The organism is Jutongia hominis, from assembly GCF_014384965.1.
Classification (GTDB): domain Bacteria; phylum Bacillota; class Clostridia; order Lachnospirales; family Lachnospiraceae; genus Butyribacter; species Butyribacter hominis.
Window position 1 is genome coordinate 57672 of the sequence record NZ_JACRSW010000040.1, and the last position, 57671, is coordinate 115342.

Here is a 57671-nt window from a genome sequence, read left to right on the forward strand (position 1 = left end):
CCGGCAATATGAGGGAGAATGCAGCGGAAGCATTACAACATTAGAGGATGGAAATTATATGCTTGCTGTGCGGCAGGGAAAGGATAATGCATTTACAGTACGATTTCAGGCAATTCACTGTGAAGAAACATTATATGATTACCATAAAATCGGACATTTTTGGATGAAAGATTATGAGATTCTGCGCCATCTGACCTACCAGATCGGACTGATCTATGAAAAAGCGGTTTTCATGGGAGAAAGTTATTGTAATCGGAAAGAACGGGCTTTATTGCCATTATATGATCTTGCACCGCTTAGAAAATACTTCTGTGTATATTGGGAGGAAAATGAGTCATTTTCTTCGACGACAGAGGCGGTTGATACTGCAATACATAATGCAAGTGTTATTCGGGATAAATCGTTGGTGCATTTGTTCAAAAAATACCGATTGTTTGTGGATAAGGATAGGCAGAATTCTATCGTTTGTGGATACTATGAAAGAAAGATCATGAAAGCATTAGCACAAGCAAAACATTGGAAGTTTATAAAGCAGCTTTTCGTACTGATACAGGATGCGGCAAAAGACTATGAGCAACCGTCTTTTGGCAGTCAGAAAGAGCAATGGATTGAAAAAAGCAGGAAAGTGTTGCAGGAAAAATACCCGGAACGATGGATCTTAGAAGAGCATTCTTTTTGCATCGGAGAGCCTTTTTCCTATCGTTTTCATGTGTGCCGTTTACAGAAAAAACGAGGAAAAATCGTATTGGACAGAATAGAATATAAGGTTGATCAGGATGGTATGCTCAGACAGATCTAAAATAAAAAACAGAACGAAGCGAATGTGTATCAAGGATACTGTTAAAAAGGCCGGCACAATATGGCTGCTAAAGCGATGGTGGGATACTTGTTAAAGTGTTTGGTTTAATGGTTGTTAAAGTTAAAGTGTTTGGTTCAATGGTGCAAAGTTAAAGTGTTTGGTTCAATGGGTGCAATTGACCAAAAAGAGATCGAATGTTATAATATAAAATAGGTTATACCGTCAGAACGGCAGTATAATAGTAAATGGTATATCGATTAGAGAAATTGTAGTCAAAATTAAAAAGAGAAAGAGGAAAGTAAAATGGGATTATTGCAGGAATGGAGAGAATACGCATATGGCGTAGATATTAATTCAGCTCAGGGGAAAGCAATCTGGGACAAGTATTTTGCTCAGGAGAAAGTTATCTATGAAGAGCTTTTGGCAGATCCTTCGATTGTTGTATCCGGTACAGTAAAAGAACTTGCTGAAAAATATCATATGGATCTAAACTATATGGTCGGTTTTTTAGATGGTATCAATGAAAGTCTGAAAGTTGCAAATCCGATTGAAGAAATGACAGAGGATACAAAAGTAACTTTAGATATCGATCTGGAAAAATTATATTATAATATGGTAGAAGCAAAAGCGGACTGGCTTTATGAACTTCCTGCATGGGATAAGCTTCTTACAGCAGAAAGAAGAAAAGAAATATATCGTGAACAGAAGAAATCAGGCACGATTGTAAAACCAAAGAAGATTGGAAGAAATGATCCATGTCCTTGTGGTTCAGGCAAAAAGTATAAGCAGTGCTGTGGTAGAAAATAATCTTGTATGATTGCAAAAAGATGATATAGCAGGAACAGGGATTAGGACATGTTCCTGATCAGTTCAAGGATGAATAATATAAGAAACAAAAGCCGGTATTATGATATAATACCGGCTTTTTAGAATATAAAAACTGTCATTTCACAGGTTTCTGTATTTACCTTGGAGAGGATACTATCAGAATAGTGAACGACAGCATTTTATCTGCTAGATCAATTGCATCTGTACATCTTTTGTTAATACATCTGTATAACTAAATGATATCTTCTGAGTCGTGTCATCTGCTTTGTTGAAGACTTCAATTAAAAAGATACTTGGATATGTCTCACTGATTACGCCTTCTGCTTCATCAATCTTATGTCTTCCGCGGTTTGCACGGATCTTAACACGGTTTCCGATGTTTCGATCCAAGGAAAACTTTACTTTTTGTATATCTGCATGACTCATAGTTCACCTAAACCTTTCATAGTGGATTATCAAAAATGACGGATAATCGTTTTATCTACTCTTGTATTCTAGCACTTTTGGGGTAGAACGTCAATTTTAGGTAAGAATTTACAGAAGAAATGATATGAAAAATGCACAAAAACGATCAATAAAAGTCAACTAAAATGGGCAATATTTTTTGCAAAAACCGAAATGTGACAAAAAATGGAAAACTTCTGCGTGAATTATGTCTATGAAAGAAATCTAATATTGTGTATTTTTAATGAAATATTTATATTTGTTAAAAATACACAATATGTATGGAAAATTTACAAAGTATAATACAAAATAAGGAAAAATAGTATATGAAAATGTTCGTCAAAGAAAACTGTTTCAGGCATGCTTGAAATAGGGCTACCGCAATCCCATTGGCTTTAGACAATGGGTAGTTCACCATCATGGAAAAGATCAAACAGGAAAGTCTGTAGAATAGACCGCTTCATGTGTCGCTCTTCGTCAGGAAAAACATAATGCAAAGGTAAGTTGTTTGTGATAAAATAAAAACAAGAATGTCTTGGAAGGATGTGTATGAGTGAATCATATTGTTATAGATTTAGAAATGAATAAGATTGTGAAACAGATTCGTGGAGACAGCAAGCTGTCAAGTGAATTGATAGAGATCGGTGCTGTCAAAATGGATGATCATTTTCAGGTGATTGATACGTATCAGTCTTATGTCTCTCCCGATTATGGGAAAATGGATAAAAAGATCATTGAACTGACAGGTATCACAGATGATAAATTAGTCGGTGCGCCCCGGTATAAAGAGGCTATGGATCAATTTGCAAAATGGATCGGCAGAGAAGACACACAGTTCTATTCCTGGAGTTTATCCGATATTAGGCAGTTTCAGGCAGAAGCGGAATTTAAAGAGTACAAAGGAGAGATCCTTCCACGAATGGAAGCAAACTGGAATGATTTTCAGGAAGAATACAGTAAGCTTCTCGGAATAGAAAAAAAGATCCGTTTAAAGCAGGCAGTATCGTCAGCTGATTATGAATTTACAGGAGCGCAGCATACAGCGTTGGCAGATGCTGTCAATACAGCAGAGATTCTGCGTCTGTCAAAGAACAAAGAAGAATTTGAACGTGTTATGAAACCGGTATTGGATCTGTTTCGGATGGACAAGCAGGAAAGTACGCTGTTGGATATGTGTCCCGAGTTTTTTGCTTCCTTATCTAATCTGCCGGAGAAATAAACCGGGATTGAAATTCTTTATCGAATCTGCCGGAGGAACAGACCGAGATTGAACGAGCTGAAAGTAAGGATTGATCCTTACTCAAAAGGCAGGAAGATAGAACATAAAAACAAGCTTGATAAATCACAGCTTGTTTCGCTCTTGTATTTACCTAAAAATGGAATCCTATTGTTGGTTCTTTTGGTCGGTTCGTAAATTCAGTATATACATGATAACCGATGCACCGATAATGATAAAACAGCCAATATAGCTTAAATAATCCGGTATCTCGCCTAGAAGCAGAAAGCCGATAATTCCGCTAAAGATCACATTTGTATAATCATATACCGATAGTTCTCTTGCCGGTGCATAGGAATAAGCAGCCGTGATGAAAAACTGTCCGAATGATGCAGCAACACCGGTTAGGATCAGATAAAATAACTGTATAAAAGTCATTGGTGTATAATGCAGGGTGCAATAAGGCAGTGAGCATAAACATGAAAATACCGAGAAGAACAGAATGATAAATGGAGCAGAAACACCAAGTGTACGGGCTTTCCGCAAAAGTGTATAGGCAAGACCGGCTCCCATGCCACCGAGCATTCCAATCAATGCTGGGAATGAAAGCAACGAACTGCCATCCGGCTTTAAGATGAAAAGTGCACCCATCAGAGCAGTAATAACACAAACAATCTGATAAAATGCTACCGACTCTTTAAGAATTAAATACGAAAATAAAACAGCAAAAAAAGGTGACAGTTTATTTAACATGGCTGCGTCGGCAATATTCAGATGATCGATCGCATAAAAATTGCAAAAGATGCCAACGGTACCGAAAAGCGCACGACCAAAGACATATCCAAAGGATTTTTTTGTACAACCGATAGCCGGTTTATCTTTTAACAATAGGATCAGTGCAACAAACGCAGCCACCAGATTACGAAAAAGTGACTTTTGCAATGTAGGTACATTTCCCGAAAGCTTAATAAACAAACTCATAAAAGAAAATGATAGTGCAGATAAAATAATACACAAAATTCCTTTTGACTTACTAGACATCATTTTTCTATTCCTCCTCTTTTTGTTCACACCATATCTTGATTTTATAGTAACTTTTCTTCTTTCCCTTTGAGATGAATGACAGCGTCATTTTATATTCTGTGTTTTGTATTTCAAGTTATTTTTGTCTCTGGGGAGCACTATCTTGCCCTGATAAGGATATCTAAGATTTTTTGCTTTTTTGCTATGATTTTGGGCGCTCTCATCTGATATAGGGGCAGGGCCTGTCTGATGTACATTGCTGTTTGGGAATCTCAAAGGCCGTCGCCACTTGCGCTGCAAAAAAGATTTGCTTTTTGCAGTGCTATGTGTGCGCTACGTGGCTTTGCGAAGCGGGAGCGTGTCCCAAACAACAATGCTACTCAGGCTGAGTCGCCCCTATAGTTATGACCCGCGCCCAATTAGCAAAAAAGCCTAAAAAATCAGATATCCTAACAGGGCAGCGTGTCTTACCCCAAAGACAATAATATACTTGAAATACAGTATGTCATACTGTATATGACGCTGTATTTAAGATTTCAATAGGAAAGAAGAAAAGTTACTATAAATACCTGCTTATGATGATAAAAGCTAAGAAATATGTTTGCACAAAAATGAGCAGAAGTCAAATGTCCTTGATGCCATAACATAAATGCAAAGCACCATATATCTTATGATCCGGCTTAAGATATATGGTGCAATATATTTTATAATATATTTTGTATGATATGGTATGTCTTATTTTACAATGATCTTGAGTTTTGCTTTTTTATTATTATAGGTCTTGGCGGTAATGATCGCAGTACCTTTCTTCTTTGCTTTGATCTTTCCGTTTGATGAAACAGATGCCACCGATGGTTTAGAAGAAGTATAACGCATTGTCCGGCTTGCACTTCCTTTCGAAAGTTTTACTTTGAGTGAGAGCTTTTTTCCTTTCTTGATTTTTTTCGAACCGGAAGGACTTAGCATAACTTTGGAAGGCGCTTTTTTCACGGTGATCTTAATGGAAGCTTTTGCTCCGTTAGAAAGACTTGCCGTAATCGTTGCCGATCCTCTTTTTTTTGTTGTGATCTTACCGGATCTTGATATTGCTGCAACGGATGATTTGCTGCTCTGGTAAGAAACACTACCGGTTGTATTTGTTTTTAGAAGTGAAGAAAGGGAATAGCTTTCTTTGGCTCCCAATGTTAATTTGGAAGAAGAAAATGCAATTTTTTGTGTTGTCTGACTGTTGTTCGTATGTGCTGTTGTATTGTTTGTGGTGCTGCTTTTTGTGTTTATTCCATTAGAAGAACTCTGAGTGTTATTGGAACTGTTTCCGGTTGTTGTATTTTGAGAGGAACCTGCACTGTTATTATTGCTGCTATTATTGGAATTTGTTGTATTATCTGCTTTTGAAGTGTTTGTTGTAAAAGCTTTCAGGCAGACATTGTTTTCTAAATCGTTCCGGCTGTCATAGTCAGACAGATCAGACCACTGATTGTCGAGATATAAGAAACTTTGGTTGCTTTGTGAAGTATAGGTTACTTTGGTGCTTCCATCGTCATAACTACCGCCCTCAATCGGTATATATCCTGATACATTTGATGTTTTATCATAAGAGATTACAACACTAAAAGTTTCGCCGGCGTTTAATGATACGGATTGGTCAAGAGTAATCACATGATACCCATTATATGCCTGTGTACCGGAAACTGTTTCGACTAATGTACCGTTAGTAGGGACATTTCCTGATATATTTTTGTATATGGAAATGGTATATGGCTGATTATCTTCTATTGTATAGATGCCAACCGAGTCCAGGTTTTGATTATAGTCTGTGTTTGCTGTAAAGATATTTGCAGCAAGCGTAGATGTATTACCGGATGAAATGGCATTTCCCCAGCCAAAACCATCATATTGATAAGCGTTGTCATATGTAGAGGCAGAAGCTGCTTTGAAACTGTAAAATTCTGTTAAAGTAGGTTCTTCGTAGGAGATCCAGAAATATCCATCGTCGCCGTAATCACTTCCGTAATTATTTGCAATCAGCCACGCTCCATCAGAAGAAGGCTGATAGGTACCAAAATTTTCTTTTGAATAATTATCGTCCCATCCAACGATCGTGACGCAATGGTTTGCATAGGATGCGGCAGTCAGATCAGGGTCCATAACCGTATCATCGGTATATTTTTCCTGATAATATGCTGTGCCTGCTGAAGTAGTATGATCATAATTTTTACTATAGTAAAAGGCAACATCAAGTGCACCGTTTTCCATTAAAACATTTTTGATCGTGTTATGTGATGAATTGTCATAGCAGGATGCATCTGTTAAAATGTAATCTTTCTGATAAAAAAGGCTGTCACCGGCTGCATTCATGGAGGAAGCCATTGAATTTAACCGGTTTATGGTATCGGCTGAAAAAGGAGCGGTACTTTCATTGACGGCACCACTGCCTCTTGCTAACGTAAATGCAGCGGACAGTGCATTGCCTCCCAGCATATAAGCGGCTGCATTTTGTGAGACAGATGGTGAAGAATGGTAATGAGAAACCAGGCAGCCTTCTCCGGCAAGGAGATCATTTGCAATGCTGGATGTATGATACGTGTACCATGCCAGATGACTCTCTGAAAGATCTGTCTGATCAGCACTTCCCAGTCCTTGCATGATCAGGTTGGATTCTAAAGCTTTGATTGCTCCAAATGTCCAGCAGCTTCCGGTGACTCCCTGATCTTTGATCGATGTAACGGCATTCTGTGTGCGAAGATCATAAGAAGAGGGAAGGGCTGTGGCTTTTTTCTTAGAAGATGAAGTTATGGCTGTATTATCATTAAGAGAAACTACATTTCCGTTTGTATCTTCATAATGATAATGTAAGAGCGAATCGTTCGTTGTGTCGTAGACACGGGTTAAAATTTTTACATTATCGGAAGATGTGTCAGCTTGTGCAGCCGATGGATAGACCGGTACGCTGCTGATCACTAAGGCTGTAGCAAATACAGTCGGGAAAAAACGTTTGTATAAATGCTTCATAAAATCTCATCCTTTCTGTTACAATGTTTTTTGTTTTTTTAAGATTGCTTGTATCTGAAAAAGTCGTTTTTTATTGCAATGTTTCCGATGCTGCTTTCTCTGGTTTGTCTGTATCTGTAAAAGCAATCCCCTATCCGTTTAATACCATGCTTTTTTAGTAAGGGTATTCCTATGGTCAGCCGGGTTGTAATGATCTGCTTTTTTTTATTATACAGGTTATTTCTGTTCACAGACAAGTCTTTATGATTAACATAAAGATTTTTTGTGACAGAATTCGTCTAGGGTTGTGACGATTTTGTGTGCAAGACTTTATATCAAGAGTGCATCAATGGGAAAATGATCTCAAAATCAAAGGAATACAGGTGTTGAAAATCAGGAGATCTACAATCCAAAAAGCAATTATAAAAATAAAAGAATCTATTGGAAGAAACTGCAAGTGCAGAAAATAGGAGAATACATTGGAAGAAACTGTAAGTGTAAAAAAGCCAAAGAATATACAAACAGAATTGCATGCATTAAAAATACGAGAATATACGAATTCAAAAACATAGGACAAAGGTGTTAAAAATAAGAGAATAAATTGTCAAAAAACAGCAGAAAATGAGCAGATACAATGGAAAAATGCTTTGAGATTAAGGTAATGGTAATTGTATGAAAAAATAAAGTATGTTATATTTATAGAAAATTATATTTCAAAGGGAGACTTTGAAGAGAAAAGAGGGTATCATGAAATATTTAATTGACATTCTAAAAGGTGTTGTAATTGGTGTGGCGAATGCAATCCCCGGTGTAAGCGGTGGAACGATGATGGTTTCTATGGGTATCTATGATGATATTATCTATTGCATCACGCATCTGTTTAAGCAGTTTAAGAAAAGCGTATTGATGCTTCTTCCATATTTTATAGGTATGGCAGTCGGCATTGTCGGGTTGGCATTTGCGATTCAGTATCTGGATAAGAACTTCCCGTTTCAGACAAGAATGGTCTTTATCGGTCTGATTCTTGGTGGTGTTCCGATGCTTTTTCAGAGAGTCAAAAAGCAAAAAATCGGAATTGCCAATGGAGTGGTCTTTTTGATCTTTTTTGCATCGATCATTGCAATGCAATATTTTGGCGGTAACGGAACCGATGTCGCATTAACGATCGGGGTGTTATCGTTGATCAAGTTGTTTGTAGTCGGTGTGATCGCCTCAGCTACGATGGTTATACCGGGTGTCAGTGGATCTATGATGCTAATGATCATGGGATATTATAATCCAATCATGAAAGCAATCACAGACTTTGTAAAAGCAGCTACAAGCGGAGACTGGGGAAATGTACTTCATATCGGTGCAATCCTTGTACCGTTTGGTATTGGAGTGGTACTTGGTATCTTTGCGATCGCTAAGATCATTGAATGGCTGTTAAACAAAGCAGAAGGACTTACTTATTCTGCAATTCTAGGTTTAGTGATCTCTTCCCCAGTTGTTATTTTGATGGGAACTGCATTATCAGGCATTGGTGCTGTTACGATCGTAACAGGAATCATCGCATTGGTATTAGGCGGCATTTTTGCTTTAAAACTCGGTGGCGAATAAATACAAAAGAACGGGGGCGTTTGTATGGGTAACGAAGGAAAAAAAGAGTTGCATAAAAGAATTTATATGAATTTGTTGTGGACATTGATGATACTGCTTTGTATTGTCTTTGTTGTACCACCGTTGATACGTTTTTTTATGCCATTGATCGTGGCATGGATCATAGCGGCAATTGCTAATCCGATGGTACGGTTCCTGGAAAATAAAATTAAGATTATGCGAAAACATGGTTCTGTGATTGTCATTGTGCTGGTGCTTCTGGCAGTCGGTGCATTGCTTTATGGCATCGGTTATGTGACGGTAGCACAGGTAAGCAGTCTGATAAAGGATCTTCCGGGAGTCTATGAACAGGTAGTGCAAAATCTTCAGGATTCATTGGGAAAATTGCATCAGCATTTTGATTTTATTCCAGACAATATCAGTGAACTGATCGACAAAAATGACAGTAAGCTCAACAGCTTCTTCTTATCATTTTTTGATTCATTAAAGACCAGTCCTATCTCCGCAGTAGGTTCGTTCGCAAGTTCTTTGATCGATATCATTGTAATGAGTATACTGACTTTAATGATTTCCTATTTCTTTGTTGTACAGAGAAATGAGATCAAAGCAACATTTAAGAAATATCTTCCAAAAGGAATCAAAGATATTTGGAATGTTGCAATGGATACCTGCATTCGTGCACTGGCAGGATATATCAAGGCATTATTTAAGATTATGATCATTATATTTGCAATATTGTTTGTGATATTTGGTGGTATTTTGCATACGAAATACGCAGTTGTCTTAGCTTTGGTAACAGCTTTTCTTGATTTCCTTCCATTCCTTGGAACAGGAATTATTATTACTCCATGGGCAATTTATTGTGCTTTGACCGGAGATTATCTGAGTGTTGTTGTATTAGTTATTACTTACTTTGTCTCGTTGTTGGCACATCGTCTGCTCGAACCAAAGTTAGTCAGCGACAACATTGGCATGAGTCCGTTTGCTACGCTGTTATCTATGTTCATTGGATATCGTTTGATCGGTATGCTTGGTTTGATCGTAGGTATTCCGGTTGGAATGATTGTTGTAGCCTTTGTGGAACAGGGAATATTTGATTCACAGATCCGCGGTATCAGGATATTACTTGATGACTGGAATGAATACCGTAAATATTAAAGGTCAAAGAAAAGTATAGAAGTATAGAAAAACTTCTGTATAGATAGCAATATAGGAGAATGGTTTCTTGATAAAAGTATAGAAAAACTTCCTGATTAGAAAAGAATATCGTAATAAAAAGACCATAGAATCTTTGTATCAGCTTATCATAATTTATGCTTTTTGAGCCTGTTATGATAAAACTTAACAAAGATCTTATGGTCATTTGTTTTTTTAACATTGTAACTTTCAAAAGTTGTCTTTTCGTATCCAGAATTAATAGTTATCCTGGAAGTGCCAGAGCTTTTTGACAACGGTACGATCTTCTAAAAAATCTCTTTTGTGTACTTCATAAGAAATACGGTATACGATATAATAGATTGCAATACCGACCAGAATGCCAATCAGATAAAAGGTATAATCATCAATATCAGCCCGGCCGATGCCTGTCAGGAACTGAATAAATTCAAGCAGAAATGGCAGGAACAGATATGTGAAAATACGAGGTGTGATCGAATGATTTCTTAAAAATACTCTGATGTAAAAACCTGCAGGAATGCCAAGGACGATCATTTCAAGCATATAGGTGATCATTTTGGTAATGGAGGCATGATGTGATAAAGCATCTTCAATATAATTACCGGTTGCCATAAATGGAATAAAGTTATGTGCACCAAAATCCATTGTTTCATAAGGTGGAAGTAGCGGTGTGACAAAAAGCAGCTTAACTAAAGCGATTGCATAAATTATAAGGAAAAGAATGCTCATTCCGTAAAAGAAAAATAAGTATTCGGCAAAACGCGGACCACGGTCACAAAAATCGCGGATAAAGCAGTAGCCAAATGGAATGAACCAGTTTACAATGATCAAAGCAATCAGGCTGTAATCATATGCAATCCAGACATTTGGCTGCATCAGGTAAACAATGATCGTAAATGCTGTCGATGTAATCGTCATAAAAGATGCATGTAAAAAACAATAATCATAGTTCAGGGAACTTTCCAAAAAGAAATGTGCAAGTCCCAGTGAAATGATTGCTGCTACTGCAACAGTGATCAGATGCTGTGGTATAAAATAATATAAACACATTTCAAAAAGAAATGAAAGTAAGGACAGCAGTATAACCAAACTACTGATATTAACGGAACGTTTATTCATAGAATTCTCCTTTTTTTACGAAGTATCTTTCTTCTTGGTAAAAGATTTTTCTTCTTAGTTTTTAGTATGGTCCAATTCAATTTCATCATACGTTATTTCATTATAGAAGATTTTGAAAAAAAAGCAATCGTCATTCTAAACAAAAATATAAATTTTTTTCAAAAAAAGGGTTGACAGATTTTAATGTGTTTGATATAGTAAACAAGTCGTGTGAAACGAAAACGGGATCTTAGCTCAGCTGGGAGAGCATCTGCCTTACAAGCAGAGGGTCACAGGTTCGAGCCCTGTAGGTCCCATAGGTTTTTCTTTAGCGATAAAAATAATATGGCGGAATAGCTCAGTTGGCTAGAGCATACGGTTCATACCCGTAGTGTCATGGGTTCAAATCCCTTTTCCGCTACTTGTTTAAAGCCTTACAGATTTTGCTCTGTAGGGTTTTTTACTTTATAAAAACACCAACAAAGTCCTGACAGATCCTATCATATCATATGCAAAATCATACAATGCGTCATATCGAAATGAATGCATTCCCATTTCTATTTGCTCTTCCTTTTGGTGCACTGTTTCGATTGTTAAGGATATCTAAGATTTTTTGCTTTTTTGCTCTTATTATGGGCGCTCTCATCTGATATAGGGGCAAGGCCAGTCTGATGTACATTGCTGTTTGGGAATCTCAAAGGCCGTCGCCACTTGCGCTGCAAAAAGAGAGACACGCTTTTTGCAGTGCTATGTGTGCGCTACGTGGCTTTGCGAAGCGGGAGCGTGTCCCAAACAGCAATGCTACTCAGGCTGAGTCGCCCCTACAGTTATGACCCGCGCCCAATAAGCAAAAAAGCTTAAAAAATCAGATATCCTAACCAATCGTCGTGTCAAACCAAAAGGAAGGACAAAATAGAAATGGGAAAATATACTATATTGGGATATGACGCAGTGATAACATTCCAATGATAGGATTTGGCAGGACATAGGATGAATTTTTGTATAGATGAAAAGACAGAATGGGAGGAAAAAAGATGCGTGTAGGTATGGGATATGATGTGCATAGATTAGTAGAGGATAGGGAACTGATCTTAGGTGGTGTAACGATACCGTATGAGAAAGGACTGCTCGGTCATTCCGATGCAGATGTGCTTTTACATGCGATCATGGATGCATTGCTTGGAGCAGCGGCACTTGGAGATATCGGGAAGCATTTTCCGGATACCGATGATCAGTATAAGGGGATTTCCAGTATTGCTTTATTAGAAAAGGTTGCTAAGCTTTTGGAAAAAGAATGCTATATGATTGAAAACATTGATGCGACGATCATTGCACAACAGCCAAAGATGCGTCCGTATATTGAGCAGATGGAAGAAAATATTGCCAATGCACTTGGAATTGAAAAGAATCGTGTGAATGTGAAGGCAACGACAGAAGAAGGCCTTGGTTTTACCGGTCAGAAAGAAGGAATATCTTCACAGGCAATCTGTTCGATCTCATCAATGTATGAGCATATGTCATCAGATATGGCAGCACCACAGACCGGATGCAATGGCTGTAGTGGCTGCCGGAGAGTGTAATACATTATAGCTTAATTCCCTGTAATAATTTTGCGAAGGGACTTTCATCGTGCGATTCTTCGGAATCGGCATTGTATTCTTCCGGAATATCGAAAGTCTCTTCTTCTGTGTCCGGTTCGTCTTCTTTTAATGCTTTGATGCTTAAAGAAATACGGTCACCTTCGATCTTTAGAATCTTTGCTTTGACTTTTTCACCCATTTTTAAGACTTCTTTTGGAGACTTGATAAATTTGTTCGTGATCTGTGAAATGTGACATAGGCCGGAAATATCTTCTCCGAGTGCGATAAAGACACCATAGGATTCCATTCGTTCAATCGTACCTTCGACGATATCACCCACCATCAGTCTGCCAATACGCAGGTTCTTCTCGGCTAATGCTTGTTCTTTTGCGATTGCTTTTGCTGATAGAACAAGCTTTTTATGTTCCGGTTCTACAGTTAAAATGACAGCTTCCACGGTCATGCCTACATAGCTGTCTGTATCCTCAACATAATTTAAGGCAAGTTTAGAAGCCGGAATAAAGGCACGTATCCCTTTTACAAAGCCGACAACACCTGCAGGGACTGCCTCTGTGATCTTTACAGAAAAGACTGTATGATCTTCAAAATCTTTTTGCAATTCATCCCAGACTAATTCATCATTGGCTGCTTTCATTGATAAGACGACATTGCCACTTGCACTTTCTGCATCAATAACCATTACTTTTACAATATCTCCGATATTCAGATCATTTTTGATCGAGAAGGAAGGATCGTGGCTGCATTCTTCCAGAGGAATCACGCCCTCTGTATAATATTGCAAGTCGACGGTTGCTTCTGTATCTGATATACCGATGATCGGTGCTTCTAAAATGTCGCCCTCTTTTAATACTTTAAAAGAACGGTTGATCTCGTCTTCAAAATCTTTCATGTTTTCTTCTGCCATAAGAACCTCCTTGTGTATAATATGTACTTTCGGTATCTTCTAAAAATGAATCCTTTTGGACGGATTTTTCTCGGAAGATTTCGAGAGGACAGGGATTTGTTATTTATTGTAAGCTTTTTTCTGTAGGAAAGCAATAACAGAACGGAATGGTAGGAAAGCATTTTTCTTTAATATAAAAAGGATACTGTAGGGGATCAATGCTTGATTGAATGCAAGAGAAGGTGGCTGCTACACACTTATTTCATAGAAAGGGTAAGGTAAAACACAGGAAAAAGTATTTTATCGACAAAAGGCAGGGTTTATGATATCATCTATAGATGTAGGCTTATTTGCGGCAGCACAGGAGAAGAAAACCGGCGTTGCTATAGACGAATGTAAATGATTGGAGGAAAATGAGAATGGCTAAAATTCAGATGACGACACCTTTGGTAGAGATGGATGGAGATGAGATGACAAGAATCCTTTGGAAAATGATCAAGGATGAGCTGTTACTTCCGTTTGTTGATTTAAAGACAGAATATTATGATTTGGGATTAGAGCATCGTAATGAAACAGATGATCAGGTTACAATAGATTCGGCAGAGGCAACGAAGAAATATGGTGTAGCTGTTAAATGTGCAACGATCACACCAAACGCCGCAAGAATGACAGAATACAATTTAAAAGAAATGTGGAAGTCACCAAATGGCACGATCCGTGCTGCATTAGACGGAACAGTATTTCGTGCACCGATTCAGGTTAAGGGAATCGAACCTTGTGTAAAAAACTGGGAAAAACCGATCACATTAGCAAGACATGCCTATGGTGATGTTTATAAAAACACAGAGATCAAAGTTCCGGGTGCGGGAAAAGCAGAGTTAGTCTTTACAGCGGAAGATGGAACAGAAGTGCGTAAGACAATTCAGGAGTTTGACGGACCGGGTATCATTCAGGGCATACATAATACAGATAAATCAATTGCAAGCTTTGCAAGAGCATGCTTTGGTTATGCATTAGATACAAAGCAGGATTTATGGTTTGCAACAAAAGATACGATCTCAAAGATCTATGACCATAATTTTAAAGATATTTTCCAGGATATCTATGATAAAGAATACAAAGAGAAATTCGAAGCAGCAGGTATCGAGTATTTCTATACTTTGATCGATGATGCGGTAGCTCGTGTTATGAAAGCAAAAGGTGGCTTTATCTGGGCTTGTAAGAACTACGATGGTGATGTTATGAGCGATATGGTATCTTCTGCATGCGGATCACTTGCTATGATGACATCTGTTCTGGTATCGCCAAGTGGTGTTTATGAATATGAAGCAGCACATGGAACTGTTCAGAGACATTATTACAAGCATCTGAAAGGCGAAGAGACATCTACAAACTCTGTAGCAACGATCTTTGCTTGGTCAGGAGCCCTCCGCAAGCGTGGTGAAATGGATCAGATCCCTGCACTTTGCGATTTTGCCGATAAGCTTGAGAAAGCAACATTAGGTACGATCGAATCAGGAAAGATGACAAAAGATCTGGCACTGATCACAAGCATGGAAAATGTTACGGTATTAAACAGCGAAAACTTTATCAAAGCAATTCGTGAGAGTTTAGAGAAAATGATGTAATTATCCCGACAAAGCGAACACAGAATGGGTTATAAACGAGTGATTGCTTCATGTGGATAAGGAATAGCATTCATAATAAAGCAGAAATATATTGTACAAAGGATCCGGAAGTGTTGCACACAAAGTAACGTTTCTGGATCTTTGTTACATGATCATTTTGTTTTTGCCCAAGCAGTTGGCTTTACGTTCTATGGCGGTTTAACAAGAAAGGAAAAAGATGAGTAAATATAATATGCAAAATCTACCGGATAAAGGATTTACACATGGTGGAAAATTTCATTCGGATGATGTGTTCGCAACAGCATTTCTTCGGATTCTGAATCCTAAGATCACAATAGAAAGAGGGTTTGATGTCCCGGAGAATTTTGATGGGATCGTATATGATATCGGAAGAGGTGAGTTTGACCATCACCAGCAGGACAAAGAATATCGTGAAAACGGCTGCCCTTACGCAGCTTTCGGATTGATATGGCGTGCATTCGGAGCGGATTTTATCGGTGAAGAGGAAGCGGTTCATTTTGATGAGAAGTTTATTCAGCCGTTAGATGAATCCGATAATACCGGATGTGATAATATGCTTGCAAAAGTGATTGGTGAGTTTAATCCGGGATGGGACAGCACGGAATCCTATGACGACTGTTTCTGGAAAGCCGAGGCAATGGCGGAGGTGATCCTGCGTAACCATTTTGAATCTGTGGAAGGAGCGAAGAGGGGCAGTGCACTTGTCAAAGAAGCAATGGAACGGTCAGATGGCAAGATTTTGATTCTGCCAAGGTTTGCCCCATGGAAGAAAGAAGTGACAGGAAGCAGTTATCTTTTTACAATCTATCCGTCTAACCGTGGCGGATATAGCGTTCAGGCAGTTCCGGTCAGCAATGAAGATACTACTTTGGTTTGTCCGTTCCCGGATGCATGGTGCGGTAAGACAAAAGAAGAATTAGTAGCACTTACCGGGATTGCATCTTTGCGATTTTGTCATCCGAACGGTTTTTTATGTGCGGCAGAAAAATTAGAAGATGCTGTCTGCGTAGCAAAAAAAGCGATGGAATTAAAAAAGAAAGACTGATCCGGATGGTCTGTAAATCTGATTTTATATATTGTCTACCTGTTAATAATACGATATAATCCACAGTAGAAACTGTACAATTTGTATAAAAATCGTACAAATAAAGGGGAACGAGGCAGATATATGTCAATAGGAAAAGGCATGAAAAAGTGGCAGAGAACAAAGACCGGAGTGCCTTCCTGGTTACTGCTGATGGAAGTGTTGTAGGACACAATAATAAAGATTATCTTCCTAAAGAAAGCGGAAATACAACGATCACAAAGGTTTTACCGGAATTGAACCTCAAAGGCTTCAAAAATGGAAATGGCAGAACGGAAGATCATGCAGATTACGGATAATATTGATGATATCAGTACTTTGATTGGCACGTAAAAAGTCTTAGTGTGGAGTGCAAAGCGTTGGCTTTGCACTTTTTTTAATGGAATGGGAAACTGCTCGTACAGTAGTGGTGCATCAACAAGAATTGCTTTAGCAATTCTTGGAGTGCAAAGCGCTGGCTTTGCACTTTTTTTAATGGAATGGGAAACTGCTCGTACAGTAGTGGTGCATCAACAAGAATGTATAGATATCCTATTGACAAAGTAGGAATATAAGAGTATGATAGCAGTTGTTATCCGAAGTGCATAAGATATAAGTATAGAAAGCACGAAAACAAGATAGGAGGTGACTGCATTGAATTGGGATTTTATTATGCGATATCTGCCCATGTATCAGAAAGCAGCCATATTGACTGTAAAGATCGGTGCTTTAGGTATTGTATTTGCAATTATAGTTGGTCTTATCTGTGCAACGATCCAATATTACAAAGTTCCGGTATTAAGAACGATCGTTGCAGTTTATATCGAATTAAGTAGAAACACACCTTTGTTGGTACAATTATTTTTCATTTATTATGGATTACCAAAGGTCGGCATTTCGATCGACGCAAACACCTGTGGTGTGGCAGGTTTGGCATTCCTTGGCGGAAGTTATATGGCAGAAGCCTTCCGAAGCGGTCTTGAAACGATCGAGCCGATTCAGGAAGAAAGTGCATTAAGCCTTGGAATGAGTAATTATCAGGCAATGCGTTATGTCATTCTGCCACAGGCGGTATCGATCAGTATACCGGCATTTATGGCAAATGTGATCTTCTTGCTGAAAGAAACCAGCGTGTTTAGTGCGATCAGTCTGATGGATCTGATGTTTACCGCAAAAGATCTGATCGGAGTATATTATAAGACAACAGAAAGCTTATTCCTTCTGGTTGTATTTTATCTTATCATTCTGCTTCCGGTATCGATCCTTGGCAGTCTGTTAGAAAGGAGGCTGCGCTATGCTGGATTTGGGGCTTGATGTCTTATTAAAAGGAAATAATATGATCCGTCTGTTACAGGGACTCTGGGTGGCACTCTGGATCAGTCTGGTATCGGTTATTATCAGTATGCCACTTGGTATCCTTCTTGGTATTGTGATGACATGGAAAAATAAGGTCACAAAAGCAATTCTTAGGATCTACCTTGAATTTATCAGGATCATGCCGCAGCTTGTCTTACTTTTTATCGTATATTTCGGAACGACAAGAATTTTTGGCTGGGAGTTGTCCGGTGAGACTGCTTCGATCATTGTCTTTGTACTTTGGGGAACAGCCGAAATGAGTGATCTGGTCCGTGGTGCATTGGTATCGATCCCGAAGCACCAATATGAATGCAGTGAAGCACTTGGAATGAGTATGGCACAGACATACCGCTATATCATTATTCCACAGGCAGTCAGACGTTTGATCCCACTGTCGATCAACCTGATCACACGAATGATCAAAACAACGAGTCTGATCTTAATGATCGGTGTTGTGGAAGTGTTAAAGGTATCACAGCAGATCATCGAAGCCAATCGAATGTCGAGCCCAAATGCCGCATTTGGTATCTATCTGACGGTATTTATCTTATATTTTATCGCCTGCTGGCCGATCAGTATGCTGGCACGTTATCTGGAAAAGAAATGGAGGTAAGCTGCATTGGAAAAAGAATTATTAACAATAGAGCATTTGAAAAAGAGTTTTGGAGACAATGTGATATTGGATGATGTGAACCTGACGGTAAAGCAGGGAGAAGTCATTGTGATCATTGGACCGAGTGGGTGCGGTAAAAGTACTCTGCTTCGTTGTATCAATGCACTTGAGCCGATCCAGGAAGGTCAGATCCTTTTGGATGGGGAAAAGATCGAGCCAAAGAGCAAGAATCTGACGCAGCTTCGCCAGAAGATCGGAATGGTTTTCCAAAGCTATGAGCTGTTCCCGCATCTGTCCGTCTTAGATAATATTATGTTAGCACCGATCAAAGTGCAGAAAAGACCAAAAGACGAGGTCAAAGAAGAAGCACTTGCTTTACTCGAAAGAGTTGGTTTGGCAGAGAAAGCAAAGAGTTATCCAAGAGAGCTTTCCGGTGGACAAAAGCAGCGTGTTGCGATTGTAAGGGCACTTTGTATGCACCCGGAGATCCTGCTATTTGATGAAGTAACAGCCGCACTTGATCCTGAAATGGTAAGAGAAGTTTTAGATGTTATGTTAAACCTTGCCGCACAGGGACGCACGATGCTGATCGTAACCCATGAGATGCAATTTGCAAAAGCCGTTGCGGACCGCGTGATCTTTCTTGACAATGGAAATATTGTGGAGGATGCTGCACCGGATGAATTCTTCAATCATCCTAAGACTTCGCGTGCAAAGCAGTTCTTAAATATGTTCGCTTTTGATGATGTAAAGCCGCATGAGAAAGTATAATAACGGTATCTCTGGAACAAAACTTGTGAAGTATGCAGTTTAAAGAAACATTTCAGGCTATAGAAATTACGAAGGATAGCGGTTCAAAGAAATATTTCAGGCCATAGAAATGGCTTTGAAACAGAGCTATATTTTTAGTAAAAGTGTTATTTTAGTGACAAAAAAACAGTCACTTCAATATAAAGATCAGAATGTTAAAACAGTATGCTATTAGAAAAAAAGCATGAAAATCTGATCGCATTATGAAAGAAAAGGAGATATAGAATTATGAAGACATGGAAAAAACTTTTATCGCTTGTATTAGTTGGTGCATTGGCATTTTCTTTTACAGCTTGTGGAAATGCAAAGAAGAGCGATTCCGGTAGCAAAGGAAAAGAAGCATTCCGTACACTCGATCAGATCAAAAAGAGCGGTACGATCAACATTGGTGTCTTTTCTGATAAAAATCCATTTGGATATGTGGATGAAAACGGTGAGTATCAGGGATATGACATTTATCTTGCAAACCGTTTAGGAAAAGATCTTGGTGTCAAAGTAAACTTCGTATCAACAGAAGCTGCTAACCGTATTGAGTATCTGCAAACAGGAAAAGTAGATGTGATCCTTGCAAACTTCACGGTAACAGATGAAAGAAAAGAAGAAGTAGACTTTGCACTCCCATATATGAATGTAGCATTAGGCGTGGTATCACCTTCTGATAAAGTTGTAAAGAGCCTGGATAACTGGAATGCAAAAGACCAGCTTATCGTTATCTCAGGAACAACAGCAGAACCATATCTGATGGAAAACTATCCTGACATCCCATTACAGAAGTATGATTCTTATGCAACAGCAAAGAACGCACTCGAAAATGGAAACGGTGTCGCATGGGTAAATGACAACACAGAAGTAATCGCTTTTGCAAAGCAGAACAAAGATTATACAGTCGGTATCTCTAAACTTGGTGATAACGATACGATCGCTCCTGCCGTAACAAAAGGCAACAAGACTGTATTAAACTGGTTAAATGATGAGATCAAGAGCCTTGGTAACGAGAAGTTCTTCCACAAAGATTATGAAGAAACGCTGGTTGACACATATGGTACAGAATACGAAGAGGAACTTGTTATCGAAGGTGGCCAGACAAAATAAAAAAGTGATCCGATAAAGACGTTTCGACAGTTTTTCCGGTAGGAAAAGTTGTATGTATCAAAGGATTTTAAAATTAAAATACCGGCTTGCAAGTATTTGGCAAGCCGGTATTTTGGGTTGTACTGTCATGGTTCTTTTACATCGTGTTTTTACCGTGCTGTCACGGTTCTTTTACATCGTGTTTGTACCGTGCTGTCACGGTTCTTTTGCATTATGCTTTTTCTGTACTGTCACAGCCCTTTTATATTGTGTTTTTTATTTTACTTTTACGATCGTTTTTGCACGTTTTTTTCCTGCTTTTACGGTAATGATTGTTTTTCCTTTTTTGCGTGCTTTGACTTTCACGGAAATCTTTTTAGCAGCATTTGTGGTCTTTTTGATGGTTACGATCTTTTTCTTTGAAGAGGTAACGGTGACCTTATCGGTAGTCTTTTTCGAGGTAACAGTATTCATTACCGGGAAAGTAAGTGTCTTTGAACTGCCTTTTTTGATCGTTATATTTTTTTTCGCTGATTTGATCTTTTTACAAGGATTTTTTACGGCTTTTGCTGACGGAGCTGTCGTTGGTTTTGCGGATACGGCTGGTGTATCTGTAGATGTCGTTGGTTTTGCGGATACGGCTGGTATATCTGCAGATGGCGTTGTTGATGGAGCAGGAGTGTTGATCACAGGTGCTTTTTCAACTTTTTTACAATGGATCACATAGGTTGTAATACTGTTTGCTTTTAAGGTTGTGCTGATCTTTCCGGCAGATGGATTCCATGTGCTGACCGTGGTGGATGAATCCGTTGTTTCAGAAGTTACGTCTGCCCAGTTTTCTCCGTTTGCAAGATCTCCGCTGGTACGAATGACTTCCATCGTAGATTGTGCAAAAGAACCGGTATATTTTTGCGTATCTACAGTAGAAAAGTCAATCGCGGACAGATCAATTTCTGTGTTCTGTGCTTCGTCATTTAAGTTGGTGACAACAATCACAGTATCTCCGCTTGTGGCATCAAATGCTGCTGTACTATATAATTTTTTAGAAGACAAAGAAGTGCTGCCAAGCAAAGTATAACCCGGCTTAATATAGCGGGAATATTGTCCCATTCCATAGTATTTTTTGGTTAATACGATCTTTTCCTGATTATGATCCGCTACGGCAATTCCCCAGAATCCATTTTTATCAAGATCCTTATATTCTTCAGCAGATTTACTGTCAGCATCGTATTTGTTATTGGCATCGATATGAATGTCAATTGCATCCCAAAGAACCCAGGCAGAAGGCATCAGGTAATTTAACTGTCCTGTCATATTTTTTGATAAACCTAAGGCAGCACTCATCTCCTGTGCGTTGGTTCCTTCACTATAAGAACCATCTACTTCTGACATCCAAAGATTGACTCCTAAATCCTGTGCAGCCTGTCTGGTATAAGCGGCACTGGATTTGTTATAGGTATAACAATGGATATCCATTCGGTCTAACATGCTTTGGGAGGTACTGTCTATTTTGGAAAAGAATGCATTGGTATCTGTTGTGCTTGAGTAGTCACATCCCGCAAGGACCATATCATTTAATCCGTTTGTGAGCATGGCGTTTTTCACAACTGGCAATAAAGCAGAAATGGAATCCGGCTCTATTTTACAGCCCTCCTGCTTGGAATTTAAAGCTGTCCAACCACCGGAAGGCTCGTTCATCGGTTCTAAACTTGATAACGAATAGCCCTTTTCTTTCAAATGTTTTGTGACATCCGTTAAATATTTTGCAAATGCAACATGACAATCACTTCTGAGATTTTCAGCAGAATTGACTCCTCCGGAAGAGCAGCCGCTGTTTGTCATAAAGTATGGAGGGGAATTGGAAAAAGCTTCTCCAAGGAAATTTTCTCCTGCTTTTTTGGCTGCCTTCATTAACACATTTAACTGGTTCTTGTCGGCATTCCAGTCATAATTCCAAGCATAACCGGCAGTCAGATCGTATTGATCAAACTGTTCCCCTTCTTCTTTGGTTGTGATCTTCGTTGGATTTACGGCATATCCGGGAATTTTGGAATCAGAACGTGTAATATGATCATGAGAAGGATCATCTCCGCCACCGATATTGTATCTGCCGATCGTCATTCCCAGCCCCTTTTCTTTATCGTAGAAAGCATCAGTTGCCTGCTCAGACAGAGCCTCGCTATAGCCTACACGGTTTGCCCACCAGCAAAGGCTTGTACCAAACCCCTGAAATTCGCCATAACTGTTATGATTTGTATCATGAAATGTAGAACGATTCGTCGGATCAACAGAAATTACTGTGTTTTCCGCTGCCTTTACTTTTCCGTTGTTAGTGTTACAAGTTGTATGCACATTGCATAGGACAGAAAGTGTCAGACTTCCTATTAGTGTCGTGGCGATTACTTTTCGAAATAGTGTTTTGCTCAAATTCTTTCACCTTTCCTTTCTTTTTTATTGTATCTAGCATATCTAAAATACACTTGATGAATATAGAAATTATTTGCAAATAGTTTCCTATAGAGTTATTTTATAATATCGTATATAATTATCCTATACACAATTTACTCTTTGGTTTGTCTTATTTCTACTTTTTGTTGAAACAGGAATATTTCTGTGACAATAGCAGATCAAACCATTTTTTTTGATTATGTTGCTTTTACAATGTCTTAGAATGTTAGAAAAAGGAGAGAGAATATGCATCCACCAGAGAAAACATTTTTTCAACAGAATATTTATTTTTCGGCTGATATGAAGCATTTACCGGAGATTGTTTTGATCGATGATGTAACCATCTCATCACCCTATGTACATTATCGGAGAAAACCGGAAGAATACATCCTTTATTATATTTATGATGGTGAAATGTATCTTACAGAAGGTGATACAGCCTATGTATTGGCAAAAGGAGACATTCTGCTCTTAGATCCGAAACGTGTTCATTATGGAAGAAAGACATCGACTTGTCATTATCTGTATTTGCATTTTCGGTGGGATGATCTGAAAGAGGAGAGTATTCAGGCAGATCATCTATTGCATTTTCGTAAAAGTCTGCGGGAGCAGAATTCATTATTTGATGCTGCCAATGCAGGCGGTGACCGGCTTATCTTGCCTAAATACCGGAAGGTACCGAAACGTTCGGATGGAAAGATCAGGTTTCTACTCGAACAGATGCAAAGCCAGTTTCACAATGGAATGGAATACCGTCAGGAGATGACAGCAGCATTGTGTCTTCAATTCTTTATAGAATATGCCAGAATTTTGAATGATCAATATAGTGAGACTACAACTAAAAATATGGATCAGACGATCAGCAACATTATTACATATATCTACCGGTATTACCCGGATGAAATCACAAGCCGGGACATTTCTCGTAGAATGCATGGTAACTATAATTATATCAATCGGAAATTTAAGGAATACACTGGAAGGACGATCATGAATTTTCTGAACGAATATCGTGTCTACAGAAGCAGAGAATTGCTGGCAACCGGATTATATACTCATAAACAGATTGCAGCCGAAGTGGGATTTTGCAATGAATTTTACTTTTCACGCGTATTTAAAAAGGTAATAGGGATCAGTCCAAGTGTGTATGCAAAAGGTGTAAATAGAAAGGAAACCATCTAGTGGATTGGAATGAAAGGAAAAAGTGTATAATGTGGTAACGGTAAATATGAATGATGTAACAGCACAGAAGTCTGTCTGCATGGATGGATTCGAATTTTTCAAAACACAAAACACGGAAAAGCACAGACATACTGCCTGCTGCATAAGATATAGAGATATCATGTAGAGGTGTCGCAAATGCAGTCTTTTCCAAAGCCACTTAGTGCGAAAGAAGAAAAGGAATGCATCGCAAGGTGCCGGCAGGGAGATCAAAAGGCAAGACAATGTCTGATAGAGAAAAATTTGCGGCTTGTTGCCTATATAGCGAAGAAATATAATGTCGGAGATAAAGATATGGATGATCTGATATCGATCGGGACGATTGGTTTGATCAAAGGGATCGATACATTTGATGAAACAAAGAATATCCGCTTAGCGACATACGCTGCAAGATGCATCGACAATGAATTGCTTATGATGTTACGTGCAGAGAAAAAGAAAGCAAAAGATGTCTATTTATACGATTCGATCGGCTCGGATAAAGAAGGCAATGAGATCAATCTTTTTGACATTATAGAATATAAAGATGAAGATGTCATAGAAAGGCTGATGGTAAATGAACGTGTTGGAAGACTCGGAAAGATCATGGAAGAAACATTGAGTGGCAGAGAAAAGACAATTCTGATCATGCGGTATGGGCTTGATGGAAAAAAAGAAAAAACACAGCGGGAAATTGCTAAGTTATACGGCATTTCCCGCTCTTATGTTTCCCGGATCGAAAAAAGAGCATTAGGAAAGCTTCGTAAGAAATACGAAGAGATCGAAAATGCCTCTGCTAAAAGAAAATAGAATACAAAGAGATTGAGAATGCCTCAGTCAAAAGAAAATAGAATACAAAGAGATCGAGAATGCATTTGCCGTTATGAGTAGCGGAAAATATGTATGTTTCTGAGAAGCCGGTATCTTGTATGGCTTTTGTAAATATGTTAAGATAAAATAGTATGAAAATAATTGGGAGAGTGGTTTTCATATGGCAACAGAAGAGAGCATTTCTTGCCGGAAGTAAGGAGTGTGATCGAAAAGAAAGCGCAGCAGAAAGGAGTTTCGCACATAGCGGGAAGAATATGACATATATAGAAGAATATAAAGAAGGAAATAAATTTTTTGGTATTTATTTATGCAAATCAAAACAGGTTTTAAAGACAAAAGCAGGTAAGACATATTATTCTCTTTTGCTACAGGATAAAACCGGTGTGATCGATGCAAAAGTCTGGGAATTGAATAACGGCATCGCAGATTTTGATGCAATGGATTTTATTATGACAGATGGCTCGGTGACCTCTTTTCAGGGCAGTCGTCAGGTCAATGTGACACGGATCCGTAAGGCGCAGGAAGGGGAATATGATCCGGCAGAATATATTCCTGCATCCAAATATGACCGTGAAGAAATGTATCAGGAATTAGTCGGATATATCAACACGATTCAGGAGCCGCATTTGAAACAGCTTACTTGTAAATATTTTGTAGAAGATGCAGAGTTTATCAAGGAGTTTAAGCAGCATTCGGCAGCAAAATCCGTTCATCATGGATTTGTAGGCGGGCTGTTACAGCATACACTTGCAGTTACGAGAATGTGTGATTTCTTTGCTAAGAATTATCCGATCCTTGATCGCGATCTTTTAATCACGGCAGCTATCTTTCATGATATCGGAAAGATCTGGGAATTATCGGACTTTCCATCGAATGATTATACCGATGAGGGACAGTTACTTGGACATATTTTCCTTGGCGCAGAGCTGATCGGCAGAGAGGCCGAAAAGATTCCGGGCTTCCCGGAAGTGCTTGCAAGAGAACTTAGACATTGTATTCTGGCACATCATGGAGAACTGGAATATGGATCACCTAAGAAGCCTGCAATGGCAGAGGCAATGGCTTTGAATTTTGCCGATAATGCAGATGCGAAGTTAGAGACCATGACCGAAGTATATGACAAAGCAGAGCCGACAACAGAATGGCTTGGCTATAACCGTTTATTAGAGTCGAATGTAAGACAAAGCTCAGGATACATACAAAAAAGAAAATAACGCAATAGAATAGAACGCAGGAAGCACCTTGAAAGCGATTCAGGGTGCTTTTTAATGGAATAGGAAATTGCTCGTGTAATAGTGGTATATTAACAAGAATTGCTTTAGCAATTCTTGGAGTGCAAAGCACTGGCTTTGCACTTTTTTAGGGAATAGGAAACTGTTCGTGCAATAGTGGTATATTAACAAGAATTGCTTTAGCAATTCTTGGAGTGCAAAGCACTGACTTTGCACTTTTTTAGGGAATAGGAAACTGTTCGTGCAATAGTGGTATATTAACAAGAATTGCTTTAGCAATTCTTGGAGTGCAAAGCACCGGCTTTGCACTTATTATCATGGAAAGGAGGTTGCTATGGCAAAAAAGAATAGGAAGAGTAAAGACATTGTCTGTCAGAAAAACGATGAGCTGGAAGTAGATATTATTGATATGGGAACCGAAGGAGAGGGCATTGGAAAAGTAAAAGGGTATCCTCTTTTTGTAAAGGATGCCGTGATCGGTGATCGGGTTCGTGTAGTTGTTATGAAGACAAAGAAGAATTATGGATATGCCAGACTTTTAAAGATTGTGAAAGCATCTCCATCCCGTGTGGAACCGAAATGCCCTGTGGCAAGACAATGCGGTGGCTGCCAGTTACAGCATTGTTCTTATGAAAAGCAGACAGAATGGAAAGAGCAGAAAGTGAAAAACTGTCTTGAGCGGATCGGTGGATTTTCGCTGGAAGGATCCACGATCGAGGTAGAGCCGATCCTGCGGATGGACGAACCATATCATTATCGTAATAAAGCACAATTTCCTGTCGGCACAGACAAAGAGGAAAATCCGGTGGCTGGTTTTTATGCAGGAAGATCGCATTCGATCATTGCAAATACGGATTGTAACATTCAACATCCGTGTAACAAAGAAATTGTGGATACCGTCTTGCAATTTATGAAAGATTATGGAATCCCGGCGTATAATGAAGGAACACATACCGGGCTTGTCCGCCATATCCTGACCAGAGTAGGTGCTGTGACCGGAGAAGTGATGATCTGTCTTGTGATCAATGGAAAGAAAATGCCACACGACAAAGAACTTGTTGACAGATTGCTAAATTGTTCATGGAATAACAAAACTGCTGTAAACGCAACTGTTGCCACGAATATTGCAGGCGATACAACTACAGCTCCTGCCACGAATATTGCAGGCGATACAAACACAACACTTACGATCAAAAGCATCTGCCTGAATTATAATGAAGAAAAGACAAATGTCATTCTCGGACAAGATATTCAGGTGCTTTATGGTGAAAAATATATTGAAGATTATATTGGTGACATCAAATACCGTATTTCACCACTTTCTTTCTATCAGGTCAATCCGGTACAGACCAGACGATTGTATCAGACAGCATTGGAATATGCCGATTTGAAAGGTGGCGAAGTGGTATGGGATCTATATTGCGGAATCGGAACGATCTCACTTTTTCTGGCACAAAAGGCAGCTCATGTCTGTGGTGTTGAGATCGTGCCACAGGCGGTTGAAGATGCGAAAGAGAATGCACGACTGAATCATTTCGAAAATGCAGAGTTCTTCGTGGGGGCAGCGGAAGATGTTGTTACAAAGCAGTACCAAAAGAGCAACGGAAGCCTGAAAGCAGATGTTGTAACATTAGATCCGCCACGTAAAGGCTGTGACGAAAAGCTTTTAGAAACTGTGATCGCTATGGAACCAGAGCGGATTGTATATGTAAGTTGTGATCCGGCAACGCTCGCCAGAGATCTGCGATTCCTGTGCGACAGAGGATATGAACTCAAAAAAGTGCGTCCGTGTGATATGTTCGGACACAGCTATCATGTGGAGACGGTCTGTTTGCTGTCAAGAAAAGATAAATAAGGGCTGAAAAGCGGTTTGTTCCCGGGCTTTTTGTAAGGTTGGTATCACCAGAGAAACCTTGCAAAAAGCTCGGTTGTGATTGCTTTAAGATATATGCTTAGCTTGCATTTATAGTTAAAAAGTTGTAAATAACTGCATCACTTTAACACATCATTACGTTATATAGAGTAGAACACTTTATAAAAAAGTGCGTGAAAAAGGGAAAGATGTGCATTGAAAAAGGAAGAGAATGGAGGAAAGAGAACGGCAAAAGCTGATTTTGAAAGGAGTGAGCAGTATGAAGAAAAGTGTAAAGAAAAATATCATTATTTTAGCAATATGTATGGGTGCAACTTTTTGTTGTTCTGGTTGTACAAGCAAAAAGCAGACAATTGCAAAGGATGGAGCGGTGACAATGAGCGCTGTTTTGACCGAAGATGATAGCACTACCGTAGAGTGTACTATCATCAATAAAACCAAAAAAGACATTGTGACCGGGGAAGAGTATTCTTTATGGGTTTTAAAGGATAAGTCTTTTGTTGAAGTACCTTTATTACCGGAAGCCGGAGGTTTCAATTTATCGAGCAAGGATATTTTGTCCGGAGATGAATATAGTTTTAGGGCATATATTGAGAAATATTATGGAAAATTAGAAGTAGGTCATTACAGAATAGTAAAAGAATATACGGAGAAAGACGGCAAGAAAGATACGGACAAAGAGAACGTTTCGGCTGAGTTTGATCTATCCTGATTGTTCGTATACATCTTTCATCAAGAGTGTACCGGCCAATACTTATAAATACATCAATTTGCAAAGTTCCTTTCCTGTGGCGGTTTCAAAAATATGACCAAGTGCGTGCTTTGCAGAGCTTTTTGGAAGATTATCTTCATATTGATTGACAAGATAATCTGCTTCTAGCAGAATGCGGTAATCGATACCGTTAACATCCGTATATGTGTGGTGATGACCGACAAGGTAGCATACACGGTCAATGACAGTGGTATCAAAATTAAGGCGTTCTAATAGTTGTCTCGCGATTGCGGGACCTTCCAGTTCCTGTAGTTTTCCATTACATTTTCCGTATTTTTCTTCGGCGGATTTGATTCCGATATCATGTACAAGAGCGGCAGCCTCTAAGGTGAAAAGAGTATTAGATGTTAGTCCTTCCTGCGTACCGATATATTTTGCATAGGCATGTACTTTAGTAAAATGCTGTATCCTTTTTGGGTCATTATGATAATAACGCATCATTTCTAAATTTAAAGAAGATAATAGATCCATGGTCATAGCCATCCTTTCTTATCAAAATATCAAATAAAACAGTTATAACAATTTTTTCAATCGAATATGAAGAATAGTAATAATGCTACGCTGCATACAAAATAATTATAACGTGGACAGTGTTATTTGAAAAGGAACAGATGACAAATTATATGTTTTTTGTTCTGGGTATGTTTTCTATCATATGGTTTTGTATATAGAAAAGTTTTTTTTGATCATTCAATCGTCAAGCTTCCACCTGCAAAAGGAGATAATGAGATTATAGAATGAGGAATAAAAAACTGGTAAGATTAAAATTCCGTACAAGAATTTAGTAAATTTATGATGTAGAATTTAGTGAATTTATGATGTAGTCTTTACTTCCGGACATAAATATGATATAAATTAAAAGATACGCAGAAAATCGGATAAAAGCAAAAGCAGATCGTAGTGATAAAACCGTTCCTTCTATGTGGCAGGAACGGTTTTTCCATGGGAAAAAGCAGATTGGCCGGTCGAGACCGGACGAGCGGATATTGTCAGGGGTTGCATTGTCACAAGTTGTTAGAGTAGAAATGAGGAAATATATGAATTTTGAAGAGTTGAATTTAGATCCGAAGATTATGAGAGCAGTTACCGAGATGGGGTTTGAACAGGCAAGTCCGATTCAGGCAAAGTCGATTCCGATCGCAATGGAAGGAAAAGACATGATCGGTCAGGCACAGACTGGAACCGGTAAAACAGCCGCATTTGGAATCCCTGTATTACAAAGAGTCGATCCGCATAAGAAGAAATTGCAAACAATCGTTCTTTGTCCGACAAGAGAGCTTGCTATCCAGTCTGCAAATGAGATTCGTAAGTTAAGCAAATTTATGCATGGTGTCAAAGTGCTTCCTATTTATGGCGGTCAGGAGATTTCTAAACAGATCCGTTCTTTAAAAGGCGGTGTACAGGTTGTGATCGGAACACCGGGACGAGTGATCGATCATATTCGTCGTCATACTTTAAAATTGGGCGAATTAGAAACGATTGTATTAGATGAAGCTGATGAAATGTTAAATATGGGATTTCGGGAAGATATTGAGACCATTTTACAGCAGATACCGACAAAACATCAGACGCTTCTTTTTTCGGCAACCATGGCAAAACCGATCATGGATATTGCAAAAACATATCTGACAGAGCCCGAGATCGTAAAAGTTGTGAAAAAAGAACTGACCGTACCAAAGATCGACCAGTATTATTATGAGGTAAATCCACGCAAAAAGAATGAAGTGCTATCACGTTTATTAGATCTGTATGACCCTGAGCTTTCTCTTGTGTTTTGTAACACAAAACGTAAAGTAGATGAGTTAGTAGATGATCTCAAAGGCAGAGGCTATTTTGCGGAAGGGCTTCATGGAGACATGAAACAGTCGCAGCGTGACAGGGTTATGAATGGTTTTCGAAACGGAAAGACCGACATTCTTGTGGCAACCGATGTAGCAGCACGTGGTATTGATGTGGATGATGTCGAAGCCGTATTTAATTATGATGTGCCACAGGATGATGAATATTATGTGCATCGTATCGGACGTACCGGCCGTGCCGGAAGAAGCGGACGTGCGTTTACTTTGGTAGTGGGACGTGAAATATATAAACTCAAAGATATCATGCGCTATTGTAAGACGAAGATCAAACGTCAGCCTATTCCGTCTGTAGATGATATTACAGAGATCAAAGCAGAAAAGATTTTAGAAAAGGCGAGCAGCTATATTGATCATGGAAATCTTCCTGAGATGATGGATATTTTAGAGGACCATCTGGATGATAAAGAGTATTCGGCATTGGAAATGGCAGCAGCATTTTTGATGATGGAACTTGGGGAGATCCAGAATCCGGAGCTTAGACAGGATGATTTTGGTGATACCGGAGCAGAACCGGGCATGGTTCGTCTGTTTATCAATATCGGAAAGAAGCAAAGAGTACGCATCGGTGATATTTTAGGTGCGATCGCAGGTGAATCCGGTATGGAAGGTAAATTAGTCGGAGCAATCGATATGTTTGACAGTTATACTTTTGTTGAAGTACCGAGAGAATATGCATCGGAAGTGATCGAGGCGATGAAACATGCAAAGATCAAAGGCAAAAATGTTAATGTAGAGCCGGCAAACCGTAAATAAAGATAAGACAGGCATAGCATTGTCTGCAAGAAAGCAACGAAATGATTCCGCAGAATGGAATGATAGCTGTACAAGTGTGCTCATACGCAGAATGGAATGATAGCTGTACAAGTTGACAATTGAAAAATATTATGCTATGATAAAAAGTGCTGTAGAGATACAGCAGTAACAAGTTCATAAAAGAAACTCTTATTCAGAGTGGTGGAGAGTGAAGGCTCAGTGAAACCACGGCAACCCCTTGAAAAAGGAAGGTGCCAATCTCAGCGAGAAATCGATCAATAAGATGCATATACAAAATTCAGGCGTTCATCTTAGGGATCATAAGATGAACGTTTTTTTACGGAATAGGAAATGATAAGTAACCTATGCCGTAAAATGTTACGCAAAGTTGAAGTGGGGCTGCCCATTTTGTTCTTAGAAAAGTTGAATAAAAGTTTCGCCAGGATACAGGTAAATAAACGAAAAGAGAAAAAGGAGGATACCGATGGATAAGAGATTATTTACATCAGAATCAGTTACAGAAGGACATCCGGATAAAATCTGTGATAATATTTCCGATGCCATTTTGGATGCATTAATGGCACAGGATCCAATGAGCCGTGTGGCATGTGAGACCGTCATTACAACAGACTATGTCATGGTAATGGGTGAGATCACAACAAAAGCAAAAGTAGATTATGAAAAAATCGTTCGTGATACGATCCGTGAGATCGGTTACGATGCTGATGAAAAAGGATTTAATTGTGATACTTGTGAAGTGAAGATTTTACTTGACAGCCAGTCAGCCGATATCGCAATGGGTGTTGATAAGGCATTAGAAGCCAAAGAAAATCAAATGTCTGACGAGGAATTGGAAGCAATCGGCGCAGGAGATCAGGGTATGATGTTTGGTTATGCGACAGATGAAACCGAGGAGTTTATGCCATATCCGATCGCACTTGCTCATAGCCTTTCAAAGAAGCTGACAGAAGTTCGTAAAAACGGTACATTAGATTATCTCCGTGCAGATGGTAAGAGTCAGGTAACAGTAGAATATGATGAGAATGAAAAACCAATTCATATCAATGCGGTTGTTATATCATCCCAGCATGCAGCGGATGTAACACAGGAACAGATTCATGAAGATATCCGTAGAGAAGTCATTGACAAAGTGCTTCCAAAAGAATTAGTAGATGATAAGACAAAAATCTATATCAATCCAACCGGTCGTTTTGTGATTGGCGGACCAAATGGTGACAGTGGTCTGACAGGACGTAAGATAATTGTAGATACCTATGGTGGATATGCACGTCACGGTGGTGGAGCATTTTCCGGCAAAGATTGTACAAAGGTTGATCGCAGTGCAGCTTATGCAGCACGTTATGTCGCAAAGAACATTGTGGCAGCAGGACTTGCAAAACGCTGTGAGATCCAGCTATCCTATGCAATCGGTGTTGCACAGCCAACTTCTGTCATGGTCGATACTTTTGGTACCGGTAAGCTTTCGGATGAAAAGCTTGTCGAGATCATCCGTGAAAACTTTGATCTCCGCCCGGCAGGAATCATCAAGATGTTAGATCTTCGCCGCCCAATCTATAAGCAGACAGCAGCTTATGGTCATTTCGGACGTCTGGAACTGAACCTTCCATGGGAAAAGACAGACAAAGCAGATATCTTAAAGAAATACCTGTAAGCAGACAGTATGCAATAAAATAATAGAATCAAAAGCCTTCGGATCAGAATGCAAAACGGATCCGGAGGCTTTTTAGATGAACAGAATTGGCAATAGTAATAAAATATTTTTTTGAATTTGGTAAAAATGTCTGCCGATAAAAAAAACATATTAAAAATGCTGATTTTTTTAAAAACCGTAGTGCATAGTGCAAAAAATAAAAAAATGATTTTAGAAAAATTGCGAATGGTATCGTCTGACCGTTCCTGATATGCTCTTTGTAAGAAAAAATTTACGCGTAATATATTCTTCTAAAAATCAAAGAAAAAAGAACAATCAAAATCTTTTCTGTTAAAAAGATGAGATATTGTTTCGAACAAGAGAAATGGAGAGATGTTATGGAGAGAAAATACAAAAGGTTAGAAGAACTGGAGTTATGGGATGATTTTATGTTTGGTGCTGTCATGAGCAATAAAGAGTTATGCAAAACATTATTAGAGTTGATCCTACATAAAAAGATCAAAGATATACGGTACCCGGAACTTCAAAAGGTCATGGATTGGAAATATGAAGCAAAAAGTATCCGGTTGGATGTGTATATTGAGGATATTACAGATACAGTTTATAATATAGAGATTCAGGCAACAGATCAAAAAAATCTCCCTAAAAGATCACGTTATTATCAGGATATGATCGATCTGAATATTTTGGATAAGGGAGAAGATTTTAATCAGTTAAAGAACAGTTATGTCATTTTTATCTGTAAATATGATCCGTTTGAAAAAAGGAAATGTATGTATTGGTTTGAGAATATCTGTGTTGATGATTTGTCATTGAAATTAGGGGATGATTCCGCTAAAATTATTATAAATCCTTATGGTGATGATGCAGAAAAATATGGAAAAGCTTTTAAAGCTCTTATGGGATTTTTGAAAAGTGGAAGACCGACAGATGACTATACCGAATCGTTAGAAAAGGAAGTAGGAGTTGTAAAGGCTAGTGAAGAATGGAGGCGGGAATATATGACATTATTGATGAGAGATAAGGAAAATATTCGCTTTGGAGATCTGGCAAGAGGTGTATGTCAGGTGAAGAAAAACAAAACCCGATTTACTGCTGAAGAGTTATCTTCTATTCTGGATTATGATACGGCTACCATTGAAAAAATGATTGAAAGCATCAATGCCCATCCTGATTGGTCAGAAGAAGATATTGCCGAAGAATTGCTATATAAAGTTGATCTATAGTATGGATATATCTGTATAAAAATGGGAAGAACCCCCTTTTGTAGTGATAAGACTTCGAAAAAAGTGCGTGGAATGCAGAACACGTAAGTGTTATGCAACAAAAAACTTGTTACACTATAGTATAGTGTAACAAACAATATCCCCAAAAAATATTTAGAAAGGCAAAGGTAGAAAATGAATCACTACAAAAAATCAGTAAAAAAATGGATTGCGATAGCAATCAGCATGGCAATGGTTCTGACTTCGGTATTGACAGGTAATGTTACGACCGGAAGTGCAGCAAGTGCACCAAAGTTAAACTTTTCTAAGAAAACTGTGACAGCAGGTAGAAAAGTAACTTTAAAGGTAAAGAAAAAACCGGCAGGATCAAAGATTCTTTCGACAAAATGGAAGAGCAGCAATAAAAAAGTTGCTACGGTAACAAAAAAAGGTGTCGTAAAAGCAAAAAAAGCAGGTAAGACAAAGATTACGGCTACTGTTCGTTACAAAAAAGGTAAGACAAAAAAGACAAAGAAGCTTTCTTGTACGATTACCGTGAAAGCAAAAAAGAGTACAACAAAGCAGGAAGATCAGATTGTAGTAACACCGGCACCGGGCAATGTTGTGACAATAACTCCAAATGAAACAAAGACACCTGATGCGTTAAAAACAGAGAAACCGGTGCAGCCTGGTGCAACATCAGATGTAATACCGTCAGTATCAGCAAGTGTCAGTGCAAAACCAAGTGCAATACCGTCAGCATCAGCAAGTGCTAGCACAAAACCAAGCGCAACACCGTCAGCGTCAGCAAGTGTTAGCACAAAACCAAGCGCAACACCGTCAGCGTCAGCAAGTGTTAGTACAAAACCAAGTGCAACACCGGCAGCGTCGGCAAGTGTTAGCACAAAACCAAGTACTACAAAGCCAACTACAGCACCGATAGTAACACCGGGAAGTCATTTGTCTGCAAATGGTATAGCTACGATTGATGATGGTGTCATGCGTTCTGATATAGATGCATATGATATCGTACATGATATGGGCATCGGTATCAATCTTGGAAATACATTAGATGCAGTAGCAGGCTGGCTCAATGGTGGCGGTACGGTAGAAGATTATGAAACAGCATGGGGTGCACCGGTTACAACACAGGAAATGATCACAGGTATGAAGAAAGCAGGTTTTCATTCTATCCGTATCCCGGTAGCATGGTCAAACCTGATGAAAGATGACGGTACTTATACGATCAATGAAGATTATTTCAACCGTGTAGAAACGGTTATGAATTATGCATTCAATGCAGGCATGTATGCAATCGTCAATATTCATTATGATGGCGGATGGTGGGCACGCTTTGGCTCAAAGACCGAATCAGAGCGTACACAGGCGATGGTCAAATACAAAGCAATGTGGACACAGATTGCAAATCGCTTTAATGAATATTCGGATCATCTTATCTTTGAAGCTGCAAATGAAGAGTTAGGAGAGCGTTTGAATTCAACAGATGACTATGCAGGTTCCGGTTATTTTACCAATACCGATGACCTTTATAAACAGGTTACGGCGATCAATCAGGCATTTGTTGATACCGTGCGCGGTACCGGTGGAAATAATGCAAGTCGTTTTCTTTTGATCGCAGGATATAATACCGATATTGCAAAGACTTGCGATGAAAGATATGTCATGCCGACAGATACGATAGACGGTCATATGATGATCTCAGTCCATTATTATTCTCCGGCAACTTATTGTACGGTAGATGATCCTGATAATTCATGGGGCTATAGAGACTCATGGGGAACAGAAGATGACATTGCAGAAATGAAAGATACATTAAACCTGATGCGTATCAATTATGTTAATAAAGGGATACCGGTTATTATTGGTGAGTACGGTGTTATTGCAGGAAAAAATTCGGATGGTACGACACATCGCAAAGACGGAAGAGATGTCTTTATTTCAACAATCTGTGAATATGCATTAACCCATGGTATGTGTCCTGTGCTATGGGATATCAATGAAATCTATTCAAGAGCCAGCAATACCATAGTACATTCGACCGAAGCAGCAAACTATAAGAAGTTTGAACAGCAGGCATTAGAAAGCGAAACATATCGTCCGGCTTCTAAATCGACTACATTGACATACACAGGAAGTATCGGTTATTCCGGCTGGACGCCTTCTACAGTAACAGCAGAAGGTGATGTTGATTTTTCTGTTACAAACCAAGGCGGAACTTTTATGATCTCGGATGTAAACTGGTCAGATTATACCAATCCAAAGATTACCATGACAATGCAAGGTGCAACCGGAAATGTTACCTGTCGTTTTGCAAAGACAGCTTCTGGCGGAAATCAGTATTATCAGGCGATAGAAGCTTCTGATGTCTTGAAAAGTACATCATGGAATTTTTCTAAAACACTTACGCAGTCGTTATCAGATTGTGATTTGACCGGAAAGGCAGATCTGTATTTTGATATGGGAGGACTTGAAGCGTTTTCAGGAAAGATCACGATTACGATTTCTGATGCACAGTAATACAAATGTTATAAAATGCAGCAAACATACATAGTTGCAGTAAAAGACTGCAAAGCATTTTCTGTAACAAATATATAAAGCACAGACGGAAATATTTCCTGTCTCTGGCAGTTTGAGAATCTTTACTGCAGCTTTTGGAAAAAGTTGCAAGCTTATTCAGAATCCGTTATACTAAAATATAACGGATTTTGTGTTATCGCACATAAAACACGAAGCAGGATAACGGAAAAATATGTGCAGAAATGAGGATGATCATGGATATAAAGCTTCCAAAGGCGGTAGAATATATTATTGACACTTTGGAAAAAGCGGGTTATGAAGGTTTTGCAGTTGGTGGCTGTGTACGGGATACACTTCTTGGACGTGATCCACAGGACTGGGATATTACAACTTCTGCAAAGCCTGAGACAGTCAAAAAGCTTTTTCGCAAGACAATCGATACAGGGATTGAGCATGGAACGGTAACCGTCATGATTGACCATGTCGGATATGAAGTAACAACCTATCGTATTGATGGAGAGTATGAAGACAGTCGTCATCCTAAGAATGTAGAATTTACAACCAAACTAAATCTGGATCTGGAGCGAAGAGATTTTACGATCAATGCCATGGCCTATAATCATAGCAGAGGGCTGGTGGATGAGTTTGAAGGAATACAGGATTTAGAACGTAAGATCATACGATGTGTCGGTGATGCAGGGGAACGTTTCGATGAGGATGCACTGCGAATGTTACGAGCTGTACGTTTCTCGGGGCAGCTTGGCTTTCAGATAGAAGAAGCAACCAGACAGGCAATATGCGAGCGTGCAAAGAATTTACAAAAGATCAGTGCGGAGCGGATCCGGGTAGAACTGACAAAGCTGTTGATATCAAAAGATGCAGGACAGATCCGGGAAGCATATCATACCGGTATCCTAAAAGTGATCCTGCCGGATATCGATCGTATGATGACGATCGATCAGAAAAATCCACATCATATCTATACGATCGGAGAACATTCTATACGAAGCGTTGAGGTGATGAATGCACTTTGGGGACGATATGAGTCTAAGAAAAATCTGCCGGATATACCCGATCAGGTCTATGTGTATGCGAAAGAACTGACAGGAATGCTTACACCAAAGCAACATTCTATTCTTTGCATTACCATGCTGTTTCATGATATAGGAAAACCGGATAAGATGACGATTGATGAAAACGGGATCGGCCATTTTTATGGACATCATGAAAATGGTGAGAAAATGTCAGGCACCATATTAAAGAAGTTGACCTTTGATAACGAAACCGTAAGTGCCGTCAGACATCTGATCCGATGGCATGATTATCAATACGGCACAACAGAAAAGTCAATCCGCAAAGCAGTTGCCAAAATAGGAAGAGACTATATGCCGATGCTTTTTTTGGTGCAATTTAGTGATATTTTATCTCAAAATCCGTCTACTTTTGAGGGAAAACTGAATACAATTTATCAGGCGATCGAGTATTGGAAAAAGATAATCCGATCAAAAGCAGCGCTTGAATTAAAAGATTTAGAGATCAGCGGCAAAGATCTGATCAGGCTTGGAGTCAGACCCGGACCGGCAATCGGAGCGTTATTAAAGCAGCTTTTAGAGGAAGTGCTTGATGAGCCGGCATATAATCGGAAAGACCGGCTTTTAGAAAGAGCACAGACACTTATGCATTCTTTCAATGGAAACGAAAAAGAATAAAGCAGATAACAGGACAAACCGAATGGAGGAAAAAGATGGATTTAAATGTGCATATGTACCAGATGTCAAAAGCGATGAAAACGCAGTTATATCTTGACAATCTGACAATGATCTTTAATCCGCAGGCACTTTTTAGTGATGGAACAGAGCAATACCGTATTCCGGCAGAGCCAAAAGAAAATGATTATGTAAAGATCCGTTTCCGGGCAGGCAGAGAAAATATTGATCAAGTCTTTCTGATCACAAATGATGTCCGTCAGAAAATGGAAAAGATATCAAATGACAGATTGTTTGATTACTATGAAGCAGGAATGCAATTAGATACACAAAGAGTAGAATATTACTTTGAAGTGCATTGCGGACCGTTAGTCTGTTATTACAATGCAACAGGTGTAGCAGATCATGTTGATCCGCAGTATCATTTTTGGATCAAGCCGGGATTTTCTACTCCTTCATGGGCAAAAGGAGCTGTTTTTTACCAGATTTATGTGGATCGTTTTTTCAATGGAGATACCTCTAATGATGTAGAAACCGATGAATATTTCTATATCGGTGAGGGAACGGAAAAAGTAGAAGACTGGAACAAATATCCGGCGCAGATGGGTGTCAGAGAGTTTTATGGTGGAGATATTGCCGGTGTCTGGCAAAAGCTTGATTATTTACAGGATCTTGGTGTAGAAGTTATTTATTTCAACCCGATTTTTGTATCGCCATCCAATCATAAGTATGATATTCAGGATTATGATTATATCGATCCGCATATTGGTAAGATCGTAAAAGATGAAGGAGAGCTTTTAAAGCGTTCGGAACAGGGAAATCTGATGTGCGATCCTGAGCATCCGAATAAAAATGCGTCACGTTATATCTGCCGTGTTACGGATAAAGAAAATCTTGAAGCAAGCAATCAATTTTTTGCTGATTTTGTAGAAGAAGCACATAAAAGAGGAATGAAGGTAATCTTAGACGGTGTATTTAACCATTGTGGTTCGTTTAATAAATGGCTTGACCGTGAATGCATTTATGAAGATGCACCGGGGTATGAAAAAGGTGCATTTGTATCGCAGGATAGTCCATATCGTTCGTATTTTAAATTCTGGGAAGAAATCTGGCCATATAACACGTATTACGATGGCTGGTGGGGACATGATACATTACCAAAGCTTAACTATGAAGAATCCGATGAGTTATTCCAATATGTAATGCATATTGCACGTAAATGGGTGTCTCCTCCTTATAATGTAGATGGCTGGAGACTTGATGTGGCAGCAGATCTTGGACATTCCGCTGAATATAATCATTTCTTCTGGAGGGAATTTCGCAGAAATGTAAAAGAAGCAAATCCGAATGCGATTATTTTAGCAGAGCATTATGGAGATCCGAAAGACTGGCTTAGCGGGGATCAATGGGATACAGTTATGAACTATGATGCGTTCATGGAGCCGATCACATGGTTTTTGACCGGAGTAGAAAAGCACAGTGATGAATTTCGTGGTGATATGAAGGGAAATGCCGATGCGTTTTTTAATTCCATGCGCCACTTTATGACACGTTTTAACACGCAGTCTCTCCAGATAGCGATGAATGAACTGTCAAACCATGATCATTCACGTTTTTTAACCAGAACAAACAGTCAGGTCGGACGTACCAATACCCGTGGACCGGAAGCCGCAAATCAGGGAATTGACAAGGCTGTTTTCCGTCAGGCTGTTATGATCCAGATGACCTGGCCGGGAGCACCGACACTTTATTATGGTGATGAAGCCGGATTGTGCGGATGGACGGATCCCGATAACCGACGTGCTTATCCATGGGGAAACGAAGATAAAGATTTGATCGAGTATCATAAAGTATTGATCAGTCTGCATAAAGAATGTCAGGCGTTAAAGACCGGTTCGATCATGTTTCTGCACGGCGGGTATAACCTGATCTGTTATGGACGTTTTGATGAGAAAGACAAAGTAGTGGTGATCATCAACCGGGATGAAGCAGAGCGTGAGATTCATATCCCGGTATGGCGTCTGGGAATCAAATATCAATCCCGTATGGCTAGAATCTTTCGGACAGATCGGGAAGGCTTCTTTGATGAAACACAGATGTATGTGGTAGATAACGGTTATATTCGTGTAAACTGTCCGGGCGTATCCGGTATTATCTTAAAGAATATGGAAGATACTGCATATTAGTATAAGAATGGGAGTTAGAATACCATGAGAAAGTTTAGAGAGTGGATGCATACTACAGGAAGAAATAAAGTGATCGCTGTTGTTTTTTTGATCGCGATCGCTATCGTATTGCATTATTTTATTGTAGAAAGAGATGGTTATATCGGGGCAGGAAAACCAAATCCGACTGTATCGCCAAAGTCAGCGAAAGAAGAGATTATTGGCGGAGATTCCATTGGCAGTGTTGATCCTGATACAACCATGATTCCGGGCGATGCAATTCATCCGAGCACGACACCGAAAGTCGGTAACAGTTCCAAACAGAAAGGATCTGAGCAAAAACAAAGCCAAGAATAACACGTTAAAACAATGCTTGTAGCAGTAATGAAATCTTAACAAATATGATATAATAATTCCAAAATCCAAGCATTATATGCTTGTCGCACTTCGTGCTTGATGATTTTGTCATTCATGAATTCTGCACAAGAAAACTTGTTTTCTTGTGTTGCAAATTCATGATATAAGATAAAAACTATATAAGTAAAAAGAGAAAAAAAAGTAAGGCTATTGACATTTTCATAAAAGAGTATAGAATATAATGCGTATTATGATAGTAGGGATTGCTTTACATAGTTGCTTTTTTTATAACAGATTGCATAGCAGGACAAGTTGTATTGCAAAGTGTTGCATGATCTGTACAGTAGAAAAATAGAGCATGTGGGGTGAATCCTAAAATTTATAAAGGATATCCTAGTAAACAGATAGGAACAATACCAATGCGGTACAATGTTAAAAATATGTTTGAAAATGTACATACAGATAGCGAAAGGTTATTTGTTCTTATATAATAAAATAGCACAAAAGTGTGCAGGAATGGAGTGATACGATGAGTAAGTTGATTTATTTAGACAATGCAGCTACTACCGCAGTCAGACCGGAGGTATTGGATGCGATGATGCCATATTTAAAAGAAGAATATGCGAATCCTTCCAGTATTTATACATTTGCGCAAAAGTCAAAAAAAGTAGTGGATGAGTCACGACGCACGATCGCAGAACTTTTAGGTGCAAAAGAACGTGAAATATACTTTACAAGCGGCGGAAGTGAGGGCGATAACTGGGCGTTAAAAGGAACGGCTGAAGCATTAAAAGCAAAAGGAAAGCATATTATCACTTCTAAGATTGAACATCATGCCATTCTTCATACCTGTGAATATTTAGAACGTCAGGGTTATGAAGTGACTTATCTTGATGTCGATGAAAATGGTCTGGTCTCACCGGAAGCAGTAGAAGCTGCGATTCGCCCGGATACGATTCTGATCAGTATTATGTTTGCAAACAATGAGATCGGTACGATCGAACCGATCAAAGAAATTGGTGAGATCGCAAAGAAACATGATATTTTCTTCCATACAGATGCGGTACAGGCATTTGGCCATATTGCGATCAATGTAGATGAGATGCATATTGATATGTTAAGTGCGAGCGGTCATAAGTTCCACGGACCAAAAGGAATCGGTTTCTTCTATATGAGAGATACTGTAAAGATAGGACCTTTGATCCATGGCGGTGCACAGGAACGTTCCCGCAGAGCCGGAACACATAATGTACCGGGGATTGTAGGTATTGCAACCGCTGCAAAATCAGCCTATGAAGATCTGGATCAGAAGATGAAACAGCAGGCAGAAATTCGTGATTATGCGATCGATCGTATTTTAAAAGAAGTTCCATATTGTCGTTTAAATGGTGACAGAGTAAAACGTTTACCAAACAATATCAATGTCTGTTTTCGTTTCGTAGAAGGTGAGTCAATGCTGATCATGCTCGATCAGAAAGGAATCTGCGGTTCAAGCGGATCTGCATGTACATCCGGTTCTCTTGATCCTTCTCACGTCCTTTTGGCAATCGGTCTGCCACATGAGATCGCACATGGTTCTCTTCGTATGACACTTTCAGAAGAAACAACCAAAGAGGACATGGATTATGTAGTTGATAATATTAAAGCAATCATTGAGCGTTTAAGAAGCATGTCACCTTTGTATGAGGATTTTGTTAAGAAAAATAAATAAAATGATGCAAAGGGCAAAAGCAGATAGCAATGTATATTTCTAATATAGATTGTTGACCAGAAGATGGAGGATAATAAGTATGTATAGCGAAAAAGTAATGGATCATTTTACAAATCCACGTAACGTTGGCGAGATTGAAGATGCCAGTGGAGTAGGTACTGTTGGAAATGCAAAATGTGGTGATATCATGCGTATCTATCTTGATGTAGATGAAGATACAAAAGTGATCAAAGATTGTAAGTTTAAGACATTTGGCTGTGGTGCAGCAGTAGCAACAAGCAGCATGGCAACAGAAATGGTTATGGGAAAGACGATCTATGAAGCATTACAGGTTACAAATAAGGCGGTAATGGAAGCATTAGACGGACTCCCACCGGTAAAAGTACATTGTTCTTTATTAGCGGAAGAAGCCATTCATGCTGCATTATGGGATTATGCACAGAAACACAACATTGAGATTGAAGGTTTAAAACCACCAAAGGCGGATATTAATGATGAAGAATAAGAAGGTAGTTGTGGGAATGTCCGGTGGCGTAGATTCTTCCGTGGCGGCATATTTGCTGAAAAAGGAAGGATATGATGTCATTGGTGTTACAATGGAAATCTGGAAGAAAGATGCTACAGAAGTAGTAGAAAATGAGGGTGGATGCTGTGGAATTACTGCCGTGGATGATGCCAGACGTGTGGCACAGAAGCTTGGTATTCCACATTATGTCATGAATTTTCGTGATATTTTCCAGGAAAAAGTCATTGACTATTTTGTAAAAGAGTATCAGCTTGGGCATACACCAAATCCCTGTATTGCCTGCAATCGTTATGTGAAATGGGAGGCTCTTTTACAAAGAAGTTTAGAAATCGGTGCAGATTATATAGCAACCGGTCATTATGCCAGAATCGCACAGCTTGAAAATGGCAGATATGCGATACAGAATTCTGTTACAGCCAGAAAAGACCAGACCTATGCTTTGTATAACCTGACACAATGGCAGTTAGAACATACTTTAATGCCGGTTGGTGCCTATCACAAAGAAGAAATCCGAAAGATCGCTGCAAGGGAAGGGCTTTTTGTGGCAAATAAACCGGACAGTCAGGAAATCTGCTTTATACCGGATAATAACTACAAGCGTTTCTTGGAAGAAGAAACCGGTAAGAAGAGTGTTCCGGGAAACTTTGTGGATGCATCGGGTAAAGTGCTTGGACAGCATAAAGGAATTACACATTACACGATCGGGCAGAGAAAAGGACTCGGAATTGCGTTCGGTCATCCGGTCTTTGTCAGCGAGATCCGTCCCGAATCAAATGAAGTGGTACTCGGAAACAGTGAAGAAGTCTTTTTTGATCGTTTGATCGCAACAGATATCAATTGTATGGCAGCAGACAAATTTACAGTAGGACAGCGTATGCTTGCCAAGATCCGTTATGCGGATCTTGGACAGATGTGTACAGTAGAAGATGTCAGGGATGATCAGATCACGATCGCTTTCGATCAGAAAGCCAGAGCAGTGACACCGGGACAGGCAGTTGTCTTTTATGAAGACGGCTATGTGCTTGGCGGTGCTACGATACAAAAAGGAATCAAATAAAAAATATTTTCTACAATAAAGTATTTGCTTTTGGTCTTTTCACGATCACTTTACATTTTGCTGACTTTCCATTGGCAAGTGTAGCATACACATAAGTGGTTCCTGATTTTTTGCCCTTAATCATACCTTTTTTATTAACCGATACAATTTTTTTTCGAAGGGAACTAAAGACCGGCTTTTCTGTGGAGATACTTGGACGTATCGTATAAGAAAGTTTACTGCTTTGTCCCACAGTGATAGTTCTTGTTGATTTACGAAAAACAATGCTGACTGCTTTTGGAGTGACATTGATCGAGGCAGTCAGTTCTTGTACATTATCAAAGAAAAGGAAGCCCGGTGTAGAGATTTTGATCTGGATCTTTGCATTTCCATATCCCATGCCGGAGTATTCACAGGCAGTATTGGAAATCTGTTTTACCGTAAGAACGGAAGTATTGTTACTGCTAAAAGAAACGGTTGCATTAGCAGGAAGATTGATCAGGTCAAGTTGTTTTGTTTCCCCCTGCAGGATTTTCTTTTTATATTTTAAAATTTTGACCGGTTCGCGTGGCGAAGCAGAAGACGATTTTTTTGATGCATCATTACGATAGCTGATTTGCTGGCGTATTGATGCATTTTTTTGCTGTGGTTTCAAAAAAGTTTTGGTCATTGAAACAGAGGAATTGCTTTCGCTGTTTGCGGCCATTGTATCTGCTTTTGCGTTCGTAGCACAAAAAACACCGGAAAATAAAAGACAAAGTCCTGCTATCCAAAAAATATCTGTTGTTTTTTTAATCATGAATCTTATAAAGGAATATTTTTTCAAATTACCACCTCATTTCTTCGTATATAGGAATCCTTTTATTTTACTTTTGAATAAAATATTATCGGAATAGTAAAATAGATTTTTATTGATTACATCATCATTGTAGTATGTCATAGTGGCATTTTAATGTCAAAATGATTCTTTTTTTTGACATATTTACATGATAAACTATATGTAGTTGAGAGGATGAAAGCAGTGAAAGGTCTGCATTATGTGAAAAATGGGACTTTTGACATTCTGATCCTTAGAAAGAAAAGCATATGTTCCGGGTACAGTCGATGAACAGAGAGAAATTTCCGGCTAGACGCAGAAGGATTTCTTTGTACCGGATAAAACGTTACGAAAGAAAGAGAAGGGAGTCAAAAATCATGAAGAATATTTTAATAGCGGATGACAATAAGGATATTACGGATATTCTTGCGGCATATGTAAAAAAAGAAGGCTATCATCCGGTAATTGCAAAGGATGGTGGAGAAGCAGAACGATTATTTGAAAGCGAAAATCCTGTTGCACTTTTATTGGATGTTATGATGCCGGTCAAAGATGGTTATGAAGTGTGTAAGGATATTCGCAAAAGATCTAGCGTTCCTATTATTTTGATCACAGCCCGAGGTGAAGATTTTGATAAGATCATGGGTTTAGACATTGGTGCTGATGATTATATTGTAAAACCGTTCAGCCCGAATGAAGTGATGGCGCGTCTGCGTGCTGTTCTGCGTCGGCTGCAAAAGCCGGAAGATATGATAAACAATGAAAATATAATACATATCAGTAACATGACGGTGAATCTGGAAGAATACACATTTAAAGTCAATGGAGAAAGAATTCCGTTGACTAAGAAAGAGATTGAAACAATGTGGACTCTGGCGTCGAACCCGAACAAAGTATTTACCAGAGATAATCTGCTCGACAGTTTGTGGGGATATGATTACTATGGAGACAGCCGTACCGTGGATTCGCATATTAAACGACTGCGTGCAAAACTGGATTCTGTGGAACACCCGGACTGGACGATCAAAACAATCTGGGGAGTCGGATATAAGTTTGAAATCAGTGAAGAGAACTTCTGATCAAAGAGGAAAATATGAGGAGTAAGGAACGTGAAAAAGGAAAAGAAAAGTCCGGTAAAACGAATATGGCGTATGGTGCAGCGCAATGATGTTGTTCTTAGGATTTATACATCCTTTGCATTTATTTTGGTATTGACCGGAATTTTAACCGGCATGATCTTCAATCAACTGTATCGGACAAACTATATCCGTTCTTATACAAAACTGCTTACAAGGCAGGGGAAGATTATTGCAAAGAAAGTTTCTGACTTTAATGAGAAGAAAAAAGAAACACAATTCCAAAGATATAACAAATATATTGATGAGATCGAGCGGGCAGAAAATACCGATGTCTGGATCATGGCAAACAGCAATGCAAAGAATCCGTTATCGGAAGAGTTTATTAATGCACAGGCAGATGAACAGGAGTTTTCAAAAGATATTGAGTCTGTCCTAAAAAAAGGATACCAGGGCAAAATTGCATCTAATTCCAGTTATGACGATGTCTATGGAATGACAACATTAAGTGTTGCCATTCCGGTGCTCCGTCAGGATGGACAGGAAGTAGGTGGTGTGATCCTGATGGTATCTATGATCGATCGTCAGACGATGGGATTGCGGGAAGGAAGATATTTAATTACATTAAGCGTTCTGGTATCTGTATTTATTTCTTATTTTGTAGCTGCCTTTTTTTCACGGTATCTGTCAAGACCATTGGCTAAGATCAGTAAGAACATCAGCAAACTGGCAAACGGAGATTATAGCGGTATTGAAGTAAAGAAACCATATTCTCAGATCGGTATTTTAGAAAGCTCACTCGATTACCTGTCCGGGGAACTCAGAGAAGCAGAAAAAGAGCGTGAGGAATTAGAGCAGGTGCGCAGGGATTTCTTTGCTAATGTATCGCATGAACTGCGTACGCCGATCACGGTGCTTCGTGGATATACAGAGACACTTATTGATGGAGTGATAGAAGAAGAAGAGCAGGTGCATGAGCTGTATAAGAGGATTCTTTCGGAATGTCAGGGAATGGAAAGACTTGTAGAAGATCTGTTCATTTTATCGAAAATGCAAAATCCTGATTTTGAAATAGATAAAGAGCCGGTCAGTCTGATACAGGTTTTCCGGGATGTGATCAGAAGCGGTAAAATGGTAGGTAAAGAGAAAAACATGACATTTACGATTGAAGCACCGGCAGAAGATCCATGTCTTGTTCTTGGAGATTATGGAAGGCTTCGCCAGCTTTTTATGATCATTGTGGACAATGCGGTGAAATTTTCGCATGACAATGGGAAAATTGATATTCGGATCAGAAGACAGCAGGAGAAATTCGAGGTTGCTATACGGGACTACGGAGTCGGTATCAAAAAAGAAAAACAGGCATTTATTTTTGAAAAATTCTATACTTCTAAGATGCGACAGAATGAGAAAGGAACCGGTCTTGGTCTGATGATTGCAAAGCAGATTGTTTTACGCCATCAGGGCGAGATTCGTGTGGAGAGTGAAGAGAAGAAAGGAACCTGTTTTTACATCACATTTGATGAATGTACAGATGTCGATCAATACTAAAATGTAATGGGAAAAAATGGATGTACATTTCAAAAAAAATTCATAGATAGCAGTTGTATTTTTGCTATGCAATGAGTATACTATTACTAAGGAAGAAGCCTGGGGTGTTCGATACTCTTGTTATTTTGAACCTACACTTTATGATTGGGATTCCTACATTCTTGCATGGAAGTCAAGCCACCATTGCAGTGGAAGACGGAAGTGCATATGCGGTTGCCCACCTAGCGATTGCTAGGACTCAAAATGCAGGAAACGGCATCGTGGGTTTCTTTGCTATTTAATAGCGCAATAAAAAGGACAATGTACCGTACTACATTGTCCTTTTTTGCTGTTAATTATAAAGTTTTTCGTTTTACATTGTTTTTATATGTTGTCAATTATGAAGTCTTTTGGCTCTGATCGTCTTTAAAAATCGGAATCGTGATCGTTACTTCATAATAGCCGTTTTCGGCAATCTGCAGATAAGTTCCTAAGTATTTTGTGACTGTCTGTGTTATATTTTCCGTGCCGTAGCCATGATAGAGATTTTGAGTATCCTTCTTTTTCGTGTCTTTTTGTTGTTCGATCATGCTGTTTTTGATATAGATAATAAATTCTTTTGACGTTGTCAGCAAATGTATGGAAATTTTCTTTTCCTGTTTGGAAGAAATCTTCTGGCAGGCATGGATACTATTATCAAAAAGGTTGCCAAGGATGATACATAAGTCATAGTCGCTGGTTGGAATCAGATTGGGAAGAATATTCAGATCGGTTTCTAACCGGATGTGTTCTTCTTTTGCCAGGGAAAGGTAGTTGTTTAATAGTGAGTCAACGACAAGATGACCGGTATTGATCGTGTTATAACTGTTTTCTAAGTCATTGATCGCTTCGGTTAAATAGTTTTGAATCGGCAGATACTGTTCTTTCTGAATACAATCCTGCATAAAGAAATAGTGCTTTTTGACATCATGTACAATTCGACGGGTGTCACGGTAAGCAGCTGCAATCTGCTGGTATTTGGAAGCCTGAAACTCAATCTGCTGCTGCAGTTTTTGTTTTTGGTATTCTGTTTGCAATAATTGCATATTTTTCTCGATCAGGTAAAAATTTCCGACATTCAGTATCAAAAGGCAAGCACATGTTGTTGAATATAAAATAGACTGGTACAATTCGGATGCGATCGGATATGCGATCGTGATTAAAATAACGATAGAAAGAATCGGTGTCAGCAGGAGTAACAGACTGTATTGCAAATTATAGTATAATTCTTTGCGCCGCCATACTAACATTGTTCCGGCTGCAAGAAGCAGAAGGATAAACTTGGAGATCAAAAGCAGGATCAGATCGCCGATCTCCGGCATGCTTTGAAGCTGATTCGATAAGAAATAAGTAAAGAGTCCTCCGGAAACAAGTTCGGCGATACAGCTGTATGCCTGAAAGCATAAAGTGACAATAATACTGTAGCGAAGAGAACTTTCATAAAGAAATGTTAATCCCAAGGTTGTCAAAATACTGCTTCCTAACTGTATTGTGATCCGTAACGGACCGGACAGATCCGAAGCAAAAAGCGTGACAAGATATAGCAGGATTTCTGTTCCGATAAAAGCGGCATATACCCCTATACGTGAGATTGTTTCTTTTTTTTGATGGAACATTCCACGAAAATATGTATATAAAATCTGAATGTCTAAAACAGCACATAAAAACATGATGGCGTTCATCAGCATAGTCATCTTCCTCCCTAAATCATTTGTAATGTAAAAAATCAGTTCGTAAAAATATCCTGTTTATAACAGTTTGCATCGTATTATTTATCAACTGCTTTTTGTATTATGTATGGACTGGATAAAAAAAGCAATGGAAACATTCAGTACAGACAGCAGACCGCAAAAAAATAAAATATTACAAAACTTATAGTGTCCTTTAAAATAGAAAAAGAATTGTAACAGGATCATCAATATACAACAAATGATACATATTTTTTTATTCCTTTTGCGATAGTGGTCGGTCATTTTCTTTGAGGAACTGTCAATTGGTGCCATCAGGCAGATCGTAAAGCATTCCAGAAAGAAAAACGCCGGGTGGGACAGAATAGAAAATCCGATATTATTATTACAAAAAAGCATCGTAATAAAATAACTCAGATAAGAAAGAACAACACACAGACCGGATGCGGGAGCATGCAGACCTCCGGCAAAAGTTCGAAATGGGATCATGACCAGTAAGAAGATCAGAGTTTCTTTCAGATTATGTAATAAGGCACCGAATAAAATAATAGATGCGATATAAACAATGTTTTCAAAAAGAAATTCATAACAATACGAATAGATATCATGTTCTTCTTTTTTTATGATATTAGCTTCTATCATTGTGTTTGTCAGAGCTTCGCTCATTTTTTGAGGCAATTTCATGTTTTCTCTCCTTTTTCATTTTTCGATATTGATATCCTTAATACGACAAAAATATCTTTATTACTATTATACATGAATTTTTGGTGAAAAACCAAAAAGGGGGACGAAATGACAAAAATGGGGGATGAACGGTAAAATTTTTTAAAAAATTACCGTTCATCCCCCATTTTTGTCATTTCGTCCCTGCTTTTGGTTTTTTTGATTTAAAGTGTGATATACTTATACCGTGAATTCGGAATACACAGAAACATACTTTTTGTGTTATGAATTTATGAGCGACAAGATCATAAAGCATCAGTACTTGAAGCATGCATTGCTTTGATTTTGGAGCCCGTTATGTAATTTGGAGTGTGCAAAGGATTGCACGCAGAACCGGCAGGCGCACACAATACCGGTTTTGTACATAGTAAGTGTGTAGAAATGGAGGATTCTTATGAAGAATTTAGTGAAAAACTTTATTGTAAAGCACAGTAAACTTCTGTGCTCATTGATGGTAGTCTCTGCATATGCATCATTGACTTCCTGCCGTTTTCTCTATTTTCAGCCGGAAGTACCGGAAGGCCTTGACAAGATTGTAAAGTAATAAGAGAAAAGGCATTTACAAAAGAATCCAAAAGCACATAAGAATCTAAAATACATATGAATCCAAAAGCACGAAGGCGTTCCTATAGCAGTAGAAGAATGACAGCATGAGAGCATTTCAAGGCAGCAATGGAACGAAAAACACACAAGTATTCCAAATCAATAAAAGAATAGCAACACACAGGTATTCCAAAACGATAATGGAACGAAAAGTACAAAAGCAGATAAATTTACATAAGAGAGTACAGTAAAATGATCGTGCAGAATGTCATGAAGCTTTTGTGGCATTCTGCATTTTTTGTGGAACAATATTCATATCGAAATGGTATAACGATAAGGGTTGCTGTGTGTTCCTTTGGAATAGCACTATGTTTGTATGTCTCTTTGTTATTTATATGATGGTTTATCAGAAAAATGCAAATGATAAGAGCATTTTTAGATAGTTTGCATTTTTGTATTTGAAGTATCACCAACAAAGGGAACTAGCGATTGTGAAATGGGAATATATACTGCATCAAAAAAATTTTTGGGAGTATGGTCAGGAGCGGATTTTATTAAAAATGTTTCATCTGTTGATAATAGTAAGACGAAATATACAACAAAAAGTAATATAGATGGAATTTATTTTAGAGATTGGGCAGGACAAAGATGGAAAGGGAGCTTTAAAGTGAGTTGGTAGAGGTGACAAAATGATAATTGATATGTCTAGAGAATTATTTTGTATCTTATTTTTTGTGATTTCAGTAATAGGATATATTTTTTATAAAAAAAGAAATGCTACAATACAGTATTGGATCATACCGGTGTTTGTAATTTATCTTTTATATTTATTAAAGGTGACTCTGTTTCCGATATTTATATTTGATCAGGAAACATTAGAAAAGGTTAAAGAAGGAGTAGAAAATTATCTGGTTTTTTATCAATTAAAGCCGTTTGCTTCTATTGTAAATTATTTCAGAGAGGGAGCAATGATACAGTTGATCGGTAATGTAATCTTATTGTCACCGCTGGTTGTATTTGGTGAGATTGTTACAAGAGGAAAATGGAGAATCACAAGAATGATCCTGCTGGTTTCTTCCGTTTCTCTTTTGATCGAGTTGCTTCAGCTGGTCATTAACTATAGCACCGGGTATCCTTACCGAGTAGCAGATGTCGATGATCTGATCTTAAATGTGACAGGAGTTATCATTACAATGCTTGTCCTGCGGGCAGCAAAAAAAGCAGTAAGCCGTAAAGAGGAGTCGTGTTTAAAGATAAGAGCATTGTTATATAAGGAATAATCCTCTCCCCTTTTTCTTGCATTCCATAAGGGATTACTGTATAATTATGCAGAAGGTGGAAAAGAAAAGCTCAGATTGCATCTGTAGTTACAGATTTGCCTTTTTCCCATGTCTTTAGAATATTGAAGTTTTATTTTAACAATGGGAATTATTTTACATTACATACAAGAATTGGAGGAAGAAAAATGGCGCAAAAAGGTGATTTATTATCATTTCGCCCAGATATTAAAGTTCTGGATGCAACGATTCGTGATGGAGGTCTTGTAAATGACTTTTATTTTACTGACGACTTCATTAAAAATTTATATAAGGCAAATGTAAAAGCAGGTGTAGACTATATGGAGTTCGGCTATCGTGCAGATAAAGAAATGTTCGATGTCGATCAGTTTGGAAAATGGAAATTTGCTACGGACGAGCATATCCGTGAGATTGTCGGTGACAATGATACAGACTTAAAGCTTTCGATCATGGCAGATGTCGGAAGATGTGATTATAAAAATGATATTCATGAAAGAAGTGACAGTCCGGTAGATCTGATCCGTGTAGCAACTTATGTGAATACGATGCCGGCTGCGATCGCAATGATAGAAGATGCGAACCGCAAAGGTTATGAGACAACCTGTAATATTATGGCAATTTCAAATGCGAAAGAGTCCGATATTGAAAAAGCGTTAGAGATGCTTGGAAAGAGCTGTGTCGATGGCATTTACATTGTAGACAGCTTTGGCTCTCTGTTCCCGGAACAGATTCGTAGAATTTCTGATCAGTATATGGAAATTGCCGATAAATATGGAAAATATATCGGAATGCATGCACATAATAACCAGCAGCTTGCATTTGCCAATACGATCGAAGCCTGTGCACAGGGTGTATCTTATCTGGATGCAACCATGAGCGGTATGGGACGTGGCGCCGGAAACTGTCAGATGGAACTGTTGCTTGGTTTCTTAAAGAATCCGAAGTACAAATTATTCCCGGTATTAAAATTCATCGAGGAAAATATTGAGCCGTTAAAACAGGCTGGCGTAGAATGGGGCTTTGATATTCCATATATGCTGACAGGACAGCTCAACCAGCATCCGCGTGCAGCAATCGCAGCAATGAAAGAAGGACGTAAGGATTATACCGGTTTCTTTAAGGAATTAGTAGAAAAAGATTGATGAAATTCCTGAAAGAAGTACAGGTATCCAATCATATTGTAATGCGATGGATAGGAAATCCGGAATATAAAATAGAATCATATCATATATACGACAAGCGTAGAATAACGCTTGTCGTAGCATTTTGGAGGCATTATGGAGATTAAATTGAAAAAAGATGCACCGATCGGTGTTTTTGACTCCGGGGTAGGCGGCATTAGTGTTCTGCGTGAACTCGTACATATCATGCCAAATGAAAATTATCTGTATTTTGGAGATTCTCTTCATGCTCCATATGGAACAAAAACATTAGAAGAAGTACGTAAGTTGACAATCGCAAATATTGAAAAACTGTTAAATGATGGTGCAAAAGGGATTGTAGTAGCTTGTAATACGGCAACCAGTGCAGCGGTAGCGATTCTTCGTAAAATGTATCCGTCCGTTCCGTTAGTCGGCATTGAACCTGCGATCAAACCGGCTGTGTTACAAAAGCCCGGTTCGCGTATTGTTGTAATGGCTACACCTATGACATTAAAGCAGGAGAAGTTTCAAAAGCTGATGAAGCAATACGAAAAGGATGCACAGATCATTTCTCTGCCCTGTCCGGGCCTGATGGAATTTGTAGAACGCGGTGATCTGGACGGAGATGATCTGAAGAAATATCTGACAGAACTTTTCTGGTCGGTGCAGGAAGAAAAGATTGATTCGATTGTGCTTGGCTGTACGCATTATCCTTTTGCCAAAAAGGCGATTGAGCAGGTCGTAGGAAAAGAGGTTGCTATTTTTGACGGTGGCAATGGTACGGCACGCGAGATGCAGCGCAGATTAATGGAAGCCGGTTTGTGCACAGATGCGACACAAAAAGGTACAGTGCAATTTTTAAACAGCAGAGATACAAAAGAAGAAAAAGCCCTTTGTGAGTTTTTATTAAACCGATAAACAATGTACAGAAAAGGTTCTTTGCGAGTTTTTATTAAACCGATAAAAATGTATAGAAAAGGTCCTTTGCGAGTTTTTATTAAACCGAAAAACAATGTATAAAAAAGCCTTATGTAGTTTTTTATTAAACCGCTAAAGAAGGTATAGAAAAGGAGCTTTGTATTTTATTGGTAAAACGGTAAAGAATATAGAATCGGTAGGAAAAGAAAAACAGTAAAAAGCTGCGTTAATTTCTAACGCAGCTTTTTCAGATATCGTTTTTGTTCTTCTGTGATCCGGTAGCTTTCAATGGCTTTTTGGATTGTTTTTTTGTGTACCCGGTCAGAAAGCAGATGGTTTTCAAGATAGGGAATCGTGCTGTCCCATTGCTTGGCAAGAGCGGTTGCGAGATACCAAGCGATCATCATATTGACGTAGTATTCTTCTGACTGAATGGCAGTTACCCGGCTAAGATATTCCGGTTTGAAATCCTCATCCAGATAAAGTCTCATAAGCAGACCGATCCCATAGCGGATCGTATAGGGAGCAGTTGCATGGATCCACTCCTGAATTTCCGAAAGCAGTTCGTCTTTGTGTTTTGCAAAACATTTTGGGATTGGCAGATCACAGGTTGCCCAGTTATTGATATAAGGGACAAATCGCTTAGTCTCATCAAGACAGAGGTTGAAATCTTTGATCATTGCAATCAACATCATATGCAGATTATTTTCTTCATAATACACATGGGGAAGTTCTTGCAGGAATGCGTCTTTCTTTGCACTCTTTTCGAAGTCTTTTGCGAATTTCCGAAGGATCGGTATACGAATACCAATAATCGTTTCTTTGTCGATTCCCGGAAGTAATTTTGCGTGAAAATCGCGATATTTTAAATCCTGTAATTCAAATAATTGTTTCTGTAAAGTTGTCATAGTGTGTCTCCTGATTTTATAAAAACGTTATTAGATTTTCTCCTGAAAAGTAACAAAAAATGTAAACCCCCATACTTATGCATAACAGCGGAGCATGGGCGATCCTTTTTCACCGATTAGCTGCAAAAATATAGCAAATTGTAATATATCAGATGTGAGTCAGGAGTAGTATGTTTTCAGTCAGGTGATATGTTTTTTGCGATATTCATTCGGTGAAAGAGATACATATTTTCGAAAAACACGCGAAAAATGCCCGGGTGAGGAAAAACCGAGATAAACACTGATCGCAGTTAAGGATTTGTTCGTGTAATGGAGGAGATATTTGGCCTCCTTTATTTTTTTGTTCAGTATAAAATCTGTGAGAGTCATATTGCTCTCAGCTTTAAAACGCTTTGAAAGATATGATCTGCTCATAAAAAATTCTTTTGACATAGCTTCTACAGTGATTGACTCTGACATATGATGAATAATATAGTTTGATACATCGGAAACAAGTTGCGAATCCAGAGCTCCTTCATGCATTTCGTACACGCATTTTGCAAAGTCTATGATCATTAGATGGCGAAGATTGATAATTTCATAATAGTCATTTGTTGATTCACATTTCTGGATGTAATTGTCACTTAGTGGAAAGGCATCGTCAGGACTCATTCCTCCATGGATAGCGGCTCGGGATGCAAGTGTAGCTGTCACAATAAATGTATCTTTTAATTGTCGAAGATGGTTATCAGACATTGTACCATTCTTTAATGCAGGCATATTGTTAAGCAGTTGTGATAAAGAGGTATACTCTCCCCTTCGGATCATGTTCATCACATGTTGTTCCCAATCATAAGTGTTGCGAAGGTTTGGATCCAGTCCGGAAGGTTCTTTGGAAAAAAGCCTGTCAGCAGTAAGAGTGTTTATTGATCTTATAAACTGCTTCTGTAAGGAGTCGTTGATAAAAACATCATGAAGGGAACATTTTTCGTTGTTCAGTATGTAATTTAAAAAGCATAAAATCTGCATAAGACTTTCTAATGGTATATGAATGATCTCTTGCATAGCATTTATAAAATCATCAACATCTGTTTGTGCAACATTTAATTGAAAAGCCAGTTCCCGAAGTACCGGAATAGAATTAGGAACCTGACTTGTTGGGCCGATTACGATCTTATAGTCTTTGGAATTGAGAATACCAAAGTAGTTGAACCGTGTGGTTAAAAAATAATTGATCTGTTCAGATATTTTTAAAATATCTGACTCATAGATGGAGATGGGATCTTTAATCAGGTTAACTGTGGAGTGATAAAATATAAGACTATTATTTTTATAAATATGTATAGGAACACCAAAAAGGTTGCCTATCATAGTGCCTATATAATTGTAATCAATGGATCGCATGTGATAACCTCCTCATACTTATAGACACAATTATACCGATATGGACACATATATGCAAGAAGTGTGAAAAAAATAATGGTAAAATCTCGGGGAATAAAAAATTAAGAAAGGAACCTATGAATGATGTACAAAAACGAAGGAAAAAAGAAAATTGAAAATTTGAAGTTATAGGAAAGAATATCTTATGGATACAAAAAAGTAATTATTTTGATGATTATTTCAGGGCTGCTTTCCATATTGGTGATAGCTACGTTGTTTGGCAGCCTTATAAATTATGTTGATAAGATTAATGCTACAGATATAGCGGTGAAAATGTGCAGAGTAGATGTAAATGCTGCAGCAAGAAATGTAAGAGAGATGGCATTGAACGATGACACATCCAGTTATGATACTTATCAAAATACCATAACAAGATTGCTTGCAGATGTTGATTCTCAATTAAAAATAATAAAAGAAACAGGTGTTGTTTCAAAAAAAGATTATAAAGAATATGCAACAGCCTTATCTGATTGGAAGGATATAAGTTCTTCTATTTTAGAAGAAATCAGAGCGGGAAAGCAACAACAGGGTGTTGAAGATATTTTGACAAAGTGTACACCGGCATTAAATAAATTGGTAAATATAGCACTAAAGCTTGATGATATTACAGACGTAGAAAGTAATAAGGCGGTAAAAAATACTATAGTATGTGCGATATCTGGGTTTGTTTTCATTATCTTCTTTTTAAGCTTGGCATGGATAAATTCAAGAAAAACCAGTAAAAGAGTGCTTGCCAGTATTCTGGAGCCACTGCATGCCATTGAGGATGTTGCAAAGGAATTAACAGAAGGAAACTTACATAGCACATTGGATTATCGTTCGGAAGACGAGATTGGACGATTGGCACATAGTATGCGTAAATCCATTCGTATTTTAGGTTCTTACGTGGATGATATAGACCGCGCAATGAAGTTGTTTTCAGAAGGGGATTTCGATGTAAAGCCTAACGTAGAGTGGAAGGGCGATTTTGTTGGAATTTTAAATTCATTTATGACTTTTGAAAAAAGCATGGCAGGTATTGTAAAAGGAATACAGGTGGTTTCAGATCAGGTGTCTGGTGGTGCAGAGCAGGTATCATCAGGGGCAACTGAGCTGGCGGATGGAGCCACGAATCAGGCCGCAGCAGTAGAGGAATTAACTGCAACAGTTGAGGAAGTTTCAGGTCAGATGAAACAAAATTCAAAAGCAACAAATGAAATAAGTACAAAAGTAGTTGACCTTGGAAATGATATCTTGGATAACAATAGTAAAATGCATGAGATGGTGGCATCTATGCTTGAAATTAAAGATGCATCAATGCAGATAGACAAAATTATTGAAACGATTAACGATATTGCATCTCAGACAAATCTGCTTGCATTAAATGCATCTATTGAAGCTGCAAGAGCCGGAGAAGCAGGAAAAGGATTTGCGGTTGTAGCTAATCAGGTGAATCAGTTAGCCGACCAGAGCGCAGCGGCAGC

48 protein-coding genes, 2 tRNA genes, 1 other RNA gene and 1 riboswitch (2 of these 52 cut by a window edge) are annotated in these 57671 nt (G+C 38.6%); of the genes, 39 read left to right on the forward strand and 12 right to left on the reverse strand.

Annotation, left to right across the window (positions count from 1 at the left end):
* On the forward strand, positions 1-799 hold the 3' portion of the coding sequence (locus H8700_RS11445) for a DUF3878 family protein (RefSeq protein ID WP_249305715.1). 224 nt of this gene lie to the left of the window's left edge; 799 of the gene's 1023 nt are visible here — the last part of the coding sequence; its start codon lies beyond the left edge, outside the window; the stop codon is at positions 797-799.
* A 303-nt stretch (positions 800-1102) separates the two neighbouring features.
* A complete protein-coding gene (locus tag H8700_RS11450) occupies positions 1103-1606 on the forward strand; it encodes an SEC-C metal-binding domain-containing protein (RefSeq protein WP_022141350.1) in 504 nt (167 codons plus the stop codon).
* Between the two features lie 207 nt (positions 1607-1813).
* Here the strand turns inward: H8700_RS11450 and H8700_RS11455 are convergent, their stop codons facing one another.
* On the reverse strand, positions 1814-2053 hold the full coding sequence (locus tag H8700_RS11455; protein ID WP_022141351.1) for a Veg family protein: 240 nt from the start codon (positions 2051-2053) through the stop codon (positions 1814-1816).
* 571 nt (positions 2054-2624) lie between these two features.
* Here H8700_RS11455 and H8700_RS11460 point away from each other — a divergent pair.
* A complete protein-coding gene (locus H8700_RS11460; protein WP_249305716.1) occupies positions 2625-3290 on the forward strand; it encodes a 3'-5' exonuclease in 666 nt (221 codons plus the stop codon).
* A gap of 165 nt (positions 3291-3455) precedes the next feature.
* On the opposite strand, the gene H8700_RS11465 is transcribed toward H8700_RS11460, so the two are convergent.
* Together H8700_RS11465 and H8700_RS11470 are read right to left on the reverse strand one after the other, a co-directional pair.
* Complete coding sequence (locus H8700_RS11465; RefSeq protein ID WP_330606370.1) at positions 3456-4331, reverse strand: DMT family transporter; 876 nt, start codon at positions 4329-4331, stop codon at positions 3456-3458.
* A gap of 714 nt (positions 4332-5045) precedes the next feature.
* On the reverse strand, positions 5046-7322 hold the full coding sequence (locus H8700_RS11470) for a C1 family peptidase (protein WP_249305717.1): 2277 nt from the start codon (positions 7320-7322) through the stop codon (positions 5046-5048).
* Between the two features lie 726 nt (positions 7323-8048).
* On the opposite strand from H8700_RS11470, the gene H8700_RS11475 reads away from it, so the two are divergent.
* The gene (locus tag H8700_RS11475; protein ID WP_022142413.1) at positions 8049-8900 is read left to right on the forward strand and encodes a DUF368 domain-containing protein; all 852 of its coding nucleotides are present in this window, start codon (positions 8049-8051) and stop codon (positions 8898-8900) included.
* A 24-nt stretch (positions 8901-8924) separates the two neighbouring features.
* Positions 8925-10058 carry a sporulation integral membrane protein YtvI gene (gene ytvI / locus H8700_RS11480; protein ID WP_249305718.1) on the forward strand — a complete coding sequence of 378 codons (1134 nt, stop codon included), beginning with the start codon at positions 8925-8927 and terminating at the stop codon, positions 10056-10058.
* 255 nt (positions 10059-10313) lie between these two features.
* Here the strand turns inward: ytvI and H8700_RS11485 are convergent, their stop codons facing one another.
* Positions 10314-11195 (reverse strand): VanZ family protein, encoded by an 882-nt coding sequence (locus H8700_RS11485; RefSeq protein ID WP_249305719.1) that lies wholly within the window; start codon positions 11193-11195, stop codon positions 10314-10316.
* A gap of 223 nt (positions 11196-11418) precedes the next feature.
* Here H8700_RS11485 and H8700_RS11490 point away from each other — a divergent pair.
* From H8700_RS11490 to ispF, 3 genes are all read left to right on the forward strand, one after another.
* A tRNA-Val gene (locus tag H8700_RS11490) sits at positions 11419-11491 on the forward strand.
* 30 nt (positions 11492-11521) lie between these two features.
* Positions 11522-11595 (forward strand) — tRNA-Met (locus H8700_RS11495).
* A 613-nt stretch (positions 11596-12208) separates the two neighbouring features.
* Complete coding sequence (gene ispF / locus H8700_RS11500) at positions 12209-12754, forward strand: 2-C-methyl-D-erythritol 2,4-cyclodiphosphate synthase (protein ID WP_249305720.1); 546 nt, start codon at positions 12209-12211, stop codon at positions 12752-12754.
* A 4-nt stretch (positions 12755-12758) separates the two neighbouring features.
* Here ispF and H8700_RS11505 read toward each other — a convergent pair whose 3' ends face one another.
* Positions 12759-13679: a S1 RNA-binding domain-containing protein gene (locus tag H8700_RS11505; protein WP_249305721.1), complete on the reverse strand. Its 921-nt coding sequence runs from the start codon at positions 13677-13679 to the stop codon at positions 12759-12761.
* Positions 13680-14077: 398 nt separating this feature from the next.
* Between H8700_RS11505 and H8700_RS11510 the strand changes: the two genes are divergently transcribed.
* From H8700_RS11510 to H8700_RS11545, 8 genes are all read left to right on the forward strand, one after another.
* Entirely contained in the window at positions 14078-15286 is a 1209-nt protein-coding gene (locus tag H8700_RS11510) for an NADP-dependent isocitrate dehydrogenase (RefSeq protein WP_249305722.1), read from the forward strand.
* Positions 15287-15503: 217 nt separating this feature from the next.
* The gene (locus H8700_RS11515; protein ID WP_249305723.1) at positions 15504-16352 is read left to right on the forward strand and encodes an MYG1 family protein; all 849 of its coding nucleotides are present in this window, start codon (positions 15504-15506) and stop codon (positions 16350-16352) included.
* A 149-nt stretch (positions 16353-16501) separates the two neighbouring features.
* Positions 16502-16690: a PDC sensor domain-containing protein gene (locus H8700_RS11520; protein WP_249305724.1), complete on the forward strand. Its 189-nt coding sequence runs from the start codon at positions 16502-16504 to the stop codon at positions 16688-16690.
* A gap of 43 nt (positions 16691-16733) precedes the next feature.
* A complete protein-coding gene (locus H8700_RS11525; RefSeq protein ID WP_249305725.1) occupies positions 16734-16937 on the forward strand; it encodes a hypothetical protein in 204 nt (67 codons plus the stop codon).
* 105 nt (positions 16938-17042) lie between these two features.
* A complete protein-coding gene (locus tag H8700_RS11530; RefSeq protein WP_408610863.1) occupies positions 17043-17684 on the forward strand; it encodes an amino acid ABC transporter permease in 642 nt (213 codons plus the stop codon).
* Complete coding sequence (locus H8700_RS11535; protein WP_249305726.1) at positions 17665-18339, forward strand: amino acid ABC transporter permease; 675 nt, start codon at positions 17665-17667, stop codon at positions 18337-18339. The genes H8700_RS11530 and H8700_RS11535 overlap by 20 nt, the downstream gene beginning before the upstream one ends.
* A gap of 6 nt (positions 18340-18345) precedes the next feature.
* Positions 18346-19110, forward strand: coding sequence for an amino acid ABC transporter ATP-binding protein (locus H8700_RS11540; RefSeq protein ID WP_249305727.1), 765 nt, complete (start codon positions 18346-18348; stop codon positions 19108-19110).
* Between the two features lie 267 nt (positions 19111-19377).
* Positions 19378-20241 carry a transporter substrate-binding domain-containing protein gene (locus H8700_RS11545; protein ID WP_022142403.1) on the forward strand — a complete coding sequence of 288 codons (864 nt, stop codon included), beginning with the start codon at positions 19378-19380 and terminating at the stop codon, positions 20239-20241.
* 255 nt (positions 20242-20496) lie between these two features.
* On the opposite strand, the gene H8700_RS11550 is transcribed toward H8700_RS11545, so the two are convergent.
* Entirely contained in the window at positions 20497-22647 is a 2151-nt protein-coding gene (locus H8700_RS11550) for a glycoside hydrolase (RefSeq protein ID WP_249305728.1), read from the reverse strand.
* A gap of 267 nt (positions 22648-22914) precedes the next feature.
* Between H8700_RS11550 and H8700_RS11555 the strand changes: the two genes are divergently transcribed.
* The 5 genes from H8700_RS11555 to H8700_RS11575 all read left to right on the forward strand — a co-directional run bounded on the left by H8700_RS11555 (position 22915) and on the right by H8700_RS11575 (position 28516).
* Entirely contained in the window at positions 22915-23850 is a 936-nt protein-coding gene (locus H8700_RS11555) for an AraC family transcriptional regulator (RefSeq protein WP_249305729.1), read from the forward strand.
* 177 nt (positions 23851-24027) lie between these two features.
* Complete coding sequence (gene sigK, locus H8700_RS11560) at positions 24028-24678, forward strand: RNA polymerase sporulation sigma factor SigK (protein WP_249305730.1); 651 nt, start codon at positions 24028-24030, stop codon at positions 24676-24678.
* Positions 24679-24953: 275 nt separating this feature from the next.
* Positions 24954-25913, forward strand: coding sequence for a 3'-5' exoribonuclease YhaM family protein (locus tag H8700_RS11565; RefSeq protein WP_249305731.1), 960 nt, complete (start codon positions 24954-24956; stop codon positions 25911-25913).
* A gap of 352 nt (positions 25914-26265) precedes the next feature.
* Complete coding sequence (gene rlmD / locus H8700_RS11570; RefSeq protein WP_249305732.1) at positions 26266-27786, forward strand: 23S rRNA (uracil(1939)-C(5))-methyltransferase RlmD; 1521 nt, start codon at positions 26266-26268, stop codon at positions 27784-27786.
* A gap of 277 nt (positions 27787-28063) precedes the next feature.
* Positions 28064-28516 (forward strand): immunoglobulin-like domain-containing protein, encoded by a 453-nt coding sequence (locus tag H8700_RS11575; protein ID WP_249305733.1) that lies wholly within the window; start codon positions 28064-28066, stop codon positions 28514-28516.
* Between the two features lie 42 nt (positions 28517-28558).
* On the opposite strand, the gene H8700_RS11580 is transcribed toward H8700_RS11575, so the two are convergent.
* The gene (locus tag H8700_RS11580; RefSeq protein WP_249305734.1) at positions 28559-29047 is read right to left on the reverse strand and encodes an HD domain-containing protein; all 489 of its coding nucleotides are present in this window, start codon (positions 29045-29047) and stop codon (positions 28559-28561) included.
* Between the two features lie 566 nt (positions 29048-29613).
* On the opposite strand from H8700_RS11580, the gene H8700_RS11585 reads away from it, so the two are divergent.
* From H8700_RS11585 to mnmA, 10 genes are all read left to right on the forward strand, one after another.
* Entirely contained in the window at positions 29614-31188 is a 1575-nt protein-coding gene (locus H8700_RS11585) for a DEAD/DEAH box helicase (RefSeq protein WP_330606371.1), read from the forward strand.
* Positions 31189-31374: 186 nt separating this feature from the next.
* Positions 31375-31473, forward strand: a riboswitch (SAM riboswitch).
* A 199-nt stretch (positions 31474-31672) separates the two neighbouring features.
* Positions 31673-32860 (forward strand): methionine adenosyltransferase, encoded by a 1188-nt coding sequence (metK, locus tag H8700_RS11590; RefSeq protein WP_022142384.1) that lies wholly within the window; start codon positions 31673-31675, stop codon positions 32858-32860.
* Between the two features lie 377 nt (positions 32861-33237).
* Complete coding sequence (locus H8700_RS11595; RefSeq protein WP_249305736.1) at positions 33238-34086, forward strand: Rpn family recombination-promoting nuclease/putative transposase; 849 nt, start codon at positions 33238-33240, stop codon at positions 34084-34086.
* A gap of 174 nt (positions 34087-34260) precedes the next feature.
* On the forward strand, positions 34261-36603 hold the full coding sequence (locus H8700_RS11600) for a glycoside hydrolase family 5 protein (protein ID WP_249305737.1): 2343 nt from the start codon (positions 34261-34263) through the stop codon (positions 36601-36603).
* A gap of 254 nt (positions 36604-36857) precedes the next feature.
* On the forward strand, positions 36858-38312 hold the full coding sequence (locus H8700_RS11605; protein ID WP_249305738.1) for a CCA tRNA nucleotidyltransferase: 1455 nt from the start codon (positions 36858-36860) through the stop codon (positions 38310-38312).
* Positions 38313-38347: 35 nt separating this feature from the next.
* Positions 38348-40495 (forward strand): glycoside hydrolase family 13 protein, encoded by a 2148-nt coding sequence (locus H8700_RS11610; protein ID WP_330606372.1) that lies wholly within the window; start codon positions 38348-38350, stop codon positions 40493-40495.
* Positions 40496-40519: 24 nt separating this feature from the next.
* Positions 40520-40831 carry a hypothetical protein gene (locus tag H8700_RS11615; protein ID WP_249305739.1) on the forward strand — a complete coding sequence of 104 codons (312 nt, stop codon included), beginning with the start codon at positions 40520-40522 and terminating at the stop codon, positions 40829-40831.
* Between the two features lie 529 nt (positions 40832-41360).
* A complete protein-coding gene (nifS, locus tag H8700_RS11620) occupies positions 41361-42542 on the forward strand; it encodes a cysteine desulfurase NifS (RefSeq protein WP_022142378.1) in 1182 nt (393 codons plus the stop codon).
* A gap of 79 nt (positions 42543-42621) precedes the next feature.
* Complete coding sequence (gene nifU / locus H8700_RS11625) at positions 42622-43047, forward strand: Fe-S cluster assembly scaffold protein NifU (RefSeq protein WP_022142377.1); 426 nt, start codon at positions 42622-42624, stop codon at positions 43045-43047.
* On the forward strand, positions 43037-44125 hold the full coding sequence (gene mnmA / locus H8700_RS11630) for a tRNA 2-thiouridine(34) synthase MnmA (protein WP_249305862.1): 1089 nt from the start codon (positions 43037-43039) through the stop codon (positions 44123-44125). Before nifU ends, mnmA begins: the two co-directional genes overlap by 11 nt.
* Positions 44126-44135: 10 nt before the next feature.
* Here the strand turns inward: mnmA and H8700_RS11635 are convergent, their stop codons facing one another.
* On the reverse strand, positions 44136-44810 hold the full coding sequence (locus H8700_RS11635) for an Ig-like domain-containing protein (RefSeq protein ID WP_249305740.1): 675 nt from the start codon (positions 44808-44810) through the stop codon (positions 44136-44138).
* 488 nt (positions 44811-45298) lie between these two features.
* Here H8700_RS11635 and H8700_RS11640 point away from each other — a divergent pair, with 488 nt between their 5' ends.
* From H8700_RS11640 to ssrS, 3 genes are all read left to right on the forward strand, one after another.
* The gene (locus tag H8700_RS11640; RefSeq protein ID WP_022141512.1) at positions 45299-46000 is read left to right on the forward strand and encodes a response regulator transcription factor; all 702 of its coding nucleotides are present in this window, start codon (positions 45299-45301) and stop codon (positions 45998-46000) included.
* A gap of 30 nt (positions 46001-46030) precedes the next feature.
* Positions 46031-47548, forward strand: coding sequence for a sensor histidine kinase (locus H8700_RS12360; RefSeq protein ID WP_022141513.1), 1518 nt, complete (start codon positions 46031-46033; stop codon positions 47546-47548).
* 93 nt (positions 47549-47641) lie between these two features.
* Positions 47642-47819: non-coding RNA, 6S RNA (gene ssrS, locus H8700_RS11650), on the forward strand.
* 106 nt (positions 47820-47925) lie between these two features.
* On the opposite strand, the gene H8700_RS11655 is transcribed toward ssrS, so the two are convergent.
* Together H8700_RS11655 and H8700_RS11660 are read right to left on the reverse strand one after the other, a co-directional pair.
* Positions 47926-49254, reverse strand: a complete 1329-nt coding sequence (locus H8700_RS11655) for an ATP-binding protein (RefSeq protein ID WP_249305741.1) — start codon at positions 49252-49254, stop codon at positions 47926-47928.
* Between the two features lie 87 nt (positions 49255-49341).
* Complete coding sequence (locus H8700_RS11660; RefSeq protein ID WP_249305742.1) at positions 49342-49938, reverse strand: accessory gene regulator B family protein; 597 nt, start codon at positions 49936-49938, stop codon at positions 49342-49344.
* 433 nt (positions 49939-50371) lie between these two features.
* Between H8700_RS11660 and H8700_RS11665 the strand changes: the two genes are divergently transcribed.
* The 4 genes from H8700_RS11665 (at position 50372) to murI (ending at position 53878) form a co-directional block, all read left to right on the forward strand.
* Positions 50372-50521: a cyclic lactone autoinducer peptide gene (locus tag H8700_RS11665; protein WP_022141516.1), complete on the forward strand. Its 150-nt coding sequence runs from the start codon at positions 50372-50374 to the stop codon at positions 50519-50521.
* 688 nt (positions 50522-51209) lie between these two features.
* Positions 51210-51800: a VanZ family protein gene (locus tag H8700_RS11670; RefSeq protein WP_249305743.1), complete on the forward strand. Its 591-nt coding sequence runs from the start codon at positions 51210-51212 to the stop codon at positions 51798-51800.
* A gap of 185 nt (positions 51801-51985) precedes the next feature.
* A complete protein-coding gene (locus H8700_RS11675) occupies positions 51986-52960 on the forward strand; it encodes an aldolase catalytic domain-containing protein (protein WP_249305745.1) in 975 nt (324 codons plus the stop codon).
* A 135-nt stretch (positions 52961-53095) separates the two neighbouring features.
* Positions 53096-53878: a glutamate racemase gene (gene murI / locus H8700_RS11680; protein ID WP_249305747.1), complete on the forward strand. Its 783-nt coding sequence runs from the start codon at positions 53096-53098 to the stop codon at positions 53876-53878.
* A 233-nt stretch (positions 53879-54111) separates the two neighbouring features.
* Here the strand turns inward: murI and H8700_RS11685 are convergent, their stop codons facing one another.
* On the reverse strand, positions 54112-54786 hold the full coding sequence (locus tag H8700_RS11685; RefSeq protein ID WP_249305749.1) for a DNA alkylation repair protein: 675 nt from the start codon (positions 54784-54786) through the stop codon (positions 54112-54114).
* A 180-nt stretch (positions 54787-54966) separates the two neighbouring features.
* Positions 54967-56169 (reverse strand): helix-turn-helix domain-containing protein, encoded by a 1203-nt coding sequence (locus H8700_RS11690; RefSeq protein ID WP_249305751.1) that lies wholly within the window; start codon positions 56167-56169, stop codon positions 54967-54969.
* Between the two features lie 177 nt (positions 56170-56346).
* Here H8700_RS11690 and H8700_RS11695 point away from each other — a divergent pair, with 177 nt between their 5' ends.
* Positions 56347-57671 carry the 5' portion of a methyl-accepting chemotaxis protein gene (locus tag H8700_RS11695; protein WP_249305865.1) on the forward strand. It continues 328 nt past the right edge of the window, so only the first 1325 of its 1653 coding nucleotides appear in the window; the start codon lies at positions 56347-56349; the stop codon falls past the right edge of the window.

Bases quoted from the DNA above. Each gene is read 5' to 3' on its own strand.
- H8700_RS11535 (WP_249305726.1), top strand. From the start codon at position 17,665: ATGCTGGATTTGGGGCTTGATGTCTTATTAAAAGGAAATAATATGATC.
- H8700_RS11515 (WP_249305723.1), top strand. From the start codon at position 15,504: ATGAGTAAATATAATATGCAAAATCTACCGGATAAAGGATTTACACAT.
- H8700_RS11665 (WP_022141516.1), top strand. From the start codon at position 50,372: ATGAAGAATTTAGTGAAAAACTTTATTGTAAAGCACAGTAAACTTCTG.
- H8700_RS11470 (WP_249305717.1), bottom strand. From the start codon at position 7,322: ATGAAGCATTTATACAAACGTTTTTTCCCGACTGTATTTGCTACAGCC.
- H8700_RS11565 (WP_249305731.1), top strand. From the start codon at position 24,954: ATGACATATATAGAAGAATATAAAGAAGGAAATAAATTTTTTGGTATT.
- sigK (WP_249305730.1), top strand. From the start codon at position 24,028: ATGCAGTCTTTTCCAAAGCCACTTAGTGCGAAAGAAGAAAAGGAATGC.
- H8700_RS11510 (WP_249305722.1), top strand. From the start codon at position 14,078: ATGGCTAAAATTCAGATGACGACACCTTTGGTAGAGATGGATGGAGAT.
- H8700_RS11660 (WP_249305742.1), bottom strand. From the start codon at position 49,938: ATGAAATTGCCTCAAAAAATGAGCGAAGCTCTGACAAACACAATGATA.
- H8700_RS11485 (WP_249305719.1), bottom strand. From the start codon at position 11,195: ATGAATAAACGTTCCGTTAATATCAGTAGTTTGGTTATACTGCTGTCC.
- H8700_RS11600 (WP_249305737.1), top strand. From the start codon at position 34,261: ATGAATCACTACAAAAAATCAGTAAAAAAATGGATTGCGATAGCAATC.
- nifU (WP_022142377.1), top strand. From the start codon at position 42,622: ATGTATAGCGAAAAAGTAATGGATCATTTTACAAATCCACGTAACGTT.
- rlmD (WP_249305732.1), top strand. From the start codon at position 26,266: ATGGCAAAAAAGAATAGGAAGAGTAAAGACATTGTCTGTCAGAAAAAC.
- H8700_RS11545 (WP_022142403.1), top strand. From the start codon at position 19,378: ATGAAGACATGGAAAAAACTTTTATCGCTTGTATTAGTTGGTGCATTG.
- H8700_RS11655 (WP_249305741.1), bottom strand. From the start codon at position 49,254: ATGCTGATGAACGCCATCATGTTTTTATGTGCTGTTTTAGACATTCAG.
- H8700_RS11455 (WP_022141351.1), bottom strand. From the start codon at position 2,053: ATGAGTCATGCAGATATACAAAAAGTAAAGTTTTCCTTGGATCGAAAC.
- H8700_RS11635 (WP_249305740.1), bottom strand. From the start codon at position 44,810: ATGGCCGCAAACAGCGAAAGCAATTCCTCTGTTTCAATGACCAAAACT.
- H8700_RS11640 (WP_022141512.1), top strand. From the start codon at position 45,299: ATGAAGAATATTTTAATAGCGGATGACAATAAGGATATTACGGATATT.
- H8700_RS11685 (WP_249305749.1), bottom strand. From the start codon at position 54,786: ATGACAACTTTACAGAAACAATTATTTGAATTACAGGATTTAAAATAT.
- ispF (WP_249305720.1), top strand. From the start codon at position 12,209: ATGCGTGTAGGTATGGGATATGATGTGCATAGATTAGTAGAGGATAGG.
- H8700_RS11585 (WP_330606371.1), top strand. From the start codon at position 29,614: ATGAATTTTGAAGAGTTGAATTTAGATCCGAAGATTATGAGAGCAGTT.
- H8700_RS11580 (WP_249305734.1), bottom strand. From the start codon at position 29,047: ATGGATCTATTATCTTCTTTAAATTTAGAAATGATGCGTTATTATCAT.
- ytvI (WP_249305718.1), top strand. From the start codon at position 8,925: ATGGGTAACGAAGGAAAAAAAGAGTTGCATAAAAGAATTTATATGAAT.
- H8700_RS11670 (WP_249305743.1), top strand. From the start codon at position 51,210: ATGATAATTGATATGTCTAGAGAATTATTTTGTATCTTATTTTTTGTG.
- H8700_RS11575 (WP_249305733.1), top strand. From the start codon at position 28,064: ATGAAGAAAAGTGTAAAGAAAAATATCATTATTTTAGCAATATGTATG.
- H8700_RS11615 (WP_249305739.1), top strand. From the start codon at position 40,520: ATGAGAAAGTTTAGAGAGTGGATGCATACTACAGGAAGAAATAAAGTG.
- mnmA (WP_249305862.1), top strand. From the start codon at position 43,037: ATGAAGAATAAGAAGGTAGTTGTGGGAATGTCCGGTGGCGTAGATTCT.
- H8700_RS11475 (WP_022142413.1), top strand. From the start codon at position 8,049: ATGAAATATTTAATTGACATTCTAAAAGGTGTTGTAATTGGTGTGGCG.
- H8700_RS11530 (WP_408610863.1), top strand. From the start codon at position 17,043: ATGCGATATCTGCCCATGTATCAGAAAGCAGCCATATTGACTGTAAAG.
- H8700_RS11450 (WP_022141350.1), top strand. From the start codon at position 1,103: ATGGGATTATTGCAGGAATGGAGAGAATACGCATATGGCGTAGATATT.
- murI (WP_249305747.1), top strand. From the start codon at position 53,096: ATGGAGATTAAATTGAAAAAAGATGCACCGATCGGTGTTTTTGACTCC.
- H8700_RS11605 (WP_249305738.1), top strand. From the start codon at position 36,858: ATGGATATAAAGCTTCCAAAGGCGGTAGAATATATTATTGACACTTTG.
- H8700_RS11555 (WP_249305729.1), top strand. From the start codon at position 22,915: ATGCATCCACCAGAGAAAACATTTTTTCAACAGAATATTTATTTTTCG.
- H8700_RS11465 (WP_330606370.1), bottom strand. From the start codon at position 4,331: ATGATGTCTAGTAAGTCAAAAGGAATTTTGTGTATTATTTTATCTGCA.
- nifS (WP_022142378.1), top strand. From the start codon at position 41,361: ATGAGTAAGTTGATTTATTTAGACAATGCAGCTACTACCGCAGTCAGA.
- H8700_RS11610 (WP_330606372.1), top strand. From the start codon at position 38,348: ATGGATTTAAATGTGCATATGTACCAGATGTCAAAAGCGATGAAAACG.
- H8700_RS11595 (WP_249305736.1), top strand. From the start codon at position 33,238: ATGGAGAGAAAATACAAAAGGTTAGAAGAACTGGAGTTATGGGATGAT.
- H8700_RS11675 (WP_249305745.1), top strand. From the start codon at position 51,986: ATGGCGCAAAAAGGTGATTTATTATCATTTCGCCCAGATATTAAAGTT.
- H8700_RS11690 (WP_249305751.1), bottom strand. From the start codon at position 56,169: ATGCGATCCATTGATTACAATTATATAGGCACTATGATAGGCAACCTT.
- metK (WP_022142384.1), top strand. From the start codon at position 31,673: ATGGATAAGAGATTATTTACATCAGAATCAGTTACAGAAGGACATCCG.
- H8700_RS11505 (WP_249305721.1), bottom strand. From the start codon at position 13,679: ATGGCAGAAGAAAACATGAAAGATTTTGAAGACGAGATCAACCGTTCT.